Raw genomic sequence first — 57,671 nt, 5'->3', positions numbered from 1 at the left:
TGTAAGTGACTTGATTCCCGAAAGCGGCACCCTGCCGCCTACTGCGATACGCAAACGGGTCTCGTCTGCCGAGAACACCGAGAACTTCACGCCGCCTTCATTATTGATAATATTTTCATCTCCGAAGTAAACGCCCTCGATGGTGGGGTCCTCCAGATCAAGGAATACCTTCTGCTCGTGTTCGGAGCTTTCAAGTCCTGCCAGATCCACAGCTCTGAATTTAACGGAGATACCGCCGCTGTCCGCAGAGTCGGTATCATAGCTTCCGTCGTCTCTCCTGCCAAGTCTGTAATAGCCTGTTCCGAGAGGGATGATATAACTCTCATCCGTGCTGCTTCTGAGGTATGCATTGAAGCTGTCCTCCGCAGTATCCTCCTCAAAGGAGATATAGTACTCTCCCCTTCCAAGCGCCTCTGCGCTTATATCCGAGGAAGAAAGCCTCAGCTCGGTAGTTCTGCCGTTGATACTTATAATGAGCTTGTTCAGACCCGAACACACATCGGGATTGGGATCGAGAGCTCTGAGCTGTATCTTTACATCGCTGTACGCTCCGTACCAGACCTTGTTTCCGTCACCTTTCCGGCGCTTATCCTCGTCCGAGATATCGCTGATATTCGCCTCGGGAATAGCCGAGTCGATGATAATGCGGAATTTCTCGCCCGCGTCCATACTGCTGAGCTCTCCGGCATTGCCGAGTCTGTCCTTTGCATATATGCTGATATCCGACACAAGATTCCTGCCGTTTATATCGTTTGCGCTGACGATGTCTCTGTACTCTCCGTCAGCGAATATCATGCCGTGAGTCTCCTCACCCAGCTTCCACATTACGGAATCAACACCGATACCGCTTATGTCGCCGCCTTCACCGCTGATGTCGTCAGTGACGGAGACAGAGATACCGCTTCCGTCCCTGAGGATATACTCCTTTACTCCGTCAGTTCCCTGTCTCTCAACAGCATTGCTTACGTTTATGCTGCTGCCGCTGATAGTGGGAGCTGCGCCGTCGTAGTTTATGTATATCCTGTCCGATCTTTCGTCTGCACTTCCCTCATTGCCGCTGTTGTCCACAGCAAAAACGGGCATCTCCTCAGAGAAAATGCTGTTCTTATACGCCTCGGAGGCATTCAGAGTAATGATGAACTTCTGGTTTTCCTCGTCAAATGACAGCACAGGCACCGACTTATAGCTGCTCTCAGCCCTTGCAACAGCATTTCTGTAGCTGTCAGCAGCTGACTTGAACTCTGATATTTCCTTTGCCGCTGCGTCATAAGCCTTCTGAGCATTTGTGATCTTCTTGTCTATCGAGCCGCCCGTGGTCTCAAGCTTTTCGAGAAGGACAGCATCTCTCTCCTCAGCTTCCTTTGCCAGCTCCAGCTCGCGTTCTGTCTCAAAATCGTTCTTTTCCTTTTTGAGAGCCTTCAGCTTGGTATCAAGGTCAGCAAGCTCGGGGCTGAGCTTTTTTTCGACCTCATCACAGATGCCTTCCCTGAGAAGCTTCTTATAGTAGTAATAACTGTCGCCCTGCTCCCCTGTTATCACACCAAGCTCCGCAAGATCGGTATTCTTGAGGAGTTCAACTGCTTTCTTTTCAGCAGTCAGTATCTCACTGTTCTCGATATATCCGCTGAGTGCATCGGCAGTCTCCCAGCCGCCCTCGGGTCTGTCAAATCTGTGATCTCCAACGATAACAGAGCGTATCTCCTGCTTATTTACCGTAGGAGCGTTGATATACTTGTCGTATACCTCACGCACCGACTCCGCCCTGTTCTTGTCGCCGGAATTGTCTGCAAGAGGACATTCCTCTGTATCAGTAACATCAAGTGAAACTCTCAGACCGTCCTTTCCCGTCCACTTATCGCGGTCGATGGGCTGATCAGTGTCAGCGTCCTTTGCCGCGGAGGAGGGAGCGCTCTTATCGATATAGAAGCAGATGCTTCCGTCGAGCACATTTACGACACCGTTATTCTTCCTGAGGATATCCTTTACAAGGAAGAAATGCAGGTCATTCATAACATTGGTGTTTACGATGAATTTCTTATTGTTGCTGTCGATCAGATACTTTCCGTAATTGGAACCGTCCGCGCTGCTGCCGCCGAAATAGTCATATACGATGACACTGTCTCCGAACTCGGGAGGAAATGTCATAAGTGTGCTGCTCGGGAAGCTGTCAATGGTATAGCAGTGATCGCTTCTCTTTGTGATATCCGTCTCGGGCTCATAGTCATAATCCCCGTATCGGTCGAACTTCCTGTATGTGAGGGTTATGGTATTGTTGCCGTCCTTTGCGGGAATGCTGAAAAACCTGTTGCCTGCGACGATATCATCGTACATAGTGCTTTCGTTTACGGTTTCGGTCCCGCCGTATTCGTACTCAGCAAGGTAGTAATTGCCGTCCTCAAGATAGGGAACTCGGAAGCAGGCATCTGATCCCGCACCTGTTACGTCAAAAGTCCTGCTTATGCCTGAGCGCTCCTCGTCATCTTCAAAATTGAAAACAACATTAACGTGTTTCGGAACGATGCTGACTCTTATATCAGCGTTGTTCCTGAATCCCATAGCTTCATTGGCAAGCACATTCGAGAAGCTGAACCAGCCGTTGGCAGTGCTGCGGGTGAAGCTGTCTTCTCCGCAGTAAACCGTCATTCTGACAGCTGAGAGCGAACCCAGCATGATAGAGCCGGCTTCCTTCCACTTGAAGGACGAACCCGAATGATAATATTTTCCGTTCATGAAGATAGAGATATCTTCTCCGCCGGTATTTATGGTAAATCTTCTGGGCGCCACATCAAATCCAAGGCTGTCGGAAACAGCAATGGTGTAGGTCTCCTCATCGGTATTCTCATTTTTCTTCTGAAGGTTTATATTGCCGTTTACAGCTATGGTCTGAGGCGCGGTGTCTCCGCCGATGACGTAGTTGTTCTTTGGGGTCACATAAAACTCGCCGCCGATGAGACAGTAGCTTCCCTCAACAAGCCCCGAGAACTCCACCTCATTCTCAAAGGCTTCCCTGCCGTTTATGACAGCATAGGTCTCCAGAACTATGTTATTATCGCCCAGCTCGGCTTCCTTTCCGGTATTTCTCTTGTAGATATACTCGCCGACAGCCATTTTATCGTTGCTCGGCTCTGCGCCGTATGCTGCTGTTATGGTACCTGTGGCGTTCCAGTCCTCATAGCTGTGTCTTACATCAGGTCCGAACAGCTTGTATACAAGCTGAGCGTAGTCCGCTTTGCTGACAGTATGATTGACGAAGGTAACGGTATACTCCTCCGTCTGCATATCGGGCTCATTTTCCTCCTGAGCCGCTGTGGGGTGCATATCGGCAGTGGGCATAACTGCCGCAGCTGCCTCCGCGGCAGGCAGACTGTAAAGCGTATGCGACACGAACAAAAGAGCTGCCGCAAAAGCTATTTTTTTCCTGAAATCAAAGATGCCGTTATTCATCCCGATCTACCTCCTTTTTCTCGAGACCAGACCTACAGCCGCCGCTGCCGCGATGACAGCCGCAGCAATAACGGGAAAGGGCAGTCCGCCCCTTTTTCTTGTTTCGGTCTCGCCCGGTATGGCGTTTGTGGTCGAAGAAGCTTCCGCAGAAGCTGATGTTTTTATTGTGGTTGACTCAGCAGTAGTTGTCGCTGCTGATGAAGAAACGGTCGTGGTCACAGATGCAGAAGCGGTAACAGCCGAAGTCACAGCAGCAGCCGTAGTGACAAGACTGTCCGTATTCTCCTGCGGAGAGCCGCTTTCCTCTGCTTCTGTGTCCTGTGAGGGCTGAGACCTCTGTATATCTCCGTTATCGGCAGGTCTTTCCTCCTGCACATTGACGGGAGCAGCCGCATTTCCGACTGTGATGCCGCCGCCCTCCAGAAGTGAAAAGCATTCGGCACCGAACTCCGCGTCCATATCATTGTATGTGAATATCTTCATATTGAAGTTTCCGCCGCTCTCAGCGAATGAAGCGCCGTACCAGCCGTCAGGGACGTTTCCGTCAACTCTTATCCTGAGCCTTCCTATCTCGCCGTCATCGGTGAACCTATGTCTCTTCGGCACCTCGAAGCAGGCTGAAAGCATTCTTCCCGAATCGTCACAGCGGTACATATTTACGCCTGCAAAACCGTCGGCAGTAAGAGATACATCCACTTCATCGTCGAACCTCAGTCCCTCGTCCAGAACGATTATCATATTCAGCGAGGTAAAACCCGGATTGTTGCTGATGTATATGGGTATCTCCACAAGGTCGTTCTCAGCCAGAGAAGCCCTGTCCACCTCGGCGCTGCCAAGTGAAAGCCCGATCCCCGAGGGAGCGTCATAAGCCTGCGACTGCATGGTGCATACCGCAGCCTGACATATTATAAGTCCTGTGCAGACAGCAGCTGATCGTCCGTATCTCATCTTTTTCTGCCGCCGTTGTCGATAACGTCCACATCTGCATTTATGAGCAGTATGTTCCTGACTATCCTGAAGTCGTTCTGACCGCCCGTAGTCGTTCCGACTACTACGGTGTCACTTATATTGTCCTTGGGTTTATGTCCCACAACGACGGTGATAATATCCCCGTCCTTGTTATCGTCGATGTTCTCATCAGCAAATATCTCGTCCGAGACCCTCATTGACCTGCTGACAGATTGCGTCTGCAAGCCTTTCTCGGCAGTAACGCCCTTTGAGGTGAACTCCGAGACCAGATTTGATATGACTCTGAATCTTATTGTGATTATGACTGCGATAAGGAGCAGCACAAGTCCGATACCGAGAGATATCTGTGATATCAGCTGCCAGTAAAAAGAATTCATGCCGTCCCTCCTTATTCCGAGCCGTTGATGCTCTCGATGATCCTGTCATAGAAGCTGAGGATGTACTCCTTAGCCTCCGCAGCACGGTCATCGACGGCATTTATCTTCTCGGTCTTTGCTTTGATGTTGTCAAGGAAGCTCCTCTGCTCGTCATAGGAGATACCCGACTTTGCGAAATCGTTCATGTTGGTGTTTTCTAAGTTTATGAGGGTCTTGTATGTCTCGAGGATTATTATCTCCGAGCCTGCATTAGCCTCCTCTATAAGCGAATCCAGCTCATTCATGCTCGCCCAGAGATCAGCGGAGAAGTTCTTCTTGAGCAGCTCGTTCTCCTTTTTCTGGGTCTGAGAGTAGAAGTCGCCGATAGCGCAGTAAACTCTTGCTATATCGTATTTATCCGAGTCGTACTTTTTGAAGTTGTCGGTCTGAGCCTCCTTGAACCACTTTACTGCGGCGATCCTGCCGGTGGTGCTTCCGTTCTGCTTGGTGCTGTCGCCCTCGCTTCCGTAGAAATAGTAATACCAGTAGAGTATGCCCAGCTCGTAGGCTACCTCCTCATACTGCGGGTCCTTTTTCAGCTCGTTTATATTCTCGTTTATGAGAGTAAGTATCTGACCTGTCTCCTTCTCGTCGAATACCATATCCGTCTTGTAAAGCTCTATGAGCTTCAGATAGGCGTCGGCATAGGAGCCGTCGGCATTTATGACATCCTCAAAGGCAGCAGCCCTCTCGGTGTATTCGTTGGAGTTTTCGGCTCTTTCCACCAGCTTGTTGAAGTCCTCGCTCCTGCTCTTGTTTGCCATAGTCCCTGCAAAGAATGAGAAGCCGAGAAATACTGCCGCAATGCCTGCGAATATGCCCGCAGCTCTTGCGTAGGTATGGTTCTCAGCCTTGTATAGAGCGTCATAGAGCTCGTCACAGCTGGGATATCTCTTGCTCCTGTCCTCGTTGACGCACTTCTTGATTATCCTGACGAGAGCGGAGTTCATGCCCTTTCCGAATGTGAACCTCTCGGCGGAGCTTACCAGCTTTCCGTTGGCAGAGACGTTCAGGGGCTTTTTGCCCGTGAGCATATGATACAGGGTAGCGCCGATATTGAAAATATCCGTCCTCTCGTCCAGTTCCTCCTTGTTGAACTGCTCGGGGGCGGCATAGGCAGGAGTATAGGCAAAGGTACCCTGTCTTCTTTCGATAACGGAACCGAAGTCGATGAATTTGAGCTTTCCGTACTTGTCGGAGCGCTTCATATTCTCAAAATCATCGTAATTTCTTACTACCATGATATTGTCGGGCTTCATATCGCTGTGTATCATTCCGCACTTGTGTATGAACGACATTACCGAGCAGATATCCTTGGCATACCTGAGAACGGTCTTGTGGCGGAATGGGTCGTATGCAAGGAGCTTTTCCATGGATACGCCGTCGATGTAGTCCTGAACTATATACAAAGCCTCGGGCTTGTTGTCGATTATCTCGATGATATTGGGGAAGTAGGAGTTCTTTACGTCCTTTTCGCAGAATTCCTTGATGAGCAGTGACTCCTGCCTTGCATTATAGGCGTCGGCACCGTTGGTCTTCATGACCTCCTTTACCGCACGCTGAGCGTTGTTGGCTTTCAGGTCAACGGCTCTGTATACAACGGAGGTACCGCCCTTACCCGCAATATTGACGATCTTGTATCTGTTTTCAAGGACGAATCCTTTATTGAGCAAATAGATCTCCTCGCTTTCAGCAGAGCTTTACCATAAGAGCGGTGATGTTATCCTTTTCGCCGCCCTTGATGACCTTGTTTTTCAGCTTTTCCAGATGTCCCGACATTATCTTTTCGTCCTCGTTGATTGAGGGCTTCAGCAGGAACTGCATCTCGTCCGCTGTTATCTTCTTTCTGAAGCCGTCGGTACAGAGCATATAGCACTCATTCTCACTGTATTCTCCTATGCTGTAATCGTAGGAGGTATCGTCAAGTCCTGCTCCGATACAGTTGGTGAGCTGGTTCTGTCTTGGGTCTGTTTCAGCCATTTCGGCAGTTATTACGCCGTTTCTGACGTCCTGTGCCACTACTGAGTGGTCTGAGGTCAGTATCTTTATCTCCTCGTCGGTTATCTTATACAGCCGTGAGTCGCCGACGTGAGCGATGAGCATACGCTTCAGCTGAGGGATGATCAGTATCCCCGTAAATGTAGTCGCCATATCCGCGGAGTGCTTTTCCGCATAGGCGTTTATACTGTCGTTGAGCTCGTGGAGCCTGTCATCGACGGACTCCCTTATCTTCAGTATGGAGGCTCCCCTTCGCATAAGGTCGGCAAAGTCCTCAGCGAACCACTCGTTCATGCGCTTGCAGACATAGCCGCTTGCCTTCTCACCCGAGGAAAGTCCGCCCACGCCGTCGCAGACTGCGGCAAAGAAGATATTCTCGCCGCCGAACTCTGCCTCAGCGGCAAATAGAGAGTCCTGATTGACCTTTCTCACCGCGCCCTCGGTAGTCACATACGAAAACATATATTTCATTCACGTTCACCGTCAGTTCTCTTCGTAGAATGTATAGGATATGCCGTGATACAGGAAATTACAGCCTGAGAAGATGACAGTCTTCTCGCCTGCGGGCACATCGCTCCCCTCAACGCTGAGGGAGTTGCACGAGATGTTCTCTATGCAGATATTATGCCTGCTGCCGTTGCTCTCGCGGTCTATTACGATACCCGAAAGCTCCGCACAGGTAAAGGGATACACGAAAACGGGTATCCTCTCATTGCTTGAGCCGTTTATGAAGTAGGCTATCTTCTTGACCTTGTTCTTGGGAGGCTCCTGCTTCTTGCCTGCGGCACCGACTATGACCGTAGCCGCGTCCCCCGAGTTCACAGTGAACACAAAGGGGGCGTCATAGATGTAGATCACATCGCCGCTGGTGATGGTCTCCTTTGATATCCTGCGGGCATTCTCCGCAAAGTCATTTAGGAAGGTGCCGTTTGCCGAGCCTCTGTCCTCCACGAACCACTGTCCGTCCTCGAAGCCGATAGCCGCATGGACCTTTGAGACAGTGCCCTTATCAGTCAGTGAAAGGTCATTGTCGGGACGTCTGCCGATGGTGAAAGGCACATGATCTATAGGGAACTCCCTGTTGTTCTCGTCCTTGAGGTATGCAAGGCAGTCCGAGCTTCTTCTGTTTACGAGTATAGTGTGGTCGCCGTCATCGTCTGCCGGCACATCAGCACCTGCTGCTGCCGCAGGTGAAGGAGAGTCCGCAGCGGTATCAGCCGCAGGAACGGGGTCCTCCACGGGGATAGACAGCACATCATGGAGCAGAGTATAGAGCTGAGCATAGGACATACCGCCGTTCTTGGGAGTCTTGCTGTTCTGCTTGCCCATAAGGTCCTCAAGGGAAAAGCTGTACTTCTGCATTACAGTGCCGTTGGTAATGGTTATGCTGGCATTCTTGTTGAGCTTGCTGAGGAACTTGACCACGTTGGAGCACTTGTAGATATTCTCCGAGAGAGGGAGATAAGCCACAAAGACCTTCTGTCTTTCCACGTCGTAGTACACATTCTTCAGATCACTGAGCAGGAGATTGTCTGCGGAGAGCCCCTCCGTCCTTGCACAGAACTCATATATCTTCTGGAACTGGTTTATAATGCTGAAATACTTTTCCTGAGGCATGGTCTGCTTGATATACTCGGAAAGTGCCGTCATATTGCTGACATTGTATTTAAAGACGTTTCTCGTTGCGGTCTTTTCCCACCTTATGCCGAGAAAGCCAATATCCCTTTTACTGTTTATCAGCTGAAGCTGATCCTCGTCTATCCTGTCCTTCTTTTTCAGCCCTGCCTGCATAAAGGTATCACAGTTCTGATAAAGAAGCTTAGTAGTGACGCTGCCTGCCATAAATTCACCCCTTAATCCCCTGCCGAAAAACGCCGTAACACCGTGCATCGGCAGGCTTTGAAAAAAATGATCTCTCTATATTTTACAAATGCGGATGTCAAAAAATACACACACTGATATTATAGCACTTTTCACGACTTTTGTCAATAATTTGAATAAGTTTATTACAAAACAAATAGAATTTACAAAAAAATGAGCTCCCCGAAGGGAGCTCTGCTACTCAACAACTCATATTACAGCATAGGGAGGGGCAGTGCATATCAATATGCACCATTGAGCAGACCGCTCTGTATGGAAAGAGCGTCGTTTGCAGTGATGCCGCCGCCTGTCTCGCAGACATCGCCGTTGAATCTTCCCATACTTGAGAGGTTATACTTGTCGGGGTTAGCCATGGACTGCATGATGAAGATAGCATCGGCAAGGTCGGTATCACCATCGCAGTTTGCGTCACCGTTTCGTACTATTGAAGGGTCCTGTAACGTCTTTTCAAGTCTGCTCTCGATCATAACGGGCGCAGGCTGTACCCCTGCTCTTTCGCCAAACTTAGCTGCTGTGAGCTCAGCACGGTAATCTGCCATATAAGAGAGATATTCCCCGCGATTGTCATAGGGCAGCTCCTGTTCACCCAGTTTCGTGCATCTGTAAACATATATCGAGAACTGATAGATAGAAACATCGGTAAGGTCTCCGTATAAGCCGTTTCCGTTGATGTCGAGGGTGTCCGTAAAGAAGCTCCATACATCATCGGGAATGATGGACTGCTCTCTGGAGACGCTGTTTTTATAGTCATAGAGGTACATATCAGCGATGAGGATATCCTTGTAATCAAGGACGCCGTCGCCTGTTGCGTCCATAGGAGTTACCTCTCCTGACGCAACGCTTTCATAATAGTCATTGGAGTGCACGCACATATATTGCTCATCGTAGACCATCTTTTCGTCAACAGGATACATCCTGTCATAATTTCTCCTTACATAATCTCCGAAATAAATGGACTGAGCGTCGGGGTGGATCGCTGTGTAGTGATCGTTGTCAAAATATATGTCATCGGGTCTGCCGTTCTTTTCGAGAAGATATTCCGTTGCATATTCCTCAAAATCATACAGCTTCAGCTCATTGGCAAAGAAACGGTAGTCTGCCTCGCAGATCGCCCACTGCTCATCTGTTACAGATGTTTCGAGATCGGGCAGCTTCCATGCAAGAAGTCCCTCGGGGTCCTGATCGATCGGGAGGAGTGATTCTATCCATTCATGATTTCTTTTTACTCTGTTCATCTGTCCGCGCTGCTCATTAAACAGCATATATATGCAGGCATCATCGAATGTCTCCTGTCCGTCGCCGTCGATATCGAGGACTATGTCTCCCATCTCAAGGCTGTTGCTGAATACGCCGCCGCCGAGAGTGTCCTTGACAAATGACCTGAGGTACTCGATGAATGTATCGGCAAAGCCGTGGGGAATCTGTTCATAGCCCACTATTGTCTGCGCGAGTTCCTTCTCGAACATATCATCAAGCTCTTCCTGAGTATATGCCTCCTTGTCAAAGTCGGGAGAATTACATATCTCCACGATCTCGGGGTAAGCAGGACCGTATATGGGCTCGCCCTGTGTATAAGTAACGATATCGAAGTCAGCATAGTAATCCTTTGAGAGATATTCGCCCTTCGCCTTTTTCCTTGTAACAAGGTACTTCAGCAGAATATCGGAGTCGGCATGGTCAACAGAACCGCTCATGTCATAGTCCGCGATGGAGAGTATATTGTTCTCGATGGCAGGCTCCAGTTCCTTTCGGTAATCATATGCCATGAGATAGAAGCAGTCCTTTACATCAAACTGTCCGTCCATATTTATATCAATATCCGTATCCCCGTTATCCATTCCCGCAAGAATGCTGAATTCGTCATAGCTTGAAGCTGCCGCAGTCCCGGGAGAAGCTGCTGTATTGAGAGGGGCAGCAGCGTTTGCCATCATGATGAGTGAAGCCGCAAATGGTGTAAACTTTTTCATTTCAACGCTCCTTTCAAGGTAATCATCCTTGGATCTTGTAGTAGTAACTGTTGTTGCCGCAGCAGGCACAGCGGCTGTCGTCCGAGGGATGAATGACGTTGCCGCAGCTGCCGCAGGTGCTGTGGATAATCCGGTGGTCTGTGCTGCTGTATAAGCGGTTTTCGGCGCAGTTGTAAGTACTGCTGCCGATACAGCTGTCGTCACAGCCGTATCCTTCACCGATGTGAACGTAGTTATGGCCGAAGCAGTCCCGTCGGTGGTAACTGCGGAGGTTGAAACGCTGTGACTTGCGGGCGGAACAGTAGTTTCCGCAGTGATGATACCGCCGTCATCGGGAAGCTCGATATCCTTGCTGTTCATCCTGAAAACACCGAAGCCGACAAATGCAGCCGCGCATACAGACAGTGCAGCAGCAGCGCTCCGCCTCATTATAACAGCTCTGCGCCTGTCCTTAGCTATCGCTTCATCCCGACGCCTCAGTACGGTCTGAGTAACTTCATCATAATCCCGCATACGTTATCCCCTCCTTTTCCAGCTCTGCTCTGAGAGCTTTTTTTGCCTGATACAGCATATTTGTTATCTGTCGGCTGCTCTTATGCATGATGACCGCAGTTTCCGAATTTGAAAATCCCTCGATATAAATCAGGCATATGACCTGACGGTATTCATATTTCAGTTTCTGCATCAGCCTGTGAATGATCGCCTTACGCTCCTCGAGCAGATAGTCCTTTTCGATATCCTGATCCGATCTCAGATCATAACACTCATCCACAGAAACTGTCGCAGTACGTTTTCGCTTTCTCAGGTAGTCGATAGCAAGATTTCTTGCAATGGCATAGAGCCATGTCCTGAAGGAGCTTTTGCCTGAATATTTAGGTTTTTTGTACGCCAGTCTGAAGAAGGTCTCTTCCATGAGCTCTTCCGCATCAAAAATATCGTTGGTAAAACTGTTGAGGAAAAAGGTAAGACCGTCCTTGTATTCTCGGACGAGATCACCCATAGCCGAATCATCGCCGGCAAGATAACGGTCGTAGCTACCTGAACCATTATCCATAGACAAGGCTCCTTTCCGGAAATTTTTGCCTTTCAGTATATTAGACGTAAGCTTTCTGAAAATGTCTTAGAAAAAAACAAAGTTTTTAGTGGTCAGTACTCAGGGCTTAGCAGCGGCAGGTATTAACCGCCTGTGTCTCATGTCACAAATGTCAGAGACCATTGCAGGGAACGCCGCAAAGCTATTTTATGCAAAAGTTTTTACGCCGCATTTCTTGCTATTTTCACACTTATATGCTATAATGAATGTAGAACATTCATTATAAATTATCTGAAAGCCCTTGCAGATGCGCAGATCAGAGATCTGCTCCCTGCAATCGGGAAATTATAGCATAACGCTTCGCTTATATGCTATAATATAAACAACATAACCAAAGGAGAGGTGACCATGCACCACTGCGGCACTCTGACCATTGATACGCCAAGACTTCTGCTTCGCCGATTTGAAGCAGGCGACCTCATGGATATGCTGGGGAACTGGGCTTCCGATCCTGCTGTACAGACCGAATACGGCGAGCCTGTGTACTCCACCGCACAGGAGGCGGAGGGGCTTCTCAACAGGTATATCGTGGGTTACAGCTCCGACAGCTTCTACCGCTGGGCAGTCATCGAAAAGGACAGCGGACGCAATATCGGTCAGATAGCCTTCTGCCGCGTTTACGAGGAGCTCCGCACCGCCGAGATAGAGTACTGTATCGGCACAGCCTTTCAGGGCAGAGGCTATGCGGGTGAGGCTCTCTCCGCAGTAATCGGCAATATCTTCGCAAACACGGATTTTCAGCGGCTGGAAGCCTATCACCGTGCCGAGAACACCAAGTCGGGACGGGTGCTTGAAAAGTCCGCAATGCATATAACAGATAATGTTGAACGCTTCCGACAGCAGGGCATTACTCCCGAGGGAGAGGTGTGCTACTGCATAGAGAGAAGCTGAAAGGAGGAACGCCATGAAACTGAATTTCACCAAGCTGAAGCCAAATTCTCCCGATTTCCGCAAAGTAAAGCAGCTTTACATGAGAGCATTCCCCGATGACGAGAGAGCACCTTTCCTTATGCTGGTGCTCAAAGCCAAGAAAAAGGGCGTGGATTTCTGGAGCATCAGCTGCGACGGTCAGTGGGCAGGTATGCTCTATATCGTCAACCACCGCGACCTTTCCTATGTTTTCTACCTTGCAGTCTCGGAGGAGCTGAGAGGCAGAGGTATCGGCAGCGCCATACTCAGGTCCGCACAGAAGATATACAAGGACCGCAGGCTGTTCCTCGCCATTGAGGAGCTTGACGAGAACGCCGAGAACTACAGCCAGCGCGTCAGCCGCAGGAACTTCTATATCCGCAGCGGCTTTGAGGAGCTTCACCGCAAGCTCCGCGAGGGCAATGTCGTATACGATATCCTTGGCGTAGGCGGCGATGTGAAGGCTTCCGAGTACAAGGCGCTGATGAACGGCTACGCAGGCAGTATCCTGTCAAAGCTTTTCACCATGGAATTTGTGGACTGATATGTAAACAAAGCGCCCCTGAGTGTCAGACGAAAACGCTCGGGGGCGTATATTTATACATAGAGATCTACCTCGTCCGTATCGGGAGCTTCAAATATATTGGCAAACTTACGCGCCAGTCCCTCGTCGATGAAGTAGGCGTCGCTCCTGCCTGCGGCTACCTCAGCATTGCGCTTGTCCACACGACGCTGCCACTCCTCATCGTCAACGGTGATGAAGTGTATCTCGTTTGCAATACCCCGTGAACGGTAGAACTCCCTTGCGAAGTCCCTGCCCTGACGGGTCCAGAAGCCCCAGTCAAGGATAACGTCGGTGCCTGCGGATACTATCTCCGCCGATTTTTTATAAAGGTACTGCTCGGTGCGGCGGACGTATTCATCGTGACGGCCTCCCGTATCGCTGCCGAAAATGTCCAGCATGAGCTCGTCTATGGAGAGAATGACCGCTCCCAGTTGGTCTTTCAGTTTCTGCGCATAGGTGCTCTTTCCCGAGCATATCCTGCCGCAGGTCATTATGACTTTAGCCATTTATTTCTCCTTCCGTATCAGCTTGGTAAATCCCGGGCCGCTGTGCTCGTGGGGATGGGCTGTATAGCCGCACTTACGGTAAAACTCCTCCTTATCCTTTGCACTGATAAGCTGGAAACGACACTCCCAGCCCTCCTCCAGCTCCCCGCGGATGTAGTCCTCGATATGGCACATGAGCTCCCTGCCCACGCCCTTTCCCTGATATTCGGGAGCGACTATGAGGTCCTTGAGAAAGAACGCCATGCCGCCGTCACCGATAAGTCTTGCCATAGCTATGACCTTGTCCTCGTCCGTAACTGAAAAGGTAACGTAGCTGTTTTTCAGTGACTTCTCCACCAGTCTGCGGTCGGGCTCTCCCCAGCCTGCGGAGCTGAAAAGCTTTATATAATCATCTGCGCTGAGTTTGTCGTGAATAATTCTGTATCCCATATAACCCATCTCCTTTTTCTAAAGTATACCACATAAACGCTGTTTTTTCAATATAACATGAGCTTTTTGTACAAATACCGCGCCCCCCTGTTTTTGTGCAAAAATGGCTTTGAAAAGGTCTGCGGAAAAGAGCCGCACCAGCCACAGGATAGACTCCGAAGAGGAACAGCCCGACGGAGCTATAATACTCCGCGTCCGCAAGGAATACAACAATTCCGCTTCCGTGGGAGACTATTTTGACTGATATCACCGAAAAAGCCGCGTAAAGCGGCTTTTTTTCTTGACAATATAGCTGTTGAAATATCCGACGGAAAGTGATATAATACTAACATAAGGAACAAATTTCGTTAAAATAAAATAATATTTTTCATAGTGTGACACTATTAAGTCTTCGTCCGATTACTATATTGAAAGCACAAACCCGTATATAAAAAGGAGAAGGGAAAAATGAAAAGGAATATCAGCATCGCAGCAGCTGCTCTGACAGCTGTATTATCGTTCACAGCCTGCGGCAGAGTCACAGGCACCAATGAAGAGCTCTCTGCTCTCCCCGTTGTTACCACAAACACAGCTTCCTCTGTGGCAGCTTCCACAACTACAGCTGCTCCCTCGGCAGTTACTGCCACAACTTCGGCAGCTGAAGGAAGCTCTGAGGAAACCACCGCAGCAGCTCCCGATGCTGCAAATACAGAGTCCACAACAGCCGCAAGCGTTGCTGCAGGCGGCGGCGACCAGAGCAGCAACTCAGGCAGCGCAGGCAGCAGCAACTCAGGCAGCAGCAGCGGAAGCGGCAGCACACAGCAGTCCGCACCTGCCAGCCGCGATCACGCTCCTTCACCCGAGGATTACAACTACGGACCTGCTCCCACACAGTACAGCAACGACGGTCTCACATACATACAGGGCGTACTCATCGCCAACAAGAGCTACAGTCTCCCTGCTGACTTCAATCCCGGACTTGACCCCACCTGCCAGAACCAGTTCTACAAGCTCCAGAGCGATGCAGCAGCACAGGGTCTGAACATATGGCTCTCATCGGGCTTCCGTTCATATGACTACCAGAACCAGATATACAACAATTATGTTGCCCGCGACGGACAAGCTGCGGCAGACACATACTCCGCACGCCCGGGTCACTCCGAGCACCAGTCGGGTCTTGCTATCGACGTAAACCAGATAGACGACTCATTCATCGGTACTCCCGAGGCTATCTGGCTTGAGAACCACTGCCATGAGTACGGATTTATCCTCCGCTATCCTCAGGGCAAGCAGGACATCACAGGCTATAAGTACGAGTCATGGCACATCCGCTATGTCGGCACGGATATGTCCTATCCCATCCACGACAGCGGACTCACTCTTGAGGAGTACTTCGGCATCGACTCATACTATCATTAATTAAGCCGCTTATATACGGTAACATAACAGTCAGAGCGTTCCCGCGGGAGCGCTCTTTTTATTTTTTGAAAAATTTTTTCATTTTTGTAAGAGTTTTCTGTTTTTTTGGCGTCTAATATTATATAAAGTATTTTTTATTATGAATAATAAGCTTGGAAACGTCCGCCATCTGTGCTATAATAATCAAAAAGGAGGTATGAGATGTATTTACCGCATAACATAGCAGAGCTGGTCGGCGGACTGAGCTTTGATGAAAATACTGTCGGTATGTCCGACTCAAGGGTGTTCACCTTCCCCGATATGGTGCTGAAGGTGGAAAAGCACAGTTCCGAATCAGAACAAGTGCATAAAATGATGAAATGGCTTCAGGGAAAGCTCCCCATACCGAGGATACTCGGCACCGCAAGCGAAAACGGCACGGACTATCTCCTCATGTCAAAGGCTGAGGGACAGATGTCCTGCGCCGAGGAGTATATGCTCCGCCCCCAACTGCTGACGGATATAATGGCAGAGGCTCTCAGGCTTCTCTGGAGCGTCGATATCTCGGACTGCCCCTGCTCAAACAGTGCTCAGCGCAGGCTTCAGCTTGCGGAGTACCGCATGGAGAACGGTCTTGTTGACACTGAGGAGTGCGATCCCGATACCTTCGGGAAAAACGGTTTCAGGGACCCCCGTCAGCTTCTTGAGTGGCTGAAGGAGAATATTCCCGAGGAGGAGAGCGTACTGTCACACGGAGACCTGTGTCTGCCAAATGTGTTTGTGAAGGACGGCAAACTGAGCTGCTTCATTGACTTGGGACGCTGCGGCGTCGGCGATAAGTGGAACGACATCGCCATTCTCTGCCGCAGTCTCGGAAGCAATTTCCGCGGAGAATACGGCGGAAAAGTCTACAACGGGTACAGCGAGGATATGCTCTTTGAGCGCCTCGGCATTGCTCCCGACAGGAAGAAAATGGAGTTTTTTCGTCTTCTTGACGAGCTTTTCTGAGATAACGGCTTTCGTCATTTTCACCAAAAGCGCGGCATTATCGGCACTTTTTACTCATTTTACGGCCATTATCCGCAGTTTTTGTTGACAATGCAATAAGGAAGCATTATACTGTTATTATGGATAACTGTCAATCATTATACGTTTCAGCGAAAGGAGTAATCACTATGGAAAACATGAAGAAACTGACCAAGGTCACCGCAGGCGTGATGAGTTTTGCACTTGCTCTCAGCGCAGTCGGTACCGTACCATTCAGCAGCCCGAAAGACAGCGCATCAGCCGCATCTGACTTTCATGTGTTTGAATATGAGATAAAGGACCTGCTGATCAGTCATGCCGACGATTACGGGATCGAAGGTCTTGTGAAGGAGCCTCAGTCGCCATGGTATGTATACGATTATGCTTATATCAGGGATTTTCAATATGAATCCTTCAGCATCGGCGATGGCCGTTGGGGAGATCCGGAAGAGATCCGTCAAAGAAATATCGATCTCATGGATCAGGTGGATGAAAACTCGGTAGTAACTCTGAAGTTCACCTCGTTTGATTATTACCCAGAGTTAATGGAAGAGAACTCAAACAACAGATCCCAAAACACAAGGGACTATTCCATCTACGAGATAACAGGTCTTAAATCCGCAAATATCCACTACTACGGCGATATCAACGACGACGGTGTCATCGACAGCTTCGATGTTATCATGTACAGAAAGGCTCTCACAGACAAGCTGGCTGAGCCGCTTACCGATAGTCAGTTCGACAATGCAGATATCAACAAAGACCTCGAGATCGATGAGGATGACCTCCATGAGGTCATCGACTTCACTCTCGGCAAGACAAAGGAATTCAACAGTGCTTCTGCCATTGGAAGTATCCGCCTTGACAATACCGTAGATGTTCTGGCTTCCGAAGGACAGGCTTCGGATGAGGCTTTCGCAAAGGCTGAAATGAATCTCGGCGTGAATATCCTCAAGAAGTCATTTGATCCCACAAATAAGCCCGACGAGAACTTCCTTATCTCACCTGTTTCCATCTCTACTGCCCTTGCTATGACTGCAAACGGTGCTGACGGCAATACCCGCGATCAGATGGAGCAGCTTCTGGGAAGCGGTCTCACTCTTGACCAGCTCAACGAGTACATGGCTTACTATAAGAACAACCTCCCCGACGAGAAGAAGGAGAAGCTCTATCTTGCCAACTCCATCTGGTTCAGAGACGATCCCACGCTCAAGGTACATGACAGCTTCCTTGAGACAAACAAGAAGTTCTATGACTCCGAGATATACAAGACTCCCTTTGATGATACCACTGTTGACGATATAAACAGCTGGGTAAACCAAAACACCAGAAGCATGATACCCAAGCTCCTGAACCACGGCGACCTTGACGAAAAGAATGATGTAAAGCCAATGATGACGCTTATCAACACTCTCTATTTCGAGGCTGAATGGGATAAGATTTATGAGGATTTCCAGGTATACGATGACAAGTTCACAAACTTCAAAGGCGAGGAGAATGACATCGAGCTCATGAGCAGCATGGAACAGTATTACTATGACTTAGGTGATGCCGATGCATTCAGAAAGTACTACAAGAACAAGAATTACAGCTTTGTAGGTATACTTCCCAAGGAGAACGACATCGAAAGCTACGTTGATAATCTTGATGCTGACAAGCTCCTCGAGGGACTCAGTGAATACGAAGACCCCGAGAGTGTCGATCTTTATGTTAAGATACCCAAGTTCAAGTACAATTACGAGTCAAAGCTCAAGGATGTACTTATAGACCTTGGTATGGGAGATGCATTTGATGATTACAAGGCTGACTTCTCAAAGATCAACGATCTCTCTGTAGACGACGCAGCAAAGCTCTATATCGGTGATGTTCTTCACAAGACAAGGATAGAGATGGCAGAAAAAGGCACAAAGGCAGCCGCAGTTACTGCTGTTATGATGATAGCAGCTTCTGCCCCACAGCCTCAGCCGAAGAAAGAAATACACATCGAACTTGACAGACCCTTTGTTTACATGATACTTGACAAGAATGATGTTCCCGTATTCATTGGTGTAGCAACAGATCTGAAAGCAAACTGAATAAATACAATGCCGTCGGTACCACATATGCCGACGGCATTTTTTACATAATGAGAGGGACATCGTTCCCGCATGAGCCAACGGACGCCCCATGGGCGTCCATACAATGCACTAACAACTGATTACTTTTTTACTTGCATTGCATGGAAAAAAGCTGTATAATATAATTAAAATAAAAAAATAATTCTGAGGCTGTTACGGTTCGGGCATAAGTACAGAATAGATATTATGAAAGCCGATGACGCGTCGGATGCTTTGAAAGAAGGTGAGATCATGACACAGAAAGAATACAGAAAGGCTGCGGCTCAGTCCGAGGAGAACGCTCAGCGTACCCTGTTCGATAAATACTTCAATTACGTTTACACTATCGTTTTCAGCCGCCTGCGAAGCTGTGCAAGCCGAGAGGATATAGAGGAATGTGTGGGGGACGTCTTTGCTGACGTATATATGCGGTTTGATGAACGCAGGGCATTTGAGGGAGACCCTACGGGCTTCGTGGGCACTGTTGCAAGGCGCAAGGCTGCCGATATGTATAAAAGGCTCACGAAAAACAAATTCGGCAGCATATCCATTGACGATGAGGAAGCCGCTGAGATAGAGGCTCCCGATAACACCGCAGATACAGTTGAGAAAAAAGAGCTGAGAGGCTCGCTTATAAAATGTGTGGAGCTGCTGGGTGAACCCGATTCTACCATAATCATACAGAAATACTTTTTCATGCGCAGTTCCACAGAGATATCAAAGCTTGTGTCACTGACTCCCGAAGCTGTCCGCGTCCGATGCAGCCGCGCGCTTAAAAAGCTCAGGGAAACGCTCACCGATATGAACATTTCACTTTAAAGGAGGTACAGTTATGAACGATAAGGATATTAACCTTGACGCTCTCGAAAACGCCGATGAAGATACAATAAAGAAAATTGCGGCGGACTGTCCTGCTTCCGATGAAGAAAAGGAGAGAATGTTTGCAATGAGCAGAAAGATATATAAAGAAAGAACCAAGGAAAGCAATAATATAAACGACATGGAGGTCTCGGGCGTTGACGTCTATAAGAGACCTGCATGGCTCAAGTTTGCTGCGGCGGCAGCTGCCATTGCCATCGCAGCAGGTGCTGTGACAGGAGGCGGTATACTCCTGAAAAGGCACCGCACTCAGCCTAAGGTGGACAGCTCAGAAATAGAAGAACTGGCAATGTCTCCCTTCGGTGATCTCAGCGGCTGCCGTGTAAGGCTAAGCAATGCCGCAATAGCTCCTGCGGTATTTGAACCAAATGAGGAGAACAGGACAGCTCTCCTCACCGCTCTCAACGAGGGCGAGTGGAACAAGATATCGCCCGATACTCCCCTGCCCGACGGAGAAAGTGAGCTCATTTACATCATGAACGGCACCAAGCCCTGCCGTCTCACCCTCTACGGCGACCACACCATCTGTTACGAGGATAACTCCTCCAAGGAGAGGTATGAGATAGACATTGATACCGAAAATGCAGTCCGTGAGGCTATAAAGTACGATCCCGAAGCAGGCGACGAGCTTATCTATCTTGACGTCAATGACTTAAACAATATCAACTCAGTATGGCTTACCACATCCTCGCTCAATCCGGATTATGCAGACGTTTATATTCCTCCTGCCGGTAAGATCTTCACAGTTCCTGCAAAGAACTGCCGGTTCTGTGTAAATGAAAAATGGGATGCCGAGGCAGCTTTCAGCTGCGAGAACATTCCCGAAGCGCTGAGCATATTCACTGAGATGGAATGGAAAGAGGCAGACTGCGAGCCTAACTTTGGTGATGATATCTGCTATGTTGCATTCAGATGCTCTGACCAATACGGTCTCTTCAATTACTCACTCAATGTATACTCCAATGGATATGCTTATGCTGAATACAGCGATAAATCAACAGGAGAAGCAGGATCGTGCATATATATGCTTAAAACTCAGGACTATGAAAGCCTCCACAGTGCCTTTGTAGATGAAGCTTATGTACAGCTGAACAACATGGATCCCGCTGAAGAAATAAAGCATTGCAAACTTTTACTTATGCAGATAAGCCGCACCGACGACACATCAAAGCTTTTAAATCTGTATGATAATGCCATGTATACTGCTGCTGCTGATGCTTTAAAGGCTGCTTCATGGGAAGTTCTTCCCGACGATGCCGAGTGCGGTGAGGAAGTCTGCCGTTTGAGAATCAACGAAAACCTGTATTTGCAGACATACTGTTTTTACGACAATAATGTTGCAGTTATCGGATACGAAAAAAAGAAATACAGCGTTTCTCCCGAGCTGACAGACACAATAAAGTCTCTCTCGGACTATGCATGGAAAAGAGCTGAACCTCACAGTCAGCTGGAGAACGAAGCTCCTGACACTCTTGAACGCGGAAAGGAAGCCTATCAGAACGCCCTCGAAACAAATGGAAAGTTCAACGGCGGAGCACCCGATCTGCTGGATATTGACACAAGCTCTGAGGGATACCGTGACTTTGGTGACGGATTCAGCGGATACCTTGTCAGAAATGTCAGCAGCATAGACGAGATAAACGAAATGTACCATCAGACCTTCAGCGACCGCTACCCCGAGAACAGCTTTATCGACGGAAGCCCTTATTTTGAAAGGGACGGCAAGGTATACTGGTTTGCCGGAGGAAAGGGAAGCCATATATACTACCTTGGCACAGAGGTCCTCGGAATACTCCGCAGAACTGACGACGAGATATTCTTCGCCGTTGAAAACAGCTACGGCGGCGGGAATGTAGACGATACTCCGCCTTGGACAGAACAGACAGAATTCTCTGTTGTGGTACAGCCAGACGGTTCATGGAGAGTGGGCAAGCTCACCGTTCCGTATTGATATAGATGAAAAGACCGCAGAGGAACAACTCTGCGGCCTTTTTTATTTGAATGATATCTCCACAAATTGCATGGTTCTCATTCTCACGCCCATTTTCAGTATGAGCTTTGTCATCCATGATATGTTCTTTGACTTCAGCAGCACATCGGGCAGCTTGTGGTTCACCACCTTGGCAAATCTGTCCGACCACGGAAGCAGCTCCTTTTCGGCGTCCTCTATGTATCTTCTCAGACATTATATCAGCTCCTTTGGTTAGTGTAAGGTAACAAATTGATTATACCACTTTTTTCACCTCAGCGCAAGGAATATTGCACTATGCTTACAATAATATTATGGCATTTCCTGTGGAAAGACGTCCGATAATATGTTATAATCATATGGTATAATTGTAAAGCTCGAATTTGTTCACAGAATGTTTACAATTATTTTTGCACATCTGCACTGTCTTTTCAGTTAATCATTAGTGAAGGGAGGTTTGAATGTGTCGATTGATATCAATGACCAATACGATAAAATTTTCCGCTATTGCTATTACAAGATCCGCGACCGTGATATTGCAGAAGATCTGACACAGGATACCTTCCTTCGGTTCCTCGAAAGTCCGCATTATCGCGACATAGGCAAAGAACTGCACTATCTCTATACGATCGCAGGAAACCTGTGCAAGGACGCATTCCATCGCAGGACAGCTGAGGAGCTCGATGAAAAGATTGCAGACGATAAGGATTATGAGGACTTTATCCTCACCAACGTTGCTCTGGGAAACGCTATCAAAAATCTTCCCGAGGAGGACAAGGAAATAATCATACTGCGATACATAAATGATGTTCCCATAGGTGTTCTGGGTGAGCTTTTCGGTATGTCGAGGTTCAGAATGAGCAGACGTATCAAAGGCATCCTACGGCACCTCAGACAAACACTTGATTGAGAGGAGGGCTGAGGCTTGAATAAAAAACTAAAGCAGGATATCAGGGATTCCTTCAATTTCCCCGATGCAAAGCATAAATATGAATTTCTTACACAGGCTGAGGTCGCTTCTGCTCAGGAAGAAAAGCGGAAACACACCATACCCGTTGTTTTCAGAGTTACTGCCGCTGCAGCGGCTGCCGCTCTGGCAATAGGTCTATGGACCAACCTGAGATCACATCCCGCCCCAAGGGGCGGCGACTTCAGAGAGGGCTCTGTTATCGTGACAGAAGCAGTCTCCGCTCAGCCCGTCACCACCTCTTATACTAATGATAACGGCACAACTGTAACAGCCGTGCCTACTGCTACATCGTATAACAGCACGGTTAACCACCAAACAACAGCCACAAGAACTGTAGAAACTGTAACGTCGTATGCTGATACGTCTAACGCAGGCAGAACAAGCACATCAGCTGTTCAGGCTGATCAGTCTTATGCAGGCACAGATACCGCAATAGTCACTTCTCCTGCACTGGGAGTGACAACACAGTCTTCAGCAAACCGCACAACTGAAAGCCGAACCGCTGCTGCCGTTACAACCAATATCCCAATGACCACAACCACTGTAAATAAAGAAATCGAAAGGAGTTTTGAAATGAAAAAATTAGCTGCATTCTTATCTGCACTGAGCATCTCAGCTGCCGCACTTCCTATAAATTCAAATGCGTCCAGCGGAATTAAAGTCGGAGTTGAAGATTATATGTTCAACACTGATTTTGATGCTTCAAATTATTATACGGAGCCGCCTTTTGGCTACTCATATAACAGCGAAATGAAAATGTTCGATAACGGACAGCTCATATCTGACATTGACGGAAACGGCGTTTTTGACAGAATGGATCCATATCTGGTATACAGATGTGTTACTGATGGTAAATACGACAGCAATATCCCACTTTCTGATGAACTCAGTACTTTTATCAGAGAGAACTGCGATTACAACCGTGACGGCAGCTTCGATAGATGGGACGCCGAAATCATCATAGCATACTATATTTTAAATAACAGACCGACATGGGCAGATCTTGACTGGAATTCTTACGATCCCACATATGTTCCACAGCGTTATGAATCCGCTTCACCTATAAATGTCACTAATATATCCTGTGAGCTTATGTATGTTTATGAATTCGATTCTATGTTAACAATGCTCGGACAAGCACGAACATATATCACATCTGAATTCATCGAGGACGGAACTATCGACTTAGATGTAAACGAGGACGGTGTTGTAGATATAAAAGACGCAGCTTGTTTCGCTGTATACTATAGAAACAAAGACCCCGAATATCATGAGCGTAACGAAGATGGCGACTTTGTGTGGCACAAAATTACCAAATGGGTTGACCTTCCTGACAAGATCAATAAGAAAATTAAAAAATACTGTGATGCTGCTACGCCCGAGAGAAATCATCACTCCACTTATTCATATGATGATGACAGATGTCTGGAAATCATCCAGTATTTCGTAATGCACTATCCACTGAAGGAATGCTATTTTAAAGATGAATACTATGATACGGTGCTTTCAACAGATACTTCCCAGTATGGATTGGGAGAGATATTAACATTCAGTGCTAAAAACAGACAAGTTATTATTCCGCGTGGGGACACTGAGCGCTTCCAGTTCTATCAGGACGTTTTTGAGGAACAGTTCACAGCGTACTATCAGAACGTTCTTGACGGAAAGCAGCCCATTCCTGATATCAACGGTGACGGCGTTGCAGACACCGAAGATTATACAGCTGCCGGAGAATACATGAATGCATTCTTCAGAAATGAAACTATTGAGACTACATCTATTCCTATTGACATATTCGAAAAGTTCACTACCGACTGCGACTTCAATCAGAACGGCATCAGCGGAGATATCTATGATATCATGATAACTCAGATATATATCATGTATATCGATGCATATCACCCCGAAGAGATCGTTGACAGCAACGAACAGTTCAGCTATCAGTCCAATATATCCATTCTCAATGCAATGGATATCCAGCGCAGCGGCGACGCTAACTGCGACGGCGAGACCGATCTTGCAGATGCTATCTTCATCATGCAGTCTATGGCTAACCCCGACAAGTACAACATCTCAGAGCGCGGCAGATTCAACGGCGATGTCTATGAGACAGGTCAAGGCATTACTGCAAATGACGCTCTCGAAATACAGAATACTCTCCTCCACAAGGACAACTGAAAGCATGATATAAATATATAGGAAAAGGCTTCCCGACAGCTCTCGGGGAGCCTTTTTCATGCCTTTTTCAGTCCGGCAAGCACCGTCTATGTGAAATATCAACAACAAACCTATCGCTTCTTACCGCACCAAATGTGAAAAGTCACGATATTTTATAAAACTTGCAATATTGTATTGACAACTAATATTATACGGCGTATAATATTATCAGAAACCAGATATTACAGTTCACAAAATACTATATGGTTTCAGAAAGGAGTTACACTATGGGATTTTCTATAAACGCAGGTCTCCTTGATGCCATGGTGCTTTCCATCGTTCAGAACAACGACACCTACGGCTATGAGATCACTCAGTATCTGCGGAAGGCGGTGGATATCTCGGAATCCACTCTCTATCCCGTGCTGAGACGATTGCAGAAGGGCGAGATGCTCGAGACCTATGACAAGGAATTCATGGGCAGGAACAGAAGGTATTACCGAATTACTCCCAAGGGTAACGATTCCCTTGAGGAGTACAGAGAAGAATGGCGCAGCCATAAGAAAAAAATCGACAGTATTTTATTGAATGAGGGAGCTGAATACAATGAACAAACTTGAATTTCTTACAAGGCTGAGAAATAACCTCGAAAGAGGCGGTCTGCCTTCTGATGATATCAATGATGCACTTTCGTATTACGAGGAGGTATTCCTCGATGCAGGCTTCGGCAAGGAAGAAGAAACTGCCGCTGCTATGGGCTCGCCCGAGGATGTGGCTGTAAATATCCTCCGTGAGAGCGGTATCCACGTCGGCGGTGCTCCCGTGATGCCTCCCCAGAGAATGGGCGGTCCTCAGGGACAGGCGCAGGGTCCTGCAATGGGCGGATATGTTCCACCTAAGAAAAAGGCTTCGGGCGGAAGTATTGCTCTCGGAATAGTCCTCGGCATACTCACCTTCCCCATCTGGCTTCCCATCGTCTGTGTGGTAGTCTCACTTTTATTCGCCCTCATCGTCGTTCTCATTTCACTTGTTATCGCTTTCTTCGCAGCAGCTATCGGTCTCCTTATCGGCGGTATCGTCGCACTCACTGAGTTCCCTGCCGTGGGTATCATGTTCTTGGGAGCAGGTCTCATACTCACCGGTTTAGTTATACTTATATGCAAGCCAGCATTCAGCGCAGTTATCCCTGCTATCGGCAGAGGTATCAAGAGGTTCTGCGGCTGGGTAGTAGGTCTCTTCAAAAAAGGAGGAAAAGAAAATGCCTGAAAACAACATCAATGTGCAGGAGCAGCAGTCTGCTCCCGTTAATAAGAAAAAGGGCAGCGGAGCTCTCTGGGCAGCTGTCATCGCAATAGCTCTCGGACTTATCCTTCTCATCACAGGATATATCATGTACATAAACAGCGACAAGGACAAGTATTATAAAGTAAAGGACTACAATGAGGTCTTCGACGGCGCAAAGGTGACAGAGCTTGAGCTGGATCTGGACTGGGGCGACCTCATCATCGAAAAGAGCAGCGACGATAGTATCCATGTGGACGCTACCGATGTTTCCGAGCATTTTGAGGCAAAGGTATCGGGAAGCAGGTTCACTATGGGTTACGATTCAAAGAAGAACCGCGCTATCCCCTTTGGACTTGTTTTCCACCCCATGAATTATAAACCGGTCGTAAAGCTCATGCTCCCCGATAATGAATATGACCGCTTTATACTTGATATGGGCGCAGGAGATGCAAAAATAGCCTCTGTAAACTGCTCTTTCCTTGACGTTAACTGCGGTGCAGGTGATGTGAACTTCAGCGGCATCGAATGCAGCAAGGCAGAAATAGACTGCGGTGCAGGCGACCTGAATATAACAGGCATAGAATGCTCAGGTATTATAGACATCGACGGTGGTGCAGGCGATATTACCATCAGGGACGCTGTTGCAGGCGGTATGGACCTTGATCAGGGCGTAGGTGACTTCGACTATACAGGCACCATGAACGGAAACATTGATGCTGACGGCGGCGTGGGCGACATTACCTTCCGTCTTACAAATCCTGCTTCTGATTTCTACAAAGGAAGCGGAAAATACAGTCTCACTATCGACAGCGGCGTAGGCTCCGAAAACATTATCTATAACGCAGGACAGTAAAGCCATGATCGACCACAGGCTCATCAGAAAGGGCGACAGGCTCCGTCACCGGCTTTTCGGGACAGGCACCGTTACAGACACCCTTCCCCTCGGTGATGACACCGTCGTTACCATCGAATTTGACAGCGGCTCCACAAAAAAGCTGTGCGCCGTTATCTCGGCTCTTGAATATGCCGAGGAACCCAAAGAACAAAAGGATAAATGATAATCCCCCCGAACCGTAATCAAAACGGTCCGGGGGGATTTTGCTGTATTATATTATCGTATCAGCTCACAGCGCCGTCCTCGATAAAGATGAAGAACTCCATCTCATTGGTATCCTCAAGCCTTCGCGCCAATACGCTTCCGCCCAGAGCCCGTACAGTCTCATGGACAGAGTATAGTCCGATACCGCTGCCCTCGGCGTTTGCGGCGTTTGAACCGCGCCAGTAGCTCCTGAACACATATGGTATCTCGTTCTCGGGCAGGAGTCCGCCCTTGTCCTTTACGGATATGCCGAAGCCCTCGTCCTGACGGATTATCTCCACGGTTATGCCGCTTCCGTCGCCGTATTTCACGGCGTTCTCCAGTATCTGGCTCACGGAGCGGTACAGCGCGTACTTGTCGCTCTCCATTACAGAGTCGGTATCGCACTTCACCGTGAATGGTATGCGCTTTATCGCCATCCTGTCCTTGTATTCGCTGTGAATGAGCTCTGCCAGCTCCTTTACGGGGAAGCGGCTTATCTCCATGTCAAAGCCGTCCAGAGAAGCGTCCGATGATGCCAGCAGCTCCGCCGCCAGTTTCTCCACCTTCTCCGCATTGCGATCTATATTGCAGGCGATATCCTCAGTCATGCCGCCGTCGGTATAAAGCCCCTCACGGACCGCCTCTGTATACAGCTTTATATTGGCGATAGGTGTCTTTACTCCGTGGGCTATGGTGGAAACCAGCTTCTGGCGCTCGCCCTCAAGAATGTGTATCTTCCTGCTCTCGGACGCAAGCACATCTGACAGCATATTCATGCCCCAGATGTATTTGCCGAAGAACCTGCTCCTGCTCTCGGGAAGCTTCTGTATGTCCCTGAGCCTTGCCAGCCTTTCGGGGTAGTCCGAGAGCTTGCGGAATGGTACAAGTATCGCTGCCCATATGTAAATGAAAGCTCCTGCGGTCAGGAGAAAAGCCGCTCCGAAGAAGATGTTCCCCACAACCATTATCAGTTTTGCGGAATCATTGCTGTAAACGTACTCAGCTATGCCCATGAGCCTGCCGTCGCTGCCGTACACGCGGCATACGGCACAGTTCTTGTCCGCTGTGGTAATGAAGCTTCCTTCCCCGTTTTCGATGGAAACGAAAAGTATCTCCTCAGGCATATTGCTGCCGTATCGTCTGCTCCACTCGTCGGTGTGCGCTGCTATGATATCAGCAGGAGAGGCTCCTGTTTCCGCAGCCTCCTGCGAGAGCTCCGTATTGATCCTGTTTACGGCTATATTGCGTCCCTTCGTCCTGCTTGCCGAGACTTTTGCACAGGCAAGGTCAAAGCAGAGCACCGCTGCCGCAAATACTGCTGTGAACAGCAGAAAAAAAGCTGACATTCTCTTCATTTCTGCTCACCAAATCTGTAACCGACCTTCCAGACCGTCCTTATCACCTCGGGAGAATTAGGGTCGCGCTCTATCTTCTCCCTGAGCCAGCGTATATGCACGGACACCGTGCTGGGCTCTGTAAAGCAGTCGCAGCCCCACACTGCGTTGAAAAGCTCATCCTTACTGACAGCCTCGCCGCTGTGCTCCATGAGATACCTCAGCAGTTCAAACTCCTTGGCGTTCAGCTTCAGCTCGGCGCCGTCCCTTGTGACTATACGCGATGAGGTATCAAGCTCTATGCCGCAGCCGCTGAGCTTTCCCGACTGCTCTCCCCCGCCGCTCCGCTTCATAAGAGCCCTTACCTTGGCGGTCAGCACCTTGATGGAAAAGGGCTTGTCGATATAGTCATCCGCCCCTGTCTCATAACCGAGGAGTTTGCTTTCCTCGTCAGTCATTGCGCTCATCATTAGTATGGGGATATCTCCCTTTTTTCTTATCTCCGTGCAGGTCTCATAGCCGCTCATCTTCGGGAGCATAACGTCCAGCAGCACTATGCCGAAGCTCTCCCCCTCAAGCAGCTCAAGGGCTTCCTCGGCAGTGGGACAAAGCCTTGCCGAGAAGCCCTCTTTTATCATGAAATCCTTTATTATCTGCCCCATTTCGGGGTCGTCCTCAATTATCAGTATATCGGTCATAGATCTCTCCTGTGCTGCGGAAAAGTTTATTTCCAGCTTCCGAGGTCAATAAACTCGGGGCTCGGAACGACTCCGTCCTCTCCTGTGAGTATAGCCTGAAGTCTGCCTGTGGAATAGTCTGCAATGACCATGTGTACCATTCCGCTGCCCCTCATTCGTGTGAGGTCGTTGTCGGTCTTTTCACAGGTCATCAGTTCCTTGAAGCGGTCTGAAGTCAATCCGCGCTGTCCCCCGAAAAGCTCATTGTACCTGTTCCACCTTACGATATTTTCTTCATAGCCTGTGAGCATATCAGAATTGCCCTTTGCCGCAAAGGAATTAACTGCACAGAGATAATGCGGGTCTTCCCATTCGATCCCGTCATTCAGCTCCGATGAGCCGTCGCGTACTGTTGTTGCACCGTCCTCATCGGTAACGCAGAGCTCTGCCACATAGGCTTCCTTCGGGTCGGTGGCTATGACATTTACGCAATACGGATAATCGGAAGCGTTTTCCGCAAGATATTCCGCCGCTTCCTTTGCCGTGGAGCAGTGCTCCAGTGCGTAACGCATACCGTAGGTGTAGCTCTTCTTGTCTTCACAGGTATATTCTACCATTTTTTTACTGCCTACGTCAAGTTCCCCCAACATCAGACCGTCGTCATTGACTGCGGTCAATATAGTCATAAATCCCAGAGGCGTCACGGAAACGAAGCTCCTGTCCCCGTTTTTCATGTGTACCACCGCATGACAGCGGCATATCTGGTTATCGCTTCCCAGCATCCATTCAAGCACACGGCAGGTAATGCGCTCGCCTGTTGCTGTGACTTCACCGTCGGCTGATAATGCGCTGCAGGCAGTTCCTCTCAGTGCATCGGGCACGAACTGCATGAGCACAGCCTCCTCACGGCTCAGTATACCGTCTTCCTTAAATCCCTCGGACTCCCCTTTTATGCCGTCGGCAAAACCGTCCAGCTCGTCTCTGTATTCCTTTTCCAGCGAGTTGTAGAACACCTTTGCCCTGTTCTCTATGGGAGCATAATCCCCGTCAAGGTCGTTGAATACAGCCTTGATGTTCTCATAGATGTAGGGCTCGCAGGCTTCGCCGTAGCCCTCATATGCAAGGTTCACAGCTTCACCGTAGGCAGCTCCCACATCGTAATAGCTGCCCGATGTGTAGTCAAGAGTCACATCGAAATAGCTCTCCATGATGTCTATCCTACACAGCCCGTCAGAGGATGTCACGGTGCTCTGCACCTTCTCCTTTTTGGGAGCTATACCCGTATAATCATTCTCCATGTAAATACTGTCAACAGGCTTCAGTGTGCTGCCGCCTTGCTCGGGCACCGTAAAGCCCTCATAGCCGTTCTTCCGTCCGCAGCCTGTGAGCCCTGCGGCTATGAGTATGGCAGCTGCTGCCGAAACTATCCTTTTCATATCCATATCCGCTCCTTACCAGCCGCGCTCCATTAGCCAGCTGCTCAGCTTTCTCTCCCTTGCGGAGAGCTCCCCGTCCTCAGCAAGTCTGCCAAGCTCTATCTCGCCTTGTATATCGCCGTCCATGAGGTATATGACCTTGTCGCTCATGGCTGCCACCCTGACGCTGTGAGTTACCATCATTATACCTGTGCCGCTGCGGTTAGCCTTGATGAGCTCCTTCATTACGTCTGCGGCAGCCTTTGAGTTGAGAGCTCCCGTAGGCTCATCGGCGAATATGACCTTTGGCTCGTTTATAAGCGCCCTGCAAAGGCAGGCACGCTGGAGCTGTCCTCCCGAGACCTCGTTGATATTGTGCTCGGCGATGTCGATGATATCGAGACTCCGCATGAGCTCCTCGGCACGCTTGTTGGCGTCCTTGCGGGGAACTCCTGCCTGATAGGCTGGAAGCACGATGTTATCGAAGATGCAGAGCTTCTTCATCATGTACATCTGCTGGAATATAAAGCCCATTTCGGTAAGTCTCAGCTTTGAAAGCTCCTTTTTTCCGAGGGTGCTGATGTCCCTGCCTGCGAACTCCACCTTGCCCGAGGTCATTCTGTCCATACCGCTGACAGTGTAGAGAAGTGTGGATTTGCCGCTTCCGCTGGGTCCCATGATGGAGACAAATTCTCCGTCCTCCAGCTGAAAGCTTATGTTTCTCAGCACGTTGTTGCTGAGCTTCTTGATAATGTATGTCTTGCAAAGCTCCTTAACGGATAAAACTGTACTCATTTTATGCTCTCCCTTATTCTTCGGATATTTTCCATATATCGATGTGGCGTACTCCCCCTGCGGTGAGCCATGTGGTCAGCAGGACTGTACCTGCCACCAGCAGCGGTACTGCTATAAAGCTTACGGGAAACTCGGGAATGAACTTCATGCCCGTTGCATCCCACTGTTTGAAATAGCCTCCGTAAAGTGCCGAACCGCCTGTCCAGTTGATGACCTCACCGATGACTATGCCTATGACCAGAAGCATGGCAATCCTGAAAATATAGCCCAGCTTTACAGTGGAGCCGCGGAAGCCCATGCTCTTCATGAGAGCGGTCTCGGAAGCCTCCTCGGTTATGAATATGTTCACATAGAGGTAGGTTATCAGCACCAGTACAAGTATGACAACTACGGTCATGACCTTTTCAAGCAGTGCGAACAGCCTGTCGAAATCCTCCATGGCGCTCCTTGCTGCCTCCTTTGGAGTCAGTATGGTGTCCTTGCCGAATACTCCGCGGAGCTGTTCTATTACAGCAGGCTTATCCTCCTCGGGAGCGTCTATCACAAAGCCTGTAATGTTATATCCCATCTTATAGCCGCTGTCATACTCCTTACCCATGATAAGAGAGGGCACACCGTCCTCCATGGTATCGAACAGTCCTGTTATGACTATCTCTTTCTCGTTTTCAACGCTGCCTGTATTGTCCTCGTTGTTCTCATAAATGGTGACCTTCAGCACATCGCCCTCGCTGATACCCATGTTTTTTGCGGTATATGCGCTCATTGCCGCTTCATTTGCAAGCACGGGAGCTTTTCCGCCCTCATGGTATTCAAATTTCTCAGCCTGATCATTGCCCCAGAACATATCAAAGTTCTTGATGATGCCGTTGCGCTCAAGATCAGCAGAGCCTGCATGCATATACTCGATACGGGCAGGGATTCCTGCTTTCTCAATTCTTTTATTGACGACATCGCAGAAGTAGACACCTGTCCTCTGCGCTTCCTTGTTTATCTCGTTTCTTGTGTCACTGTTGTAATCGATATCGAAATCAAGGGTATGATACATCCAGTTCTTCATATACTCCGCAGAGATACAGCTGTGGCGGACGTTGAATACCACAAGGATTATGGCAGCTCCGAGAGCATAGGCAATTATGAGGAAAAGATACCTCTTGAGCCTTCCCAGCACATCTGTAATACCGAGGAAAAATGGTATCTTCATGTGCTTTCTCCTGTGCAGGAACATGGGGAAGCCCTTGGTGAAGCGCTCTCCGCGGTTCTCACCGTGAATTGCGTCTATTACCGATATCTTGTTTATCCTCCGCATTACCAGCAGCGAGAACAGTATCATTACCGCTATTGTAGCGATTACCGCTGCCACGCCGATAAGTATCATAAACCAGCGGGGCGGAAGTATGCAGTCGGGTCCGAACATATTGATGAATATGCCCGATAGCGGCAGACCTGCGATGATACCTATGACTCCTCCCACCACTGCAAAGGCAATATACTTCGCAGCAAACAGCCAGCGGAAGCTGAGAGAGTCGACTCCCAGAGCCTTCATCATGCCTATTTCCTTCTCCTCGTTTTTCATCTCCGCAACCATGGTGAAGCGTATGGTCATGAAGATTATAAGTATAAGAAATACACAAGCCACCATTGCAAATATGGAGATGACCTCCATCATGGAATCTTCATTTGTGGGACCTATATTGTTGGATATGGTGAAATATCCTGCGTCCAGCTCACTGTTGTCAAGCTCCCTGTAAAGGGCGTCCTGTGCGGTAAAGGTGTTTTCCTTCAGCTTTATGCAGTAAACAGTATCACATCTTACTGCGTCCGCTGAAAGGACCTCATAATCCGCATCGGAAACTATGTATCTTTCCATGTAGCTCATGCTGTTGTCCTTGAAGAAGTTGCTTATCTCCAGCTCATAGACATTGCCCGTAACGGTGGTAAGTTTCACCTTGTCGCCCACTTTTACGCCTGTCTTGTCCCTTACGGTCACGGATACTGCCACATGGCCGTTTTCAACATAGAAGGGCTGGTCATCAAGTCCGTAGACATAGTCGCCCTCCAGCGGGATAGTGGTGAGGAACTGGACGCGGTTCTGAAGATTGCCCTCATTCTCGTCATAGCCCGGGAAGTCCATGCTGGTGTAGCCCACCCGGTTCATCCTTGCTGTGTGCCAGCTGCTTACCCATGGGCTCTTATCAAGAACAGGCTCTATCTTCTTGTATCCGTCATTCTCTGTGGAGTATTGCTTGTATACTCCCAATATGATATTGGAAGGTCTGCACACCTCCTCGGTGGTCCTGTCCTTTGACAGGGTGGAGTATATCTGTACAGAGCCCACAAATACAAGCACAGAGGCTATGACTATGAAGATGAATATGATGATGTTAAGTCCCTTTTTGTATTTAAGGTCGTTTTTCAGCATCTTGAAGAACATATCTTTTCCCTCCGATGTTTGTTTCGCTGATATTATAATATCACACTGAAGTTTAAAAAGTCTTTAAAAATATCACTTTTTCAATTTTATCATACATTCTCTATGTTATCAAGACGTAAGAAAAGTGAAAAATTTACGAAAATCGCAATAAGTGTGATGACAAGTAAGCTTTTTTGTGATATAATAGCATAGACAAGTAAAATTTTATGGAGGTAATACCATGAAAAAATATCTGGCTTTACTTTGTACAGCTGCCCTTCTCTGCGGCTGTTCAAACAACGGCAAAAGCTCCTCAACAGCAGGCAATACATCTGCCGATCAGGGAACCAATGCCGCAGTACAGGAAACCACAGCCTATGATCCGTACTTTGATATATCCTATGAACACCCCATCACAGGCACAGACACCGATATGTCAGAGGTAGCGAACGTAGACTGGAGCCTTATCTACCGCGATGCCATCGAAGACTTCAAAAAGAGCGACAAATTCGATGAAACTGCACGTTTTACCGTCTACGATATTAATGAGGACAGGATACCCGAGCTCATAATTTCATACGGCACGGAAGATGATACGACCTACCTTATAAAGAGCCTCAGCGACCAGAACGTCTATACAGAATTTGAACCCATAAGCGACGGCGGTCAGATGTACTTCAGCATGAACCGCAACCTGCTGGCTATATTCTTCTTTAACTATGAGACAAATTCCCAGATAGTTCAGCTCTACCGTCTGAAGAATTCCAAGCTGGCTAATGTATACACCTTCGAGATCACCGATAATGTATACAAAATGAACGGTCAGGAATGTACCGAGGAGGAATACAACGACGAGTATACCCTGCTCCTCAGCGGTGTTATCAAGGACATGGGAACCGACTTTGGCTTTGATGACGACTCTATCGACGCAGCTCTCGGCAATAAGGCTTCTATGGAGGAGGGCTATGCTGCTGTCCTTTCAGACTATCTCAGCCAGATGCAGTATAACCAGAATATGAAGAGCACCTACTCCCTCATGGATGTAAACGGTGATGAAGTGCCCGAGCTCTTTGTATCGGTGGGCATTGCATTTGCTCCAAGCGTTTCGGTTTATTCATGGAACGGCTGTGTTGTTCCTGTCGGCTCCTTCGGAAGTGACGGAACTATAGGTTATTTCCCCGAGAGCGGCGAGCTCTGGGGCGAGTATCACGCTCCCAGCTATACCGCAGGCAGCTTCTACAAGTTCAATGATGTATTCCAGTTCGAGGAGATCTTCAATTACGGTGATACCGAGGTAAGCGATAACGAAGAAAAGATATATAACATCAACGCCGAAGCAACTTCCAAGGACGAATACCACAAAATGCTGGACGATCATACCAAGGGTGATGTTTATCAGCTCGGCGCTGACAATGATGTCAATGCCGAAAACATAAAGCTCCTCATTGAAGGAAAATATACCGCTCCTTCAGTCAAAGCAAGCTGAAAAAACTCATAAAAGGCACCTGCCATACGGCAGGTGCCTTTTTTATCAGTAGAGTCTCTTTTTTCTTATCTTGGATATGATGAACGCTGCAAGTCCGCCGAGAGCTGCTGCTGAACCAAGGATGACCCACAGCCAGAAGTAACCTATATAGAGGTTATCTATCTCCTGGATACTGTAAACGTTTCCTGCTTCGTCCTCAAGCTTAACGCCGACTCTGTGCCAGCCCTTTTCAAGCTTGAATGAAAGGCTTCTGTCCTCGGGAGAATAGTCAAAGTCTATCTCCTTGCCGTTGTCATATACCTTACAATTGCTCATATCAAGCTGTTCGTTGATGTTGCTTACGGTAATGGTCCTCGGCTTGTTTCCTGCGAACCACTTCCACGACTTCAGTGACTTGGGAAGATCGCACTCAGGCTCGATATTATCGATGTGGAGCCTTCCGAGGTCAATTCTTGCGTCGTCGTTCTTTACCGACAGATAAAGCTCTGTATCGGTATCATCACCGAAATTGCTCTTGAAGTAATCCGAACCAAGCGTAAATCTTGAGATGTTTACTCCGTAGAGACTGGGGTCTGTGTCTGATACCAGACCTGTGATCTTCTCATCGCCGTTGTAGTCTCTCAGAACTACATTTACGTCAGAATTCTTCTCTGAGAATACCACGATCTCGATATCGCTGAAGTTATCGGGACGCTTGCTTATAGGCTCTCCGTTCTCATACTGGAATGAGTACCAGCCTGTCTTCTTTGCCTGACTGCTGTTGGGGATATATGCCAGAACATCATTATCCATCAGTCTCATGTAGGTGTTGGAGTTGAGATAGCTCTCATTTCCTGCCTTATCGACTGCAATGAGCTCAAGTGCATATACGCCGTCCTTGTCAAACTCGGGAAGTGCGAACTTTGTGCTCGCAAGTGTTCCTGTCTCGTCCTTGTCCTCGGGGAGGAACATATTCTGCGGTCTTATGACTGCAAGCTCCTTGCCGTTCTTGTACTGAGGAGCGTAAACTGTCAGGACGTATTTCAGATGGTCGAAATTGGCATCTGCAAACTCAACAGTAGGTATTGCCTCGTCCTTGCGCGAAGAATTGTAGACATCAAGGAACTTTTCAGCGTTCGACTTATCAACACGCTTGCCGTTCTTTTCCGTTACCTGAGGCTTTGTCGTATCCAGCTCAAAAATTGCCGTACTTGCAGAAGCTGCACTGTTGCCCGAAGGATCGGAGGGTGCTACCTCTATCTTGTATACGCCGTCCTTTTTCAGCTGTGCCGAAAGGGTATGTGTGTCATTGTCAGACTTCCAGTCAGCACGGGAAATAACCGAATTGGTAACATCTGTAAAGCCTGTGTTGTCGTGCTCTGAGCCGGGGTCCTTCTGCCAGATCTTCAGACCCGATCTCTCGGGATCGAAGTTGTGCTCAACCACGGTGATCTCAATGTTCTTTGCACTGTTGAGATAATTGCCTGTCTTATCGTTGGCGAAATCGCCAAAGTTATTGGTAACCACAGGTGCTGTGCTGTCCATGTAGAACTTTCCGAACTTTGAGCGGTCCATATTTACCTTTGCGCTGTGACCTGCCCTGTCTGTACCTCTGATGTCGAAGGTAAAGTCGCCCTCGTCAAATACGAGATGAGCAGTATGCTCAGTATCCGATACCTTTGTGAAGTATACCTGCGGGACCTTGGTACCGAAAGTATTGTTCAGTGTCGTATTGATAAGCTCGGCATCGAAGTTTCTCTCTGTGATCTTAATGTCGATCTCGGGCTTGTGATCTGCGCTGTAATAATGTGTACCGTCAATGCCCTCGTTGATATCAACGTCTATAACAGGGTCTGTCAGGTCAACTGTGAACTTATCGCTCACTGCGTCCTCGGAGTGATTGCCCGAGTTATCGCCTGCACTTGCGGTAATGGTGATACCGTTATCATCACTGTCAAATCTGAAGGTCTTCTGTACCTCCGTTACGAGGTTGCGGTCTCTGCCGACTATCCTCCAGCCGCCTTCGATCTCATCGGCTCCTTCGAGGTCATAATCTCTCAGATCAATGCTTTCGCCGTCATTCTGACGCTTTTCGGAATTGATGTAGCAGTCGATCTTTCTTATACCCGACTGTGTATCCTTAATGGTAACAGTTACCTCTTTCTCTGACGAATAGAGCTTGTTGCCCTCCTCATCGGAGTATCTTGTGTTATTTACGCCGTTTATCTCAACTGTGGGAGCGGCATTATCGGTAACATAAGCGTGAGTGGTCATATCTCCCGAGTGATGACCAACATTGTCGTATACCTCTGCAAATATCTGTCCCTTAAAGCCGTCGGGTATCCGGATCCACGCATAGCCTGTTTTTCCGTTGAACTCTGTTTCTTCCTCAGTGTCCTCGGCAGCCTTTCTTTCCTCCTCGAGGAGAGCTTCCATAAGCTTATACTCCTCGCTGTCCTCGGAAAACTCATCCGCTGCGTAATGAGGATAGCAAACATTCATTTCAGCCTTATCGCCAACAGGTTCACCGTTTTCGTAAGGAAGCAGCTTGTAATCTACTCTGTTGAGACCTGATGTGGGCGCTTCGTCCTTTATCCTGAATATTGCCCAGAACTTGTTTGCAAAGAAATATGTGTATAAAGGAGCATCACCGTCTGTGAGCCAGCTGCTGGTCTCATTCTCTTTGTCCGATGACGACGGTGAGAATATGAACTTCTCTATCTGAGGATCAACATCGTCAAGATGATATTCAAACCTTACGGGCTCTTTGACCTCGTTGCCGGAGTTGTCCTTAGCCTTGATATCTAAATAATAGTATCCGTCGATCGGCTGTTTTTCAAGCTCCTTGTGAAGCACCTCGGTGTCAAAGCCAAACCACACAGCATCTGTCTCAGCCCTGTCGGTGAGCTTTTCCTTCCTGTCCTCTGGAATGGTGACATACTTGCGCGGATCGATGGGAGTGCCGTTGAGGCTCATTTCTATGGTATCAATACCTGACTGAGCGTCCACGATCTTTACGGAGAAGTGCTTGTTCTCGGAATACCATATACCGTCCTCGGGAAGAGTATCACTGCCGTAATTGCCGATATGATAAGGATAAGCTATATCGTTCTCCTTGAGCTCAGTCTCCTCTTCGCCGGCTATCAGCTCGGTCTCATTCTCAAGACCTGCATCTGTCAGCTCAGACTCCTCAGTGCCCTCATTTTCCTCGGGCACCTCGCTTATTCTGTCAGACTCGGGGATGCCTATGCTGATAACAGGATCATTATGCTCAACTACAACGCAGTTTTTGCTGTCCATTCCGTCGCTGCTTATCTTGAATTCTTTCTCAAGATTTGTCTTTCCGCAGTTATCAACAACGCTTATCCTGATATCGTTGTAGAATGCCTGACCGCCCAAAGGCATCATATATGTGTATGTATATGTTCCTTGCGTGCGATTGCAGAGAGACATTTTTTCCTGTGTAGCCACGCCGTTCTCATCAACGTAATCAATATATACGCTGTCGAGACCGCTGTCGAAATGAGGCTCATTGATGATAGCCTTTAAGACTACGGCATTATTTGCAAAAGCACCGAATGTGAAGAAATTCAGCTTTTCTTCTACGATATCGGGCACCTTCTCTACCTGTATCTTGGTCAGAGACGGGTTCTGGGTATCAACATATATAGTATCGTTTTTCAGCGGATGTTCCTCATCCTGCGCTGAAAGGGAAATGGGATGACGTGCATTGTCGTGACCCGTAAGCTCCAGCTTGTACTGCTGCTTGTTGTCAAAGGGTATCTTTACTCTTTTACTGTAAAGCTCAGCGGTAAGTATGCCTGTTTTATCATCATATTCATAATCCACATCAACATTGTTTACTTTGAGGCTGAGATCAGCTTTGCCTGCATATATTCCGTCAAGCTTTATCTTTACGGAGACATTATCCTTTTTGTCCGCCCATATCTTATTGTCTATGGGCATGGAGATGCCTGCGATAGGCTCGGAGTAAGCTTTTACCTTTCCTTTATATACTCCGACCTTATACATAACATATGTCAGGTTTTTATCGGGGGCATATCTGTTTCCGATAATATTATTCGCATTATCGGTAACGACAAAATTGTATGAGTATTTGCCGTCGTCAAGAGCCGCATCGAGTGCCTCGGCAGGCTTTTTGGCGCCGCTCTTCAGCAGTGCGACACTGAGCTCGCTGCTGTGGCCGTCCTTGCTGATATCAAGGAAATCCTCACAAACCACCTCATGCGTTTCATCGTTGATCTTCTGAACGTAAACGGTCTTCAAGCCGCTGCTGCTGTCATTTACGCTGAGCTTAAAAGAAGTATCGTTCTCGTTGAGCCATACTCTGCCCTCATCATCGGGAGCATACTGCTCCTGCCCGGTGCCTGTTTTATGAGCTTTGCCGTTTTCGTAGAATGTAACATCGGTATCCGGAACAGTGGTATCATATATAACGCTGTTCTTTATCATACCCGTAACAGCATTATTGATATGTATAAGGGTCTGGTTTCCGACGCTGTCATCTACTTTCATATCCAGATTCGATAGCTTTGAGATATCCTCTACATCAAAAATGAGAACAGCAAGACCTTCCCTGCGGTCCTTCTCGTCTATTTTTTTAATTTGCTCAGGATCATCGAGACAGTTTATTATTCCCTCTGTGAGAGGCCACCTCATATCATCGGGAAGCACCTCTTTGCCGTCTACGACTGTGATCTTACTGAGATATTTCTCCATATCCTTCACAGAAGCAAGAGGATATATCTTAGCGTTGACCGTTTTGCTGCTCTCTTCAAATGAGGCGTTTTTGATGCCTGCAACGTAGGTCTGAGCGGTCTTGTCCTTCATGAAAACAGCAAGCTTTCTCGGTTTGTTGGTGAAGTTACCGAGGTCGTTCATCTCTATTTCCGCAGGAGCATAGTGTTCATCAAGAAATCTCGCATAGACCACCTCGGCAGGTTCTGTATCCCATTTGGACACTACCTTCTGAACATATTTCTCATTCAGGTTTCCTGCATTGTCAGTAACGAATATTTCAAGATAGAATTCCTCTCTATTCTTCAGCTCATCTGTCAGTTTAGTGGAAAAACTGAACTTCAGATTTTCTTTTCCGCCGCTGTTACCTGTACCTGTTGCCTCGTGAGGTTCTGTTTCAGCCGATTCAAAATCCCACTTGTAACGGACACTCTTTATGCCGCTGTCCAGATCGTTGACTGAAAGCCTGCAATCCATACGGCCATTGACATTATCGAATGTTACGGCAACACCGTTATCCTTCTCGGTTCCCGATGCGATGATAGGCTTTCTCTTATCGACGATAAGACTGTTGTGAGTCCCGTTTTTATCACGATCGGTGGAGAGCTCCTTGGTAAGGCTCTCTGATCGGGTATTATCATCGTTGGACAGTTCAAGCCTGAAGTTTTTATACACATCAGCATCGCCTGCTACCGTCTCGGGAAGAACGAATTCTGCGTAATAGTATTTATTATCCTCGTACTCAACTGAAACAATGCCGTTATCGCTATTCTGAACAGGTGCTGTAACAACTGTTGCAGCTGCGGATGCAGAAGGTGTGCTGCCCGAGGCAGTCGTGGCAGTTGCAGAAGCTGAACTGCCGGAAGCAGTCGTCGTTGTTGTGGCCGCAGAAGCAGTCGTTGTAGTGGTGATCATAGACAGTATATCAACGTCGTTCTCATTAAGCTGACTGTGACGGACCGTCAGATCATTGTCGTTGTTTTTCTTGACCTTGAGTATGATATCCTTCAGCTCTGTATCATCCTCGCGCTCAAGCAGCACCTTGATAACAGGTCTGCCATTTGTGGTGACAGCCTTTCCGTTGTCAACGACTTCAGCATCGCCTGCTCCGACCCAGAGATTTCTTACGGTCGTATTTGCATAGATCACATAATTATACTTACAGTGATATACAGTTTCATGGTTTTTTTGTCTGACATAGTAATCTGCACTGTTGTCTTCTGCATTCAGTTCAAGAGTGATGGATTCACCGAACTTCTCATCATATTTCGTTGATATCTCATAGCCGTCGGGAGCCTTTATGGTACGAGTTGTTACTCCTCTCAGCGACTCGGTACCCTTGGGCAGCTTATCGAGCACGCTTTGTTCAAGCTCTCCGCTTACGACCTTAAATGTATACTCCTGATCGAACTGCGCTGTGTAATCACCGTGGGTAGTACGCAGCCCCTCAAATTCGTATTCTCCTTCATCAGGTTTGTTATTGGCAGTTTTCACCTTGCAGAAATACTTAACATTCTCGTCGATATCAGCTTTTTCATTAACAGCTTCACATTCTATCTCACTGCCGATGGATTTACCAAGCTTGATACTAAGCTGTGTCGGTCTGACATCAACGATATGTGTAGTCCTTTCGACGATACACTGTGTACCCACTGCATTTTTGAACTCAAACAGGCCTGCGTCACTGCCTGTTGCTGTAAGAGTTTTTATTTTTGCAACTGTATTGTTATGTGAGTCCTTTGAGTAATCAAACTCAAATGCAAGCTCTACATCCTTGCCGTCTAACTCTGATATCTCATATCTGAGGTCCTTATAACTGTAATCGCCGTTGTGCTCAACAGCTACAAGCCTGATATTGTTACCTTCTTCGGACATATCTATCTCAGTCACTTCTTCAGGAGTTTCTTCCTCACTCGGCTCTTCTGTGTTGTCTTCTGTATCATTTGCTGCTTCCTCAGCCGTCGTTTTACTGCTCTCACCGTTTTCGGCAAAAGCTGTATACGGAATGGCATTGGTCGACAGCATAGCCACCAGTATTATTGAAAGAAGCTTCTTTTTCACTTTAAACACTCCAATCTCTTATAAATGGATCATCTTTCCCCTGTAAAGGCATCAGCCTTTTCGTTTTTCATTTACAATGTCCTTGAGAGCATTGTAAAAGCTGCTCTTTGTCCTGCTGCGCTTATACTTGTAAAAATAAAGGATAAGTCCTATAACAAGCGCGATCAGGGCAAGTGCCAGCGCTGCCGCCATGGGAACTGTCAGCCATGGCGAATCGTATTTTAGGTCAAGCCTGCTCTCCAGCGCGGAATACTTTCCCACAGCCTTCAGTATGCCAAAGAGCACCGCTGCTGCAATAACTAATCCCAGCAGTACCTTTGCGAAGGAGGTAAGAACATACTGGACCAGCAGATGCTTTTCCAGAAAGCGGCTTATAACGCCTGAATTTCTTCTTCTGCTCATGGTCATCAGCCTCCTATCTCAGCGAGATGCTGCTGTATCTCGGATCTTTCGATGCCCTTATAATCGGCAAGCATACGGATAGTCTCATCGTTGTCCAGAACGTTTCTCAGCTTTATAACTGCGTTGCTGAACCTGCTGTCGTCCTTGTAGCGGTCGAGCAGCTCATATGCTTCGATATAATCAGTCCTGCCTACCTCGGTATTGTAGATAGCCTTGGCAATGCGGTAGCCGTCGCTCTCAGTCTCAGGCTCCAATGTCATTATCTCGGAGCTTATCTCCCTGAAGTTCTTCTGATTGCCGTGCATCATCATCTCGTCGATATGCTCGCCGAGATGCTCGCGGCTGTTCATTTTCTTCAGGAGCTTTACCAGCAGTGCGGCTTCCTTATCGTCTATGTCGCCGTCCTGATAGGTGAACTCCGATATCATATTGTAGGTACTCTCCTGTTTGCTGCCCGGGGCAGTCTTCATGAGGTCCGTGGAGATAGTGTCCAGCTTATAGAATCGGGTAACGTTATACCCCGACATAAGGCTGTCCCACTTGTCCATGGCAACTCCATAGCCCACCAGTCGGTAAAGGAATATCATCAGCAGAAAGGCTGTGGCCACAGCCATTGTAACGCCGAACATTCCGAAGGCGTTCCTGACCTTGATATTCTCTGCTCGGACAATAGTCGGGGCGGAATTTCTTGCGTCCTCTATGTCCTTTTTCAGCTCGGAGTAGGAGTGGTAGAACTCCCTGTTGTCCTCCTCAAGATAGTGGGTCGTCCTCGCCTTTGTGCAGGTGCGGATGATATTCTCCAGCTTCTTGTGGTAGTGTATCGATGTAAGGCTCAGGTCTCTGTCGCAGTATGCCTCATCGCTGAGGAAGTTCGCCTTGTAGAAGTCGTGGCTTTCCCCGGAGAACCATTTGTTGCCCGTAACCAGCTCGAAGATGTTAAGGCACTCCCAGAATGTGGCGCCAAACGAGAAGATATCGCTTTCAATGGACATCTTTCCCTTTTCCAGCGGCTGTCTGAACGGGAACTCCGAACCGTCAGCGGCTTCCGTATAGCATTCGGGAGCAGCATATCCGAGGGTCCCGTACTGGAACATCCTTTCCACGGTCTCCTTGCCGCTGTAATTTGCAGGAGCCATTTTGACTCTTGCGAACCTGTCTGCCTTAGTGATGCGCTTTGCGCGTCCGAAGTCGATGAGCACCAGCTCTCTGCCGTACTTTGTTACCATGACGTTCTCGGGTTTTATGTCGAGATGAAGGATATTCTTCTTTTCCGTCACGAATTCAAGTATCTCACAGAGGTTTATCATGAACTGTATTATCTCGCCCTGATACTTTATGATATTTGCATAGTTCTTATAGCTCAGGTCGATACGCTGACGCTCCTCCTCGGGATAGTCGTGGTAGTTGATAACTCTGCTGAGTCCGTTTTCGAGCTGCTGCGCCTTGCGGAGCTTCCAGCTCTCCTCGCGGCAGTACTCCTCAAGAGACCATCCGTCGATGTACTCCTCCACCACACAGAAATATCCGTCTCTGTTGATGACCTTGCTTGCAATGTGCTCGCAGGGCATACTGAAGTCCCCGAGGTCCTCGATAACGTCGAAGATTCGGACGATGGAACGGCATTCCTGAAGGTCGTCAAAGATGGTGAGCTCTTCCTCCTTGAACTTCTTCAGCCTGTCGATGACCTCACTCCCCGACTGAACATATCGGGGCTTGAATTTCAGTACGCAGGAGAACTGGAGACCACCCTCATTGGCGGTCTTCAGTCCCTTGTAAACGATACTCTCTGTACCAATGGCGATAAAGCCGTCCTTGTTGAGACCATGAGAGGTATCAACTGTGAATTTGAAATCAGTTCCTCTTATCTCTCGGCTCATTCTTCACCATTTCCTTGCTTCCGTCCTCGGAAAAAATAAGATTGAAAATTGTTTCAGGCGACTTCTCGGGGAGCTCCGTAAGACTGCTTATCATTACCTTTTTCTTCTCAATGCTGTCGGTATTTATCTCGCCGACGCTTGGTCTTCCCATTTTTTACTGTTCCCCTCCCTGAGGATTCTGATTAAAGGCGCCCAGCTCCTCATCGAGCTGGAGGTATGCGTCCTTGACGTCCTTTATGATGCTGTCACAGATGGTATTGAGGATAGTCTCGATACCTGTGACGTTTTCCATAATGTGGCTCGACTCCTGCTCATAGGCATCCTTGCCTGCTCCCTGCCACTGACGGAGGAGGGTATTGTTTATATCGTCGAAGTCGTCTTTTATGGACTGGAACTCCTCGATAGCTTCCTGAGCCTGAGTCTCGAACTGTACGAATTTCTCGATATCTGCGGATACAAATTCTGACATATCAATCATCCTTTCCGTATTTTATGAATTTAAGTTTCATGAGTTTATCTGCTTCTATGTCGTAGCTGTAGCCGTCGCCCAGCTCGCACTTTGCGTAGTCCTCCTTGAGGGTCTTTACGTCCATGTTTCCAAAGACTGTCTTCTGACCTCTCTCGCCTGCGAATTCTGCTATATTGTCCAGCAGGAAGGCATAGGACACATTGTTGTTGAAGAAGGAATTCTGCTCGCCGTCGCTTATCTTCTGAACGTCCGAGAATATGAACAGGAAGCCTCTCTCCTCCGCAACTGCTGTGAGCTGAGGAAGTATGGAGTTTATGAACCTCTTGCCCTCGGGGGTGTTAAGATAGACCAGCTTGCTCTGGATAACGAACACCGTGAACGGTGTATCCTCCGCGCGGCAGTCGGGAATATTCTCATACTCCTTTTTCAGCGCGTCGCTTACGCCGTAAATGCCTGCAAGGAACCTCTTATCAAGCTCGATATAATTCTCGTTTAGATAGAGGTAAAACTGCTGTATGGGTGAAAGCTTTCTGTCCTTGACCTCATTGCCGTCCTTCAGCGGAAGGTCACGCTTTTCAAAGCTGTTTATGAGCACACAGTCGCACTGACTGCTGTACTTTTCGTACAGGGGCTTCAGCTGGTTCCTTCCGTCATCGAAGAGCACCATCCTCAGCTCGTCCGCCTGCTCCACAAGTCCGTCAAGGAGAAGCTTCAGCAGGTTGGTCTTGCCGAACTCCTTTTTGCCGTATATAGCCACGGTGCTTGTTCTGGCAAGGTCAATGGTCACGGGGCAGAAGTCAACATAGTCAAGTCCCACGCTGACGGGGCATACCTTTTCGACTTCGTTTTCCGGCTTCTGTGCCAGCTTTTCGTACTCCTCGCGGGTCAGCTCCTTGGGGAAGGTCAGGTAACGTCTGACGTGCCTGCGGTATTCTCCCGTTTCGCTGTCAAAGTCGTATTTCTTTGCCAGTCCCTGTCCGAAGGTGACATTTTTTCCGTCGGGGTCAGCAGAGGTCTGTGCCTTGAAGCACTGCACCTCATAGGGCAGGTTCATTTTGAATGTACCTGTTATCTTCTCGGGCTTTATGGTGACATTTGCGAAGCCGTGTCCCGGGTTGTTGCCCACAGAGCCTGCCTTGTCGTTGAATATATCAAGATACTTGTCCGCAGGCATCTCAAAGGCTATCTTCTGTCTGAAGCTTCCCATATAGGAGCCGAGACCCTTTGTCTCGCCTGCTGTGACAACTATGCTTATGCCCTTTGAGAGGCCGTCACGGCAGAGCTTTTGCAGCTTTTCCTGATAAGCAAGATAGCGCGACTCCTCTGTAAAGGCATTGAGATTGTCGATGATGAATGTGGTATGTATGGGCTGGTCCTCGGATACCTCACGGTAGTTCCTGCCGCCCAGAAGCTTTATGTTCTCCTTGAGGATATTGTCCATTATCTTGAACACTCTCTTGACGTACTCCTCGTTGGAGTTGTCGAAATACGCCGACACCAGCGGCATATCGCGGTAGTCCGAGAGAGCGCCGCCGAAGTCGAGAATGAATATCCTCTCCTCCTTCTCGTTCATACGCTTGTGGAGTATGTTCACAAGGGTCTTGAGAAAGGTGGTCTTGCCGCTCATGGATGCACCGAAGACCATGACATTTGAGTCGAGAAGGTCAACGTTGAAGTCGGGCTGGAGCTGGATTATGGGTATATCGAATTTGCCAAGAGTGCAAACTATTTTCTTTCTGCTCACTCAGTTCCCTCCCATTCAGAGCTGTCCATGATGACGCTGGGAAGCGGCGGCAGGAATATCTGTCTCGGCTTCTCCATATTCTTTCCGATGTCGATGATAGTGTTTACTATGAATGCGAGCTGTGTATCATGCTCGCTGACATTGGCGCTCTTTTTCTTCTCGATTATATTGTCCTTCTTTGATGAATAGAAGTCCTTGTTGAAGCGTCCCGAATTTGGCACCTGCGTAACATTTACCGCAGGCTCGATGTTCAGGTTCTTGTTTGCGCCCGTGTATGCGGACTGGAAATACTCGAACCTGCTTCCCGTACCTACCAGCAGGTAAGCACGGCCGTTGAGGGGCATGGTGGGAGCCGCCGCAGCAGGGCTTCCCAGCATTTCCTTTGAAGCCTGCTTCGTAGCTACCTTCAGACATACTCTCGCCTTTGAGTTTACGCGGATATCGTCCGTGATAGCACCCTCGATATTCTGGGATACAAGTATGATATGGAAGCCCAGTGTTCGTCCGACACGGGCGATTGTGGTTATCTCGGCAATGAAGTCAACGTCGTCGCTCTCGCTGGAGAAACGCTTCAGCTCTGTGAACTCGTCTACTACCAGTACCAGATGTGACAGTGACGGCAGGTCGGAAACGTCCTTTTTCAGCATTTCCTTCTGCTTGTCGTTGAGCTTCTTGGTCAGGCTCTCTACCTCTCCGCTGCGCTCCGGGTCATCCGAAAGCGCCTTTATCTTTCTGATAAGACGGAGGGCTCTTATGTAAGCGTCGGCAGTATCTACTCCGAAGCTTGAGAGCAGGAGCTTACGCTTCTTTATCTCCGCATTGAGAGTCTCAAGGAATCGCTTGAGCATATATGCCGCTGAGGTTCCCTCGTCCTCGCCTGCGGTATCTGTAACTACGCCCACACAGTGAGGAAGTCCGCCAAGACGGTCGGAGAAGCCTCCGCCCTTCATATCTACCAGCATGAGGTTGAGGTCCATAGGCGAATACTTCATGCACAGTCCTATGAGATAGGTGATGATGGTCTCGGACTTACCCGAGCCTGTTGTTCCCGCCACCAGCATATGCGGACCGTCCGCCTTTTCATAGAGGTCAAGGCACATGGCACCGTGCTCGTTCTTTCCTATGGGAACTCTCAGGTTCCTTGTAACGTCGTTCTTGTCAACGTTCTGCCAGCTCTCTCTGATGCTCTCCTTTACCTCGCCGTTCTCCACCTTTTCGGAGTTATAGCCGTAGAGCTCGAAAAGAGTTACCATTGATGGAACCTTTCCGTTTTCGGCTATACGGGTATAGTAGATAGCGCTGAGCTGCTTGTACGCAAGGGCGAACCTGTCATCGTAGCTGTCGGGTCCGAAGATGAACTTGTTCTGGAAATACTTATACTCGATGAGGTTGTCCGTATCCTTTACCTTGTTGCGGTCGTTCTTGTCCTCGCTGAGGACGTTGAGGGTCTCACGGCTCAGCACGTTATAGCGCAGGCTGACCTTTCTCTCGCCCTCGTTGTCGTGGTCGATATTGATAATGTTGCCGCAGTATTTCGGCAGCTTGTCCTTAACGGACTGTATGAATATGAAGGTAAGTCCCAGTGAATTAACATAGGGCTCGCCCTCCTTGGGTACCTCGGGGAGGAACTTGGAGAAACCTGTCTCCTTGATGTCGTAATCGTAGAACACCACGCAGACTACCTGTGTCAGCTTTGAGTTATCGGGAGCGGAATCGTCACTGTCCGCACCTGTCTGATTGCGCTCGTTCATAAGGCTGAGGAGCTGTCCGAACACAACGCCCGAGCTGTCCTTATCAAATACGAACTGCGAGATACCGTCGAAAAGCTCGTTGGTATGGGGCAGGTACTTATAGTTTCGGAGTATATCGTTCTGCTTCTCGGGATCGCTCTCCTTATCGAAAAAGAACACGAACTGAAGGTCCTCGGGTGAGTGATAGTATGCAAGCTCGAAAACGACGTGCTGAATGAAGCTGTGCGAGGTCTCGGAGTTGTCGGAAATAACGCCAAGTGCGCCGCAGTTCTTGAGGTCAATGAGGAGAGGAGGCTTCTTGCCCGTATCGCTCCTCAAATAGTTGAAGCCGAGTACCTCTCCGCCGTTCTTGCTGTCAACGCCCTTATTGGCAAAGTTGTATGCAAGGTCGGTGAGGAGGAACTTGTTTCTGTTCTGCTCGTCTATCTCCTCTGGAGACATCTTTTTCAGCTTTCTGTTTTTCTTTGAAGTCGGCACGATGATATCGATACCGTCGTTGCTCTTCTTCATCTTATAGTAGATATCGTAGTAGATATTGTCCTTTTTCTCAGCCTTTATCTCGAACAGAGGCTTTACCTCGTCGGAGGTGCCGAGAGATATCTTCATGAAGTCGTTATCGTTCTGTGAGCGGGCGAATATCATGCCGTTTATCTCGGCTGTGTTCTTAAAGAGCTTGTCCATTGAGGGGTATACGCTGTTGAGGTATACGATATCGCTCTCCTGCCACTCCTTGATGGTGTGGATTATACGGGAGATGTAGTTCTCGTAGTTCTCCTTCCACTCGGCAAGGTTCTTCTTGTACTCGCTGCGCTTCTTCATGTAATTATAGAGGGTGGTAACGAGGGAAACGATACCCATAGCTCCCGACATCAGGAGCATGGTGTTGCCCATTGCTGCCGAACCTCTTGCGAATTTCATTATGAGGAAACGTGCGCCCACCATACCGCCCGTAGAAAGTACCGTCGGGATAATGACGTCGAGTATGGACGACTTATCCTTTGAAGGCATATCATTTGGAGGGATGATATCAACAACAGATGCTTCGATAACATTGAGTCTTCGGGTACTGATATTGTATTCGAGGGAGTCATTCTCCCTGAGGATATAGCTGCTTTCCTCCTCGGCGAAAAGTCCCGAAGCCCTGACTGTCCTGTCCATGGTTATGAGCAGGCAGCTCGAGGTAACGAAGCCAAGTTCATCGAGCCCCATGTCGTATATGCGCTTCTTCTCGTCCCCCTTGCCGACAGTATCATTAAGGTCGATAACACTGTGCTTGCCCTTTGCTGTGTACAGCACCTGTATCTCCTTGCGGGTCTTTATGTATCTCTCGAATAGCTCAGAGCATTCGTCCATGCCCTGAGCCTTTTTCAGTCCGTAGTATAATGATTCTAAGAAGGCTTTAAGTGTAATGTCCTTCAGCACAAGGAATGACAGCTCTCTGTTGTTCCCGCCGCCGAACTCAAACCTTGCGGATATCATTATCTCATTGTTTTTCATACTTCTGTTCCTTTGATATCATTTTTGAATGCGGAGAGAACGCTGTCCTGAAGACCTTTCAGGTCCATGGACTTTATCTTCTCCGTCTTTGAGATTATGCTTTCCTGAAGGGCGGATGTGTCCCTCTTTTCAAAGCCTGCCATGAAGTTGAGCTTGCTGAAGTCCAGTCTGTCGCCGCTGATTATCTCAGGCTTTCTTATCTCAGCCTTTACCTCGGGCATGGACTTTACAGTGAACTCGTGCTTTACGGGGCTGACATTGACGCTGAGCCTTATCTCGGGCATCTCGGGAGCATTGAAGCTTCCTATCTTCACCTCGGGACGGCTGCTCTTGACGAGATTCGGAGCCTTTATCTCAGGCATCTCGAACTCTGCGCTCTTTATCTCGGGCACAGCCTTTTTGCTGACCTTGGCACTTACCTCGGGCTTGTGGAAGTCCACAAGCTTCAGTGCGGGCATAGTCTCCGGCATATCCAGCTCTGCCCTGACTGCCTTAGCCTCAAAGCTGCTGAGCTTCGGAGCTGCCGCGGTCACTGTTTTCAGCTCGGGACGGCTGAGTGCAGGCATTGCAAAACGTCTGCCGTCGTACTTCCTGACGGGACGGCGCTCCAGCTTGGGCGCACCGAGCGCAGCAAGTCTGAATTCTGCCGCAGGAACTGCTGTCTTTGCAGGCACACTGAGTTTTACGGCTGATCTCTCGGGCATTGTGACTGCCGACGAGAATACAGACGCCTTTTCGGGCATACTGATCTTTACAGCCGCTCTCTCGGGCATGCTGACAGCTGATGAGAATACCGAAGCTCTTGCAGGCATATCAAGCTGAACAGCCGACAGCGCAGGCTTCGCAAATTCTCTTGCGGTCATGGGAGCGATACTTGTCTTTTTCAGCTCGGGGACCTTTCTTTCAGGGGCTGCAAAGCTCCTGATATCGAATTCAGCCACGGGCTTCTTGGTAAGCTCTGCCTTTCTCTCAGCCACTGAGGAGTCAAAGCTTCTCTGTGCGAAGGCACGGATGGCTTTCTTGGAAATACTGATATTTCTTGTATCAAGTCTGCCTGCGGAAGCTGCCTTTTCAGCGAGACTGCCGCCCAGCTCCTTGTTGAGACCTGCACGGTCCATGATATGAGCTGTTGCCTTGATAAAGCCTGTGATATCGGTCTTTGAGATGGTCCTTGCCGCATAGAGCTCCGTATCGGGGACCTTAGCCGCCGTCTTTTTAAGTTCTATCCTGCCTATTCCCTTATTCTCAAAGGGAGCAAGTTCGGGAGAGCTTATTTCTCCGATAGGGCGGAGAGACGGTGTGAACTTCTTTATTTCAGCACTCTCCATCTTTTCTACCTGCTCAACGAAAGCGAGACGCTCCTTATAGAGTCTGAGCTCCTTCTCGTAAACCTCAAGCTGCTTCTCCGTCATGAAAAGCTTTTCTTCTTCACTCAGTATTTTAAAAGCCATGTTCTACCTCCGAAAACGTAATAAGTGCAGCCCCGTGATCCATAGTGGTACGAGGCTGCACATACGGATCTCTTAGCCGCTGATGCTTGCTGCGATCTGAGCGTCAACATCCTCGAACTGCTGTCTGTTCTGCTCGAGGAGATCTGCCATACCCTTGATAGCCTCTGAAAGGCTCTCTGCTGTAAAGCTCTTGATGTCGCCATCGATAAGGGTCTGGAATGCGTCCTTAGCTTCGCCCTCCATGTCAGCGATAGCACTTGTAAGTGCGCTGATAAGAGCGTCGCCTGCTTCCTGATAAGCCTGTGAAATGCTGTTGAGTTCCTCAACAGCGCTTGCTACTGCTTCATTAACTATTCTGCAACCTGCCATTTTTAATTACCTCCTTGATTAGTTACCTTCGCCGCTGCTGCTGTTCTGTGTTCCGAGCTGATCATCAAGACCGTCGCCGTCCTTCGGGATAGCGTCGTTGATACCGTTGATGATGTTTCTGAGAAGCTCGATGATGTCCTTTACAGACTGACCTGTAACAGGCTCGATAGATGATGTATAGAAGGTCTCAAATCCTGTTGCAGCGCTTCCGCTGAAGCTGCCGGGGATAAGATTGCTAACTACTGTGTCGAGTCTTGTGTAGAGATTATCTGTTGCTGACTCATACTCCTCAACTGCACTCAGTGCAGCAGAGATCATCTCTGGTGTGATGTTGACTGTGCCGGTACTTCCCATTGCCATAATTTTTTCCTCCTGTTAATTAAAAATTGATGCTTTCTACAAGCTCATCATATTTGTCGAACACTCTCTGATAATATGGTGTCGATATGATATCGTCGAGTGTCCTTGACATCTGGTCTATCACGAGAATAAGGTCGTCGATCGGCTGTATGAGAACATCTTCCGCCGTTATCTCAATCTCGTGACCTGCGGGCGTGTCAAGCGCTGTGGTGATGTCACTGTACATCTGCTGCAGCTTTTCCTTTAGTGCTTCCGCCCTTGTTTTCAGTCCAGCCATACCTTCAGCTGCATCACTAAAGGCATCACTGTTCAGTTTGATATCCTGATCCAAGCTCAATAATTACTCACCTCCGCCTTTCGCCTCCTTGATCTTCTCAAGGAAAGACTTCCTTATTTCAGGTGTAAGCAAATTACAAAGCTGCTCTGCCTCCCCGTACTCTCCTATATCGGTGTAGCACTGTATACGGAATGTTACAGCAGCTATATCGGCGGGATCCTTGATCATAGCATTTCTGAAGAACTTAATGACCTCCTCATACTTCTGCTTGTGATCCTCGGTGCCGAGCTTCATGCAGGCATTTGCCTCGCTGTAGATTCCTATATATTTGTTGTGAGTGCTTTCGCTGCTCTGTAATTTTCTTGCATAATCAATGACTCTCCTGAAGTCGCTCTTAAGAGTATAAGCTCCGACATAGAGTCTGTTGATCTGATCGATGTTATCGGGAGTAAGCTCATACTTTTCATTCTCGTCAAGCTTGTACTCCTCCTCGGTGCTGCCGTTCTCGGTGTCCTCAAGAACGGTGAGGTAATCTCTCTGACCGTCCTCATCGGGCTCGATGCTCTCGGCAAGCTCCTCAAGGCCGTATTCTCCCAGTTCGTTCTCGATGCGGATCCTGTCGTTCTCGATCATCTCCTCAATGTCGTATTCAGTGAGGGAAATCTCGCCGTGATCCTCGGGAACTATCTCAAAGCCGAGATTGTATGAGGATACAGGGTTAAGTGCAGCATTCAGACACGCAATGGTCCTGTCTGCGTCCTCAAGCTGTAACCACAGCTCAGCCGAGCTTATGTATGTCTCAGTTACCTCCTTGACAGAGGGCTTGAGAGTTTTCATTGCCTTGACAAGAAGCGCTAGAGCCTTCTTCATATGATCCCTGTTCTTGTCATTTCCATAGTTCTGGAGCTCAAATGTAACGCAGTCCATGTAATAGTCCATAGAAGGCACAGAATACTTTGCTGCGATCTCCAGTTCACGCTTGGCAGCCTCAAGCCTCTTTGCCTGACAGAGAAGCTTGAATGCGTACTGATAGCCGACGTATTCCGAAGGAGCTATGAGCTTCATCTGATTGCAGACCTCAAGTCCCTTCCTGATCTCGTTCTTCATGCCGTAGATGATAGCCTTGCGGCGCATGATGTCCATATCGATGCCGATCACTGCCTCAGCCTTGCTGAGATTAACGAGAGCGTCGTTGTACCTGCCGATATCAAAGCAGATGATACCGAGAAGGTTGTACAGCTGCACCGTATTCTCGGGAGTACAGCCCAGCTCCTCAGCCTTGGCAAGGTTCTTCACAGCCTCTCCTGCCTTTTCTGCCGAAGCATAGGCGTATCCGAGATTGAAGTACCTGTTGCCGTTGCCTGTGTCGAGCTTGACCGCCTTTTTGTAGTAGTCGATGGCGTTGTCGTAATCTCCCAGCGACATACAAGCGTTTGCAGCGCACTGATATGCGTCGGGGTCCTTTGAAGCGAGCTGTATTGCTTCCTTTGCTAAATTGAGAGCCTCACGGTTCTGACCGTTCATGAACGCAAAGCGCGAATCGGCCATGAGCTGCTTAGCCCTTTCCTGATTTGATGTCATTTATTCGACTCCTTTCGGGTTAAAAAATAATATCGTTTTCAAATAAGCATCTGCAATATTTTACTTTTTTTCGTTATATTTTTCTACAAACCAATCTATGTGAATATTAGATTTCTGCAGTTTCAAATTGACATTCCTAATAAACTTTTCACATAATTCTGTTATCTCACACACAAAAAATATCTTAATCAAAAAATTCTCAAATTTCTTATCAGGATATGTTTCTTGATACTGTTTGCTGTCAACATACCAAATATATGTGTTTAATTTATCCTGCAGCATTACCAAATGATCATATTCAAACTTTCCTTCGAAATCCAAATGATCATATAATTGCATTATAAGGGTGTTATTTTCGTATGCAACGGAATCAATTGTATCTTTTTCAGTAATAGCCATTTTTATCTCCTTAACCTTTATTCACTTCTTACTGTGTTAACTGTAGTGCCCTTAGGTATTATTGTACCTGCATCTTCGCCGCTTACTATCATTAAATCTTTATTTGTAACTCCATCAGCAAATCCGTTTGCGATCTGATTTCTTTGATAAGGCGAATTCTGTCCAAGTTTATATTCGTTTATTTCCAGAACGCCATCCTCATTGACAAATAAATCATCCAGATAATTTCCACCTCTTCTCATTGGATTACCATTCGAATCGAGTGGTTTAACTCTTACTTGTGATTGAGCAGTTGGATTTTCTGCAGCAAGCTCTTCATGTTTTTGCCTTTCAAATTCATGACCTAACCTTTGACGCTCTTGTATTTTCTGCATTTTATCAGGAGAATAGTTTCTAGCATTATGTACAAGCACGCCATTCTCACCTACATGGTAAGTATGGAAATCTTCAACCTGGAAGTTATATACTGTTGTAGGTTCTTCTGTTATTTCGATAGTTATTTCTTCAATAACAAGAGTCTTGCCGTTGATATCGAGAAGCTTATCACCTACATTCAGCTCACCTGCTTTAACAAATCCCTTCTGCTGCACATAAAACGGATGAGTCTCTGTTGTGATAAACTCTTCTCCGCTTATAACTATGTGATAAAGCTTAGGATCAGTTCTGACATAAGTCTCGACAACGGTTTTAGCAGCAACTTTCATTGTTTCCGGATCAGTTGCGATGACCTTGTCTCCTGCCTTGATATTCTCAATTGCAACAAGTCCGTTCACAGTTGCTACAAGCGTTCCTGCAACAAAGCAGGTATTGCCGTGAGCTTCTGCCGACTTATACAAGCTGCCGGTAAATACAGCTGTAAGGCCGATCACAAGCTGTGCAGAATTATAAAGCTTGCTGGAATGACAGGTCTTATTGAAGTTAATGACCGCATCAAACAGCGGATTGCCAAATCCAAGTCTTGTAAGCACCTGAGCGCCCATAGCGGCCATATCAAAGCCCATCATGCCAAGAGAGATTATTCCTGATGTCTTAGCAACTGTCTGTACAAGACCTGCTATTTTACATATACTGTGGGTGGCACCCAAAGCTGAACCTGCAAATCCGACTGCACCGAATACTCCTCCGAGAAGACCGCCTGTGACGGCACCACTGAACGCTCCCTGCAGGATATCCGAGAATGAACCTCCGCCAGCCCAGGCCGCAAGTCCTCCCATCAATGCTCCCGACAAAAAGCCTTTGATTATTCCGACACCTATCGCCATTCCAAGCGCCTGAGTTCCCGGAATACATATAAGAACAATAGCAACGATGCATTCCAGCACCAGAAGAACAGCTTTAATATCTTCCCAGTGCTCTTTACACCATTCACCAATATCTTTAAGATCATCAAGGAATTGTTCCCAGCCGCTCTTTTCACAGTCAGGCTTCAGGTAAGGATACTCATCATAGAAGTCATCCTTGCTCTGGGTAATGGCATCTGCCGCATCCTCGTCAACGCTTACGACCTCATCGATGAAGTCCTCGATATCGTCTGCGATATTCTCAAGGGCATCAATCTTATCCTCCTGAGTATCAGTTGACGAGCGAAGTGAGCTTATGGTATCTTCGAGACTGCAAACGTCTCCGTCAACTTTCAGAGCGCTGGTTATAAGCGAACTAAGGTCCTCCTTGAATGTATCTACTGAGCTTCTGGCGTTTCTCACCAGCTCGGGCAGATCATTTATCTTATTTGCGAATAAGGTTATTGTTGCCAAACTTTTATCATCCCTTTTCTGAATCCTATCATGAATTTTTTTCAGTTATTTTTCTTGAGAATATTTTTTCAGTGTAGCTGCACAATTCTTTGAGATAGCTGAGGCAGCAAGCTCTCCTGCGCTGTGTCTGTCCAGCAGATATCCGCACATTTCCTTAAAGCCCTTCATGCTTTTCATAAGCTCTATCTCCCTGTCATCTGTTCTGATGATCACGGTGTATCTCGGACCGTATTTGATACTGCTGTTTTTTGAGCAGACAACTTTGCGGATATCGCTGAGTGTGAACTCGTATTTTCTGCCAAGCCTTGTCCTGAGTTTCAGGCTGTCGCCGTCCACTTTCACACCGAAAAGCAGTGTGGAACAGATCATGGCAGCCGCCATCAAAGACAGATACACCAGCATCACAATGGCGAGCAGCTTCTGCACGCCCATTACCAGCAGCATAATTCCGAATGCCGCAAAGAACCCCCATGCAAGAAAGAAAATTATCATATCCGATTTAGGATATCGTACTGTAAATTTACTGTTATCAGTCATCATCGTCATCTGTATCGGGGAAGAGTCCGAACCAATCCTTTACATTACCGATAGCTCCCTTAGGGAACTCAAATCCGTAATCCCAGACTCCGTCAATTACTTCTGCACCGAGTCCTTTAAGGATAGTTTTCAGACTGACTCGTGTATTATTGTTCAGAGACCGTCGCATCTGGGTCCTCCATACATGGCGCCAGCTTCCTCTGCCCTTGTTGATGCCTTCGATCTTCAGCGGCCATCTGTCAGCCAGTTTATTTGTTATTCCCGCCGAAATACTTCCCACACCGAATGAGAATACGGCATCGAAGATGAATTCGCCGACGGACATACGATCTCCCTTGATAATAATATCGCCGAGATCAGTTATCATAGTTGCACCCGAGTCGCCTATGCCGCCGATGAGCATTGTTTTGCCCAGTGAAAGATCAACGGAGCCTGCTGCTGAAAAGACGTGTCCGAGACCGCCTGCGATTATTCCCGAGATGGCACCTCCGAAAGCGCCCTCCTCAAGTCCCTGCAGGAACGAGCCGCCCGTGAGCTTACTTATCACGCCGCCCGAAATACCGCCTACAATGGCACCGATCAGAGCGCCCTTTGCCATAGCCAGCAGTGCAGCCATAGGACCGATAGCGGTTCCGCCCGTTGCCACGATGATAGCAACTGCCACAATAACTATGACAACAGTGACGATAGCTTTCCAGTGCTCTTTGCACCATTCGCCGACTGATGCAACGCCGTCGCAGAAGCTCTCCCACCAGCTCTTCTCTTCCTGTTCGCATTCGGGTCTGAGATACTCATAGGTATCATAGAAGTCCTCTTTGCTGGTAGATATAGCCTCAGCCGCATCATCGTCTATCTCAACGACTTCGTCGGCATAGTCCTCCACATCATCTGCGATATCTTCAAGGGTATCTATCTTATCCTCCTGAGTATCGGTAGATGATCTGAGTGAACTGATAGTTTCTTCAAGGCTGCACACATCACTGTTAACATTGAGGGCACCCGTTATAAGCTGTGCGAGTTCTTCCTTATACGAGCTTACCGAGCTTTTTGCGGTCCTGATTATCTCAGGAAGGCTGTTTATTTTATTCGCATATAAGGTAATAGTCGCCAATCTATTCTCATCTCTTTTCTCATCATTATCTGATGATCGGAATTTTCATTTTTTTCTGTGTATTGCCGCTGATACTGATCATCACGTTTTTCCGTTTGATCAGTCGTTTCCAGTGAAGAAGTTATATACATCGTCCGCAGCCTGAGACAAAGCCCCAAGAC

48 protein-coding genes (2 of these 48 running past the window's edge) are annotated in these 57,671 nt (G+C 48.1%); 15 read left to right on the top strand and 33 right to left on the bottom strand.

Annotated features, from left to right (window positions below):
- The 8 genes from DSZ37_RS03695 to DSZ37_RS03660 all read right to left on the bottom strand — a co-directional run.
- Window positions 1–3,444: the 5' portion of an Ig-like domain-containing protein gene (locus tag DSZ37_RS03695; protein WP_109725615.1), read on the bottom strand. 2,241 nt of this gene lie to the left of the window's left edge; the window shows 3,444 of its 5,685 coding nt (coding positions 1–3,444); it begins with the start codon at window positions 3,442–3,444; its stop codon lies beyond the left edge, outside the window.
- Window positions 3,445–3,450: 6 nt separating this feature from the next.
- Window positions 3,451–4,392 (bottom strand): hypothetical protein, encoded by a 942-nt coding sequence (locus tag DSZ37_RS03690; RefSeq protein ID WP_109725614.1) that lies wholly within the window; start codon window positions 4,390–4,392, stop codon window positions 3,451–3,453.
- Entirely contained in the window at window positions 4,389–4,790 is a 402-nt protein-coding gene (locus DSZ37_RS03685; protein ID WP_109725613.1) for a hypothetical protein, read from the bottom strand. Before DSZ37_RS03685 ends, DSZ37_RS03690 begins: the two co-directional genes overlap by 4 nt.
- Window positions 4,791–4,801: 11 nt before the next feature.
- Complete coding sequence (locus DSZ37_RS03680; protein ID WP_164168863.1) at window positions 4,802–6,502, bottom strand: serine/threonine-protein kinase; 1,701 nt, start codon at window positions 6,500–6,502, stop codon at window positions 4,802–4,804.
- Window positions 6,503–6,518: 16 nt separating this feature from the next.
- A complete protein-coding gene (locus DSZ37_RS03675; RefSeq protein WP_109725611.1) occupies window positions 6,519–7,298 on the bottom strand; it encodes a PP2C family protein-serine/threonine phosphatase in 780 nt (259 codons plus the stop codon).
- Window positions 7,299–7,310: 12 nt separating this feature from the next.
- Window positions 7,311–8,669, bottom strand: coding sequence for an FHA domain-containing protein (locus DSZ37_RS03670; protein WP_164168861.1), 1,359 nt, complete (start codon window positions 8,667–8,669; stop codon window positions 7,311–7,313).
- 260 nt (window positions 8,670–8,929) lie between these two features.
- On the bottom strand, window positions 8,930–11,188 hold the full coding sequence (locus tag DSZ37_RS03665) for a hypothetical protein (protein ID WP_109725609.1): 2,259 nt from the start codon (window positions 11,186–11,188) through the stop codon (window positions 8,930–8,932).
- Window positions 11,175–11,729, bottom strand: a complete 555-nt coding sequence (locus tag DSZ37_RS03660) for an RNA polymerase sigma factor (RefSeq protein ID WP_109725608.1) — start codon at window positions 11,727–11,729, stop codon at window positions 11,175–11,177. Before DSZ37_RS03660 ends, DSZ37_RS03665 begins: the two co-directional genes overlap by 14 nt.
- A gap of 387 nt (window positions 11,730–12,116) precedes the next feature.
- Here DSZ37_RS03660 and DSZ37_RS03655 point away from each other — a divergent pair, with 387 nt between their 5' ends.
- Both DSZ37_RS03655 and DSZ37_RS03650 read left to right on the top strand, forming a co-directional pair.
- The gene (locus DSZ37_RS03655) at window positions 12,117–12,659 is read left to right on the top strand and encodes a GNAT family N-acetyltransferase (RefSeq protein WP_109725607.1); all 543 of its coding nucleotides are present in this window, start codon (window positions 12,117–12,119) and stop codon (window positions 12,657–12,659) included.
- A 13-nt stretch (window positions 12,660–12,672) separates the two neighbouring features.
- Window positions 12,673–13,221 carry a GNAT family N-acetyltransferase gene (locus DSZ37_RS03650; RefSeq protein ID WP_109725606.1) on the top strand — a complete coding sequence of 183 codons (549 nt, stop codon included), beginning with the start codon at window positions 12,673–12,675 and terminating at the stop codon, window positions 13,219–13,221.
- Between the two features lie 53 nt (window positions 13,222–13,274).
- On the opposite strand, the gene DSZ37_RS03645 is transcribed toward DSZ37_RS03650, so the two are convergent.
- Entirely contained in the window at window positions 13,275–13,748 is a 474-nt protein-coding gene (locus DSZ37_RS03645) for an AAA family ATPase (protein WP_109725605.1), read from the bottom strand.
- Window positions 13,749–14,177 (bottom strand): GNAT family N-acetyltransferase, encoded by a 429-nt coding sequence (locus tag DSZ37_RS03640; RefSeq protein ID WP_181380226.1) that lies wholly within the window; start codon window positions 14,175–14,177, stop codon window positions 13,749–13,751.
- A gap of 103 nt (window positions 14,178–14,280) precedes the next feature.
- Between DSZ37_RS03640 and DSZ37_RS17585 the strand changes: the two genes are divergently transcribed.
- The 6 genes from DSZ37_RS17585 (at window position 14,281) to DSZ37_RS03615 (ending at window position 21,506) form a co-directional block, all read left to right on the top strand.
- Window positions 14,281–14,421: a hypothetical protein gene (locus DSZ37_RS17585; protein WP_181380225.1), complete on the top strand. Its 141-nt coding sequence runs from the start codon at window positions 14,281–14,283 to the stop codon at window positions 14,419–14,421.
- 203 nt (window positions 14,422–14,624) lie between these two features.
- Window positions 14,625–15,575, top strand: a complete 951-nt coding sequence (locus DSZ37_RS03635; protein ID WP_109725603.1) for a M15 family metallopeptidase — start codon at window positions 14,625–14,627, stop codon at window positions 15,573–15,575.
- 201 nt (window positions 15,576–15,776) lie between these two features.
- Window positions 15,777–16,562, top strand: coding sequence for an APH(3') family aminoglycoside O-phosphotransferase (locus DSZ37_RS03630; protein WP_109725602.1), 786 nt, complete (start codon window positions 15,777–15,779; stop codon window positions 16,560–16,562).
- Window positions 16,563–16,729: 167 nt separating this feature from the next.
- Entirely contained in the window at window positions 16,730–18,655 is a 1,926-nt protein-coding gene (locus DSZ37_RS03625) for a serpin family protein (RefSeq protein WP_109725601.1), read from the top strand.
- 273 nt (window positions 18,656–18,928) lie between these two features.
- Window positions 18,929–19,495 carry an RNA polymerase sigma factor gene (locus DSZ37_RS03620; protein ID WP_109725600.1) on the top strand — a complete coding sequence of 189 codons (567 nt, stop codon included), beginning with the start codon at window positions 18,929–18,931 and terminating at the stop codon, window positions 19,493–19,495.
- Between the two features lie 13 nt (window positions 19,496–19,508).
- Window positions 19,509–21,506 (top strand): hypothetical protein, encoded by a 1,998-nt coding sequence (locus DSZ37_RS03615; protein ID WP_109725599.1) that lies wholly within the window; start codon window positions 19,509–19,511, stop codon window positions 21,504–21,506.
- Here DSZ37_RS03615 and DSZ37_RS03610 read toward each other — a convergent pair.
- Entirely contained in the window at window positions 21,490–21,741 is a 252-nt protein-coding gene (locus DSZ37_RS03610; protein ID WP_109725598.1) for a hypothetical protein, read from the bottom strand. The two genes, DSZ37_RS03615 and DSZ37_RS03610, sit on opposite strands and share 17 nt — an antisense overlap.
- A 246-nt stretch (window positions 21,742–21,987) precedes the next feature.
- Here DSZ37_RS03610 and DSZ37_RS03605 point away from each other — a divergent pair, with 246 nt between their 5' ends.
- The 6 genes from DSZ37_RS03605 (at window position 21,988) to DSZ37_RS03580 (ending at window position 26,993) form a co-directional block, all read left to right on the top strand.
- Window positions 21,988–22,434, top strand: coding sequence for an RNA polymerase sigma factor (locus DSZ37_RS03605; protein WP_109725597.1), 447 nt, complete (start codon window positions 21,988–21,990; stop codon window positions 22,432–22,434).
- Window positions 22,435–22,449: 15 nt separating this feature from the next.
- Window positions 22,450–24,672, top strand: a complete 2,223-nt coding sequence (locus tag DSZ37_RS03600) for a hypothetical protein (protein ID WP_109725596.1) — start codon at window positions 22,450–22,452, stop codon at window positions 24,670–24,672.
- A gap of 266 nt (window positions 24,673–24,938) precedes the next feature.
- The gene (locus DSZ37_RS03595) at window positions 24,939–25,271 is read left to right on the top strand and encodes a PadR family transcriptional regulator (protein ID WP_109725595.1); all 333 of its coding nucleotides are present in this window, start codon (window positions 24,939–24,941) and stop codon (window positions 25,269–25,271) included.
- Window positions 25,258–25,917 carry a DUF1700 domain-containing protein gene (locus DSZ37_RS03590; protein WP_109725594.1) on the top strand — a complete coding sequence of 220 codons (660 nt, stop codon included), beginning with the start codon at window positions 25,258–25,260 and terminating at the stop codon, window positions 25,915–25,917. Before DSZ37_RS03595 ends, DSZ37_RS03590 begins: the two co-directional genes overlap by 14 nt.
- Window positions 25,910–26,788, top strand: a complete 879-nt coding sequence (locus DSZ37_RS03585) for a DUF4097 family beta strand repeat-containing protein (protein ID WP_109725593.1) — start codon at window positions 25,910–25,912, stop codon at window positions 26,786–26,788. The genes DSZ37_RS03590 and DSZ37_RS03585 overlap by 8 nt, the downstream gene beginning before the upstream one ends.
- Window positions 26,789–26,792: 4 nt before the next feature.
- The gene (locus DSZ37_RS03580; protein WP_109725592.1) at window positions 26,793–26,993 is read left to right on the top strand and encodes a hypothetical protein; all 201 of its coding nucleotides are present in this window, start codon (window positions 26,793–26,795) and stop codon (window positions 26,991–26,993) included.
- A gap of 61 nt (window positions 26,994–27,054) precedes the next feature.
- On the opposite strand, the gene DSZ37_RS03575 is transcribed toward DSZ37_RS03580, so the two are convergent.
- The 5 genes from DSZ37_RS03575 to DSZ37_RS03555 are packed head-to-tail and all read right to left on the bottom strand — an operon-like array spanning window position 27,055 to window position 33,668.
- Entirely contained in the window at window positions 27,055–28,371 is a 1,317-nt protein-coding gene (locus tag DSZ37_RS03575) for a sensor histidine kinase (RefSeq protein ID WP_109725591.1), read from the bottom strand.
- Window positions 28,368–29,048: a response regulator transcription factor gene (locus DSZ37_RS03570; RefSeq protein ID WP_109725590.1), complete on the bottom strand. Its 681-nt coding sequence runs from the start codon at window positions 29,046–29,048 to the stop codon at window positions 28,368–28,370. The genes DSZ37_RS03575 and DSZ37_RS03570 overlap by 4 nt, the downstream gene beginning before the upstream one ends.
- Before the next feature lie 26 nt (window positions 29,049–29,074).
- Window positions 29,075–30,463, bottom strand: coding sequence for a C45 family autoproteolytic acyltransferase/hydolase (locus DSZ37_RS03565; protein ID WP_146198153.1), 1,389 nt, complete (start codon window positions 30,461–30,463; stop codon window positions 29,075–29,077).
- A gap of 15 nt (window positions 30,464–30,478) precedes the next feature.
- A complete protein-coding gene (locus DSZ37_RS03560; RefSeq protein WP_109725588.1) occupies window positions 30,479–31,237 on the bottom strand; it encodes an ABC transporter ATP-binding protein in 759 nt (252 codons plus the stop codon).
- Between the two features lie 13 nt (window positions 31,238–31,250).
- Window positions 31,251–33,668: an ABC transporter permease gene (locus tag DSZ37_RS03555; RefSeq protein ID WP_109725587.1), complete on the bottom strand. Its 2,418-nt coding sequence runs from the start codon at window positions 33,666–33,668 to the stop codon at window positions 31,251–31,253.
- A gap of 220 nt (window positions 33,669–33,888) precedes the next feature.
- Here DSZ37_RS03555 and DSZ37_RS03550 point away from each other — a divergent pair, with 220 nt between their 5' ends.
- Complete coding sequence (locus DSZ37_RS03550) at window positions 33,889–35,133, top strand: hypothetical protein (protein ID WP_109725586.1); 1,245 nt, start codon at window positions 33,889–33,891, stop codon at window positions 35,131–35,133.
- A 45-nt stretch (window positions 35,134–35,178) separates the two neighbouring features.
- On the opposite strand, the gene DSZ37_RS03545 is transcribed toward DSZ37_RS03550, so the two are convergent.
- From DSZ37_RS03545 to DSZ37_RS03470, 17 genes are all read right to left on the bottom strand, one after another.
- Window positions 35,179–41,931, bottom strand: a complete 6,753-nt coding sequence (locus tag DSZ37_RS03545; protein WP_109725585.1) for a hypothetical protein — start codon at window positions 41,929–41,931, stop codon at window positions 35,179–35,181.
- A gap of 51 nt (window positions 41,932–41,982) precedes the next feature.
- A complete protein-coding gene (locus DSZ37_RS03540; RefSeq protein ID WP_109725584.1) occupies window positions 41,983–42,333 on the bottom strand; it encodes a hypothetical protein in 351 nt (116 codons plus the stop codon).
- Between the two features lie 5 nt (window positions 42,334–42,338).
- Window positions 42,339–44,210, bottom strand: coding sequence for a serine/threonine protein kinase (locus DSZ37_RS03535; RefSeq protein ID WP_109725583.1), 1,872 nt, complete (start codon window positions 44,208–44,210; stop codon window positions 42,339–42,341).
- Window positions 44,185–44,361: a hypothetical protein gene (locus tag DSZ37_RS17580; protein WP_164169949.1), complete on the bottom strand. Its 177-nt coding sequence runs from the start codon at window positions 44,359–44,361 to the stop codon at window positions 44,185–44,187. Before DSZ37_RS17580 ends, DSZ37_RS03535 begins: the two co-directional genes overlap by 26 nt.
- Before the next feature lie 3 nt (window positions 44,362–44,364).
- Window positions 44,365–44,679, bottom strand: coding sequence for a hypothetical protein (locus DSZ37_RS03530; RefSeq protein WP_242978556.1), 315 nt, complete (start codon window positions 44,677–44,679; stop codon window positions 44,365–44,367).
- A 1-nt stretch (window position 44,680) separates the two neighbouring features.
- The gene (locus DSZ37_RS03525) at window positions 44,681–46,423 is read right to left on the bottom strand and encodes an FtsK/SpoIIIE domain-containing protein (RefSeq protein WP_109725581.1); all 1,743 of its coding nucleotides are present in this window, start codon (window positions 46,421–46,423) and stop codon (window positions 44,681–44,683) included.
- Window positions 46,420–49,671, bottom strand: coding sequence for an FtsK/SpoIIIE domain-containing protein (locus DSZ37_RS03520; RefSeq protein ID WP_109725580.1), 3,252 nt, complete (start codon window positions 49,669–49,671; stop codon window positions 46,420–46,422). Before DSZ37_RS03520 ends, DSZ37_RS03525 begins: the two co-directional genes overlap by 4 nt.
- Window positions 49,668–51,122, bottom strand: a complete 1,455-nt coding sequence (locus DSZ37_RS03515) for a hypothetical protein (RefSeq protein WP_109725579.1) — start codon at window positions 51,120–51,122, stop codon at window positions 49,668–49,670. Before DSZ37_RS03515 ends, DSZ37_RS03520 begins: the two co-directional genes overlap by 4 nt.
- Window positions 51,123–51,194: 72 nt before the next feature.
- Window positions 51,195–51,491, bottom strand: coding sequence for a WXG100 family type VII secretion target (locus DSZ37_RS03510; RefSeq protein WP_109725578.1), 297 nt, complete (start codon window positions 51,489–51,491; stop codon window positions 51,195–51,197).
- Between the two features lie 18 nt (window positions 51,492–51,509).
- Window positions 51,510–51,851, bottom strand: a complete 342-nt coding sequence (locus tag DSZ37_RS03505; RefSeq protein ID WP_109725577.1) for a hypothetical protein — start codon at window positions 51,849–51,851, stop codon at window positions 51,510–51,512.
- A 19-nt stretch (window positions 51,852–51,870) separates the two neighbouring features.
- A complete protein-coding gene (locus DSZ37_RS03500) occupies window positions 51,871–52,188 on the bottom strand; it encodes a hypothetical protein (RefSeq protein ID WP_109725576.1) in 318 nt (105 codons plus the stop codon).
- A gap of 3 nt (window positions 52,189–52,191) precedes the next feature.
- Window positions 52,192–53,709 (bottom strand): tetratricopeptide repeat protein, encoded by a 1,518-nt coding sequence (locus DSZ37_RS03495; RefSeq protein ID WP_109725575.1) that lies wholly within the window; start codon window positions 53,707–53,709, stop codon window positions 52,192–52,194.
- 60 nt (window positions 53,710–53,769) lie between these two features.
- A complete protein-coding gene (locus DSZ37_RS03490; RefSeq protein WP_109725574.1) occupies window positions 53,770–54,108 on the bottom strand; it encodes a DUF6572 domain-containing protein in 339 nt (112 codons plus the stop codon).
- Between the two features lie 17 nt (window positions 54,109–54,125).
- The gene (locus DSZ37_RS03485) at window positions 54,126–55,862 is read right to left on the bottom strand and encodes a polymorphic toxin-type HINT domain-containing protein (RefSeq protein WP_109725573.1); all 1,737 of its coding nucleotides are present in this window, start codon (window positions 55,860–55,862) and stop codon (window positions 54,126–54,128) included.
- Window positions 55,863–55,907: 45 nt separating this feature from the next.
- Window positions 55,908–56,399, bottom strand: coding sequence for a DUF6560 family protein (locus tag DSZ37_RS03480; protein WP_347504375.1), 492 nt, complete (start codon window positions 56,397–56,399; stop codon window positions 55,908–55,910).
- A complete protein-coding gene (locus DSZ37_RS03475) occupies window positions 56,392–57,510 on the bottom strand; it encodes a hypothetical protein (RefSeq protein ID WP_109725571.1) in 1,119 nt (372 codons plus the stop codon). Before DSZ37_RS03475 ends, DSZ37_RS03480 begins: the two co-directional genes overlap by 8 nt.
- Window positions 57,511–57,609: 99 nt before the next feature.
- Window positions 57,610–57,671 carry the 3' portion of a hypothetical protein gene (locus DSZ37_RS03470; protein ID WP_109725570.1) on the bottom strand. Its footprint extends 1,327 nt past the window's final position, so 62 of the gene's 1,389 nt are visible here — the last part of the coding sequence; its start codon lies beyond the right edge, outside the window — the gene reads right to left on this strand; its stop codon occupies window positions 57,610–57,612.

This window comes from Ruminococcus flavefaciens (assembly GCF_900116855.1).
Classification (GTDB): Bacteria; Bacillota; Clostridia; order Oscillospirales; family Ruminococcaceae; genus Ruminococcus; species Ruminococcus flavefaciens_R.
Note: the sequence above shows the minus strand (reverse complement) of the source record. Positions and strands in the feature narration are given on the sequence as shown.

Excerpts from the sequence above, each read along its gene's own strand:
- DSZ37_RS03690 (WP_109725614.1), bottom strand. The coding sequence starts at position 4,392 with ATGAGATACGGACGATCAGCTGCTGTCTGCACAGGACTTATAATATGT.
- DSZ37_RS03685 (WP_109725613.1), bottom strand. The coding sequence starts at position 4,790 with ATGAATTCTTTTTACTGGCAGCTGATATCACAGATATCTCTCGGTATC.
- DSZ37_RS03675 (WP_109725611.1), bottom strand. The coding sequence starts at position 7,298 with ATGAAATATATGTTTTCGTATGTGACTACCGAGGGCGCGGTGAGAAAG.
- DSZ37_RS03670 (WP_164168861.1), bottom strand. The coding sequence starts at position 8,669 with ATGGCAGGCAGCGTCACTACTAAGCTTCTTTATCAGAACTGTGATACC.
- DSZ37_RS03665 (WP_109725609.1), bottom strand. The coding sequence starts at position 11,188 with ATGCGGGATTATGATGAAGTTACTCAGACCGTACTGAGGCGTCGGGAT.
- DSZ37_RS03660 (WP_109725608.1), bottom strand. The coding sequence starts at position 11,729 with ATGGATAATGGTTCAGGTAGCTACGACCGTTATCTTGCCGGCGATGAT.
- DSZ37_RS03655 (WP_109725607.1), top strand. The coding sequence starts at position 12,117 with ATGCACCACTGCGGCACTCTGACCATTGATACGCCAAGACTTCTGCTT.
- DSZ37_RS03650 (WP_109725606.1), top strand. The coding sequence starts at position 12,673 with ATGAAACTGAATTTCACCAAGCTGAAGCCAAATTCTCCCGATTTCCGC.
- DSZ37_RS03645 (WP_109725605.1), bottom strand. The coding sequence starts at position 13,748 with ATGGCTAAAGTCATAATGACCTGCGGCAGGATATGCTCGGGAAAGAGC.
- DSZ37_RS03640 (WP_181380226.1), bottom strand. The coding sequence starts at position 14,177 with ATGGGATACAGAATTATTCACGACAAACTCAGCGCAGATGATTATATA.
- DSZ37_RS17585 (WP_181380225.1), top strand. The coding sequence starts at position 14,281 with ATGGCTTTGAAAAGGTCTGCGGAAAAGAGCCGCACCAGCCACAGGATA.
- DSZ37_RS03635 (WP_109725603.1), top strand. The coding sequence starts at position 14,625 with ATGAAAAGGAATATCAGCATCGCAGCAGCTGCTCTGACAGCTGTATTA.
- DSZ37_RS03630 (WP_109725602.1), top strand. The coding sequence starts at position 15,777 with ATGTATTTACCGCATAACATAGCAGAGCTGGTCGGCGGACTGAGCTTT.
- DSZ37_RS03625 (WP_109725601.1), top strand. The coding sequence starts at position 16,730 with ATGGAAAACATGAAGAAACTGACCAAGGTCACCGCAGGCGTGATGAGT.
- DSZ37_RS03620 (WP_109725600.1), top strand. The coding sequence starts at position 18,929 with ATGACACAGAAAGAATACAGAAAGGCTGCGGCTCAGTCCGAGGAGAAC.
- DSZ37_RS03615 (WP_109725599.1), top strand. The coding sequence starts at position 19,509 with ATGAACGATAAGGATATTAACCTTGACGCTCTCGAAAACGCCGATGAA.
- DSZ37_RS03610 (WP_109725598.1), bottom strand. The coding sequence starts at position 21,741 with ATGTCTGAGAAGATACATAGAGGACGCCGAAAAGGAGCTGCTTCCGTG.
- DSZ37_RS03595 (WP_109725595.1), top strand. The coding sequence starts at position 24,939 with ATGGGATTTTCTATAAACGCAGGTCTCCTTGATGCCATGGTGCTTTCC.
- DSZ37_RS03590 (WP_109725594.1), top strand. The coding sequence starts at position 25,258 with ATGAACAAACTTGAATTTCTTACAAGGCTGAGAAATAACCTCGAAAGA.
- DSZ37_RS03585 (WP_109725593.1), top strand. The coding sequence starts at position 25,910 with ATGCCTGAAAACAACATCAATGTGCAGGAGCAGCAGTCTGCTCCCGTT.
- DSZ37_RS03580 (WP_109725592.1), top strand. The coding sequence starts at position 26,793 with ATGATCGACCACAGGCTCATCAGAAAGGGCGACAGGCTCCGTCACCGG.
- DSZ37_RS03575 (WP_109725591.1), bottom strand. The coding sequence starts at position 28,371 with ATGAAGAGAATGTCAGCTTTTTTTCTGCTGTTCACAGCAGTATTTGCG.
- DSZ37_RS03570 (WP_109725590.1), bottom strand. The coding sequence starts at position 29,048 with ATGACCGATATACTGATAATTGAGGACGACCCCGAAATGGGGCAGATA.
- DSZ37_RS03565 (WP_146198153.1), bottom strand. The coding sequence starts at position 30,463 with ATGAAAAGGATAGTTTCGGCAGCAGCTGCCATACTCATAGCCGCAGGG.
- DSZ37_RS03560 (WP_109725588.1), bottom strand. The coding sequence starts at position 31,237 with ATGAGTACAGTTTTATCCGTTAAGGAGCTTTGCAAGACATACATTATC.
- DSZ37_RS03555 (WP_109725587.1), bottom strand. The coding sequence starts at position 33,668 with ATGTTCTTCAAGATGCTGAAAAACGACCTTAAATACAAAAAGGGACTT.
- DSZ37_RS03550 (WP_109725586.1), top strand. The coding sequence starts at position 33,889 with ATGAAAAAATATCTGGCTTTACTTTGTACAGCTGCCCTTCTCTGCGGC.
- DSZ37_RS03540 (WP_109725584.1), bottom strand. The coding sequence starts at position 42,333 with ATGAGCAGAAGAAGAAATTCAGGCGTTATAAGCCGCTTTCTGGAAAAG.
- DSZ37_RS03535 (WP_109725583.1), bottom strand. The coding sequence starts at position 44,210 with ATGAGCCGAGAGATAAGAGGAACTGATTTCAAATTCACAGTTGATACC.
- DSZ37_RS17580 (WP_164169949.1), bottom strand. The coding sequence starts at position 44,361 with ATGGGAAGACCAAGCGTCGGCGAGATAAATACCGACAGCATTGAGAAG.
- DSZ37_RS03530 (WP_242978556.1), bottom strand. The coding sequence starts at position 44,679 with ATGTCAGAATTTGTATCCGCAGATATCGAGAAATTCGTACAGTTCGAG.
- DSZ37_RS03520 (WP_109725580.1), bottom strand. The coding sequence starts at position 49,671 with ATGAAAAACAATGAGATAATGATATCCGCAAGGTTTGAGTTCGGCGGC.
- DSZ37_RS03515 (WP_109725579.1), bottom strand. The coding sequence starts at position 51,122 with ATGGCTTTTAAAATACTGAGTGAAGAAGAAAAGCTTTTCATGACGGAG.
- DSZ37_RS03510 (WP_109725578.1), bottom strand. The coding sequence starts at position 51,491 with ATGGCAGGTTGCAGAATAGTTAATGAAGCAGTAGCAAGCGCTGTTGAG.
- DSZ37_RS03505 (WP_109725577.1), bottom strand. The coding sequence starts at position 51,851 with ATGGCAATGGGAAGTACCGGCACAGTCAACATCACACCAGAGATGATC.
- DSZ37_RS03495 (WP_109725575.1), bottom strand. The coding sequence starts at position 53,709 with ATGACATCAAATCAGGAAAGGGCTAAGCAGCTCATGGCCGATTCGCGC.
- DSZ37_RS03490 (WP_109725574.1), bottom strand. The coding sequence starts at position 54,108 with ATGGCTATTACTGAAAAAGATACAATTGATTCCGTTGCATACGAAAAT.
- DSZ37_RS03480 (WP_347504375.1), bottom strand. The coding sequence starts at position 56,399 with ATGACTGATAACAGTAAATTTACAGTACGATATCCTAAATCGGATATG.